The organism is Paenisporosarcina sp. NPDC076907 (assembly GCF_050269735.1).
Lineage (GTDB): Bacteria > Bacillota > Bacilli > Bacillales_A > Planococcaceae > Paenisporosarcina.
Map to the genome: position 1 here is coordinate 57,672 of NZ_JBNNIX010000003.1, position 57,671 is coordinate 115,342.

General features: G+C 36.5%; 60 protein-coding genes, 1 tRNA gene and 1 other RNA gene (2 of these 62 cut by a window edge). 14 read left to right on the forward strand and 48 right to left on the reverse strand.

The features are described 5' to 3' along the window. Nucleotides 1–1,219: the 5' portion of a 3-hydroxyacyl-CoA dehydrogenase/enoyl-CoA hydratase family protein gene (locus ACQKEV_RS11815; RefSeq protein WP_427446330.1), read on the reverse strand. The gene continues 1,148 nt to the left of window position 1, outside the view; 1,219 of the gene's 2,367 nt are visible here — the first part of the coding sequence; it begins with the start codon at nucleotides 1,217–1,219; its stop codon lies beyond the left edge, outside the window. 292 nt (nucleotides 1,220–1,511) lie between these two features. Here ACQKEV_RS11815 and ACQKEV_RS11820 point away from each other — a divergent pair, with 292 nt between their 5' ends. From ACQKEV_RS11820 to ACQKEV_RS11835, 4 genes are all read left to right on the forward strand, one after another. After that, nucleotides 1,512–1,772 (forward strand): hypothetical protein, encoded by a 261-nt coding sequence (locus ACQKEV_RS11820; protein ID WP_424471867.1) that lies wholly within the window; start codon nucleotides 1,512–1,514, stop codon nucleotides 1,770–1,772. Then, nucleotides 1,769–2,083, forward strand: coding sequence for a spore coat protein (locus ACQKEV_RS11825; RefSeq protein WP_427446331.1), 315 nt, complete (start codon nucleotides 1,769–1,771; stop codon nucleotides 2,081–2,083). The genes ACQKEV_RS11820 and ACQKEV_RS11825 overlap by 4 nt, the downstream gene beginning before the upstream one ends. Before the next feature lie 72 nt (nucleotides 2,084–2,155). Then, nucleotides 2,156–2,476, forward strand: coding sequence for a thioredoxin family protein (locus ACQKEV_RS11830; RefSeq protein WP_427446333.1), 321 nt, complete (start codon nucleotides 2,156–2,158; stop codon nucleotides 2,474–2,476). Between the two features lie 81 nt (nucleotides 2,477–2,557). After that, nucleotides 2,558–3,025, forward strand: coding sequence for an STAS domain-containing protein (locus tag ACQKEV_RS11835; RefSeq protein WP_427446334.1), 468 nt, complete (start codon nucleotides 2,558–2,560; stop codon nucleotides 3,023–3,025). Nucleotides 3,026–3,040: 15 nt separating this feature from the next. Here ACQKEV_RS11835 and ACQKEV_RS11840 read toward each other — a convergent pair whose 3' ends face one another. After that, nucleotides 3,041–3,907: a GNAT family N-acetyltransferase gene (locus ACQKEV_RS11840; RefSeq protein WP_427446336.1), complete on the reverse strand. Its 867-nt coding sequence runs from the start codon at nucleotides 3,905–3,907 to the stop codon at nucleotides 3,041–3,043. Nucleotides 3,908–4,150: 243 nt separating this feature from the next. On the opposite strand from ACQKEV_RS11840, the gene ACQKEV_RS11845 reads away from it, so the two are divergent. Continuing rightward, nucleotides 4,151–5,596 (forward strand): catalase, encoded by a 1,446-nt coding sequence (locus ACQKEV_RS11845; protein ID WP_427446338.1) that lies wholly within the window; start codon nucleotides 4,151–4,153, stop codon nucleotides 5,594–5,596. Between the two features lie 132 nt (nucleotides 5,597–5,728). Then, nucleotides 5,729–6,253, forward strand: coding sequence for a hypothetical protein (locus ACQKEV_RS11850; protein ID WP_427446340.1), 525 nt, complete (start codon nucleotides 5,729–5,731; stop codon nucleotides 6,251–6,253). On the opposite strand, the gene ACQKEV_RS11855 is transcribed toward ACQKEV_RS11850, so the two are convergent. From ACQKEV_RS11855 to ACQKEV_RS11865, 3 genes are read right to left on the reverse strand one after another with little or no spacing between them, the layout of a single operon-like run. After that, nucleotides 6,237–7,064, reverse strand: a complete 828-nt coding sequence (locus ACQKEV_RS11855; RefSeq protein WP_427446342.1) for an STAS domain-containing protein — start codon at nucleotides 7,062–7,064, stop codon at nucleotides 6,237–6,239. The two genes, ACQKEV_RS11850 and ACQKEV_RS11855, sit on opposite strands and share 17 nt — an antisense overlap. A 25-nt stretch (nucleotides 7,065–7,089) precedes the next feature. Further along, nucleotides 7,090–7,980: a 5'-3' exonuclease gene (locus ACQKEV_RS11860; protein WP_427446344.1), complete on the reverse strand. Its 891-nt coding sequence runs from the start codon at nucleotides 7,978–7,980 to the stop codon at nucleotides 7,090–7,092. After that, on the reverse strand, nucleotides 7,980–8,546 hold the full coding sequence (locus tag ACQKEV_RS11865; protein WP_427446346.1) for an NADPH-dependent FMN reductase: 567 nt from the start codon (nucleotides 8,544–8,546) through the stop codon (nucleotides 7,980–7,982). The genes ACQKEV_RS11860 and ACQKEV_RS11865 overlap by 1 nt, the downstream gene beginning before the upstream one ends. A gap of 174 nt (nucleotides 8,547–8,720) precedes the next feature. Between ACQKEV_RS11865 and ACQKEV_RS11870 the strand changes: the two genes are divergently transcribed. From ACQKEV_RS11870 to ACQKEV_RS11880, 3 genes are read left to right on the forward strand one after another with little or no spacing between them, the layout of a single operon-like run. Next, nucleotides 8,721–10,274, forward strand: coding sequence for a spore germination protein (locus ACQKEV_RS11870; RefSeq protein ID WP_427446347.1), 1,554 nt, complete (start codon nucleotides 8,721–8,723; stop codon nucleotides 10,272–10,274). A gap of 16 nt (nucleotides 10,275–10,290) precedes the next feature. Further along, on the forward strand, nucleotides 10,291–11,403 hold the full coding sequence (locus tag ACQKEV_RS11875; RefSeq protein ID WP_427446348.1) for a GerAB/ArcD/ProY family transporter: 1,113 nt from the start codon (nucleotides 10,291–10,293) through the stop codon (nucleotides 11,401–11,403). Beyond that, nucleotides 11,400–12,524, forward strand: coding sequence for a Ger(x)C family spore germination protein (locus tag ACQKEV_RS11880; protein WP_427446350.1), 1,125 nt, complete (start codon nucleotides 11,400–11,402; stop codon nucleotides 12,522–12,524). The genes ACQKEV_RS11875 and ACQKEV_RS11880 overlap by 4 nt, the downstream gene beginning before the upstream one ends. Nucleotides 12,525–12,556: 32 nt before the next feature. Here the strand turns inward: ACQKEV_RS11880 and ACQKEV_RS11885 are convergent, their stop codons facing one another. Next, entirely contained in the window at nucleotides 12,557–13,501 is a 945-nt protein-coding gene (locus tag ACQKEV_RS11885) for a nucleoside hydrolase (RefSeq protein ID WP_427446663.1), read from the reverse strand. Between the two features lie 220 nt (nucleotides 13,502–13,721). Here ACQKEV_RS11885 and ACQKEV_RS11890 point away from each other — a divergent pair, with 220 nt between their 5' ends. Continuing rightward, nucleotides 13,722–14,936, forward strand: a complete 1,215-nt coding sequence (locus ACQKEV_RS11890) for an NAD(P)/FAD-dependent oxidoreductase (protein ID WP_427446351.1) — start codon at nucleotides 13,722–13,724, stop codon at nucleotides 14,934–14,936. A gap of 176 nt (nucleotides 14,937–15,112) precedes the next feature. On the opposite strand, the gene hutH is transcribed toward ACQKEV_RS11890, so the two are convergent. Beyond that, entirely contained in the window at nucleotides 15,113–16,639 is a 1,527-nt protein-coding gene (gene hutH / locus ACQKEV_RS11895; RefSeq protein WP_427446353.1) for a histidine ammonia-lyase, read from the reverse strand. A gap of 148 nt (nucleotides 16,640–16,787) precedes the next feature. Between hutH and ACQKEV_RS11900 the strand changes: the two genes are divergently transcribed. Both ACQKEV_RS11900 and ACQKEV_RS11905 read left to right on the forward strand, forming a co-directional pair. After that, nucleotides 16,788–17,273 (forward strand): DinB family protein, encoded by a 486-nt coding sequence (locus ACQKEV_RS11900; protein ID WP_427446355.1) that lies wholly within the window; start codon nucleotides 16,788–16,790, stop codon nucleotides 17,271–17,273. A gap of 17 nt (nucleotides 17,274–17,290) precedes the next feature. Beyond that, complete coding sequence (locus ACQKEV_RS11905; protein WP_427446357.1) at nucleotides 17,291–17,842, forward strand: GNAT family N-acetyltransferase; 552 nt, start codon at nucleotides 17,291–17,293, stop codon at nucleotides 17,840–17,842. Between the two features lie 46 nt (nucleotides 17,843–17,888). Here ACQKEV_RS11905 and ACQKEV_RS11910 read toward each other — a convergent pair whose 3' ends face one another. From ACQKEV_RS11910 to ACQKEV_RS11965, 12 genes are all read right to left on the reverse strand, one after another. Continuing rightward, entirely contained in the window at nucleotides 17,889–19,223 is a 1,335-nt protein-coding gene (locus ACQKEV_RS11910) for a DUF4179 domain-containing protein (RefSeq protein ID WP_427446359.1), read from the reverse strand. Further along, nucleotides 19,216–19,734, reverse strand: a complete 519-nt coding sequence (locus ACQKEV_RS11915; protein ID WP_427446361.1) for a sigma-70 family RNA polymerase sigma factor — start codon at nucleotides 19,732–19,734, stop codon at nucleotides 19,216–19,218. Before ACQKEV_RS11915 ends, ACQKEV_RS11910 begins: the two co-directional genes overlap by 8 nt. 102 nt (nucleotides 19,735–19,836) lie before the next feature. After that, nucleotides 19,837–20,823 carry a polysaccharide deacetylase family protein gene (locus tag ACQKEV_RS11920; protein WP_427457891.1) on the reverse strand — a complete coding sequence of 329 codons (987 nt, stop codon included), beginning with the start codon at nucleotides 20,821–20,823 and terminating at the stop codon, nucleotides 19,837–19,839. Further along, the gene (locus ACQKEV_RS11925) at nucleotides 20,820–21,503 is read right to left on the reverse strand and encodes a hypothetical protein (protein ID WP_427457894.1); all 684 of its coding nucleotides are present in this window, start codon (nucleotides 21,501–21,503) and stop codon (nucleotides 20,820–20,822) included. The genes ACQKEV_RS11920 and ACQKEV_RS11925 overlap by 4 nt, the downstream gene beginning before the upstream one ends. An 83-nt stretch (nucleotides 21,504–21,586) precedes the next feature. Beyond that, the gene (locus ACQKEV_RS11930; protein WP_427446366.1) at nucleotides 21,587–23,221 is read right to left on the reverse strand and encodes a GNAT family N-acetyltransferase; all 1,635 of its coding nucleotides are present in this window, start codon (nucleotides 23,219–23,221) and stop codon (nucleotides 21,587–21,589) included. Nucleotides 23,222–23,236: 15 nt separating this feature from the next. Further along, nucleotides 23,237–24,151 carry an NAD-dependent epimerase/dehydratase family protein gene (locus ACQKEV_RS11935; RefSeq protein WP_427446367.1) on the reverse strand — a complete coding sequence of 305 codons (915 nt, stop codon included), beginning with the start codon at nucleotides 24,149–24,151 and terminating at the stop codon, nucleotides 23,237–23,239. Next, a complete protein-coding gene (locus tag ACQKEV_RS11940) occupies nucleotides 24,148–25,272 on the reverse strand; it encodes a glycosyltransferase family 4 protein (RefSeq protein WP_427446369.1) in 1,125 nt (374 codons plus the stop codon). Before ACQKEV_RS11940 ends, ACQKEV_RS11935 begins: the two co-directional genes overlap by 4 nt. After that, entirely contained in the window at nucleotides 25,269–26,432 is a 1,164-nt protein-coding gene (locus tag ACQKEV_RS11945) for an O-antigen ligase family protein (RefSeq protein ID WP_427446371.1), read from the reverse strand. Before ACQKEV_RS11945 ends, ACQKEV_RS11940 begins: the two co-directional genes overlap by 4 nt. After that, nucleotides 26,425–27,723, reverse strand: coding sequence for a lipopolysaccharide biosynthesis protein (locus ACQKEV_RS11950; protein ID WP_427446373.1), 1,299 nt, complete (start codon nucleotides 27,721–27,723; stop codon nucleotides 26,425–26,427). The genes ACQKEV_RS11945 and ACQKEV_RS11950 overlap by 8 nt, the downstream gene beginning before the upstream one ends. Before the next feature lie 42 nt (nucleotides 27,724–27,765). Next, nucleotides 27,766–28,506 (reverse strand): tyrosine-protein phosphatase, encoded by a 741-nt coding sequence (locus ACQKEV_RS11955; protein WP_427446664.1) that lies wholly within the window; start codon nucleotides 28,504–28,506, stop codon nucleotides 27,766–27,768. Nucleotides 28,507–28,526: 20 nt separating this feature from the next. After that, complete coding sequence (locus tag ACQKEV_RS11960) at nucleotides 28,527–29,837, reverse strand: polysaccharide biosynthesis tyrosine autokinase (RefSeq protein ID WP_427446375.1); 1,311 nt, start codon at nucleotides 29,835–29,837, stop codon at nucleotides 28,527–28,529. Between the two features lie 5 nt (nucleotides 29,838–29,842). Continuing rightward, nucleotides 29,843–30,538 (reverse strand): sugar transferase, encoded by a 696-nt coding sequence (locus ACQKEV_RS11965; RefSeq protein WP_427446377.1) that lies wholly within the window; start codon nucleotides 30,536–30,538, stop codon nucleotides 29,843–29,845. A gap of 468 nt (nucleotides 30,539–31,006) precedes the next feature. Between ACQKEV_RS11965 and ACQKEV_RS11970 the strand changes: the two genes are divergently transcribed. After that, on the forward strand, nucleotides 31,007–34,042 hold the full coding sequence (locus ACQKEV_RS11970) for an efflux RND transporter permease subunit (protein WP_427446379.1): 3,036 nt from the start codon (nucleotides 31,007–31,009) through the stop codon (nucleotides 34,040–34,042). 215 nt (nucleotides 34,043–34,257) lie between these two features. Here ACQKEV_RS11970 and ACQKEV_RS11975 read toward each other — a convergent pair whose 3' ends face one another. From ACQKEV_RS11975 to ACQKEV_RS12070, 20 genes are all read right to left on the reverse strand, one after another. After that, nucleotides 34,258–34,734, reverse strand: a complete 477-nt coding sequence (locus ACQKEV_RS11975; protein WP_427446381.1) for an MgtC/SapB family protein — start codon at nucleotides 34,732–34,734, stop codon at nucleotides 34,258–34,260. Between the two features lie 448 nt (nucleotides 34,735–35,182). After that, nucleotides 35,183–35,280 (reverse strand) — tRNA-Ser (locus ACQKEV_RS11980). Between the two features lie 64 nt (nucleotides 35,281–35,344). Then, entirely contained in the window at nucleotides 35,345–35,929 is a 585-nt protein-coding gene (locus ACQKEV_RS11985) for a hypothetical protein (RefSeq protein WP_427446383.1), read from the reverse strand. 10 nt (nucleotides 35,930–35,939) lie between these two features. Further along, nucleotides 35,940–36,275 (reverse strand): hypothetical protein, encoded by a 336-nt coding sequence (locus ACQKEV_RS11990; protein ID WP_427446385.1) that lies wholly within the window; start codon nucleotides 36,273–36,275, stop codon nucleotides 35,940–35,942. Nucleotides 36,276–36,279: 4 nt separating this feature from the next. Further along, nucleotides 36,280–36,690 (reverse strand): phage holin family protein, encoded by a 411-nt coding sequence (locus ACQKEV_RS11995; RefSeq protein WP_427446387.1) that lies wholly within the window; start codon nucleotides 36,688–36,690, stop codon nucleotides 36,280–36,282. An 80-nt stretch (nucleotides 36,691–36,770) separates the two neighbouring features. After that, nucleotides 36,771–37,067 (reverse strand): hypothetical protein, encoded by a 297-nt coding sequence (locus tag ACQKEV_RS12000; RefSeq protein ID WP_427446388.1) that lies wholly within the window; start codon nucleotides 37,065–37,067, stop codon nucleotides 36,771–36,773. Between the two features lie 81 nt (nucleotides 37,068–37,148). After that, nucleotides 37,149–37,403: a hypothetical protein gene (locus tag ACQKEV_RS12005; protein ID WP_427446390.1), complete on the reverse strand. Its 255-nt coding sequence runs from the start codon at nucleotides 37,401–37,403 to the stop codon at nucleotides 37,149–37,151. A gap of 489 nt (nucleotides 37,404–37,892) precedes the next feature. Continuing rightward, on the reverse strand, nucleotides 37,893–39,230 hold the full coding sequence (locus ACQKEV_RS12010) for a phage portal protein (RefSeq protein WP_427446392.1): 1,338 nt from the start codon (nucleotides 39,228–39,230) through the stop codon (nucleotides 37,893–37,895). 21 nt (nucleotides 39,231–39,251) lie between these two features. Beyond that, on the reverse strand, nucleotides 39,252–40,841 hold the full coding sequence (locus ACQKEV_RS12015) for a terminase large subunit domain-containing protein (protein ID WP_427446394.1): 1,590 nt from the start codon (nucleotides 40,839–40,841) through the stop codon (nucleotides 39,252–39,254). A gap of 3 nt (nucleotides 40,842–40,844) precedes the next feature. Then, nucleotides 40,845–41,228, reverse strand: coding sequence for a hypothetical protein (locus ACQKEV_RS12020; RefSeq protein ID WP_427446396.1), 384 nt, complete (start codon nucleotides 41,226–41,228; stop codon nucleotides 40,845–40,847). A 58-nt stretch (nucleotides 41,229–41,286) separates the two neighbouring features. Beyond that, entirely contained in the window at nucleotides 41,287–42,753 is a 1,467-nt protein-coding gene (locus ACQKEV_RS12025) for a TOTE conflict system archaeo-eukaryotic primase domain-containing protein (protein WP_427446398.1), read from the reverse strand. Nucleotides 42,754–42,772: 19 nt separating this feature from the next. Further along, entirely contained in the window at nucleotides 42,773–42,982 is a 210-nt protein-coding gene (locus ACQKEV_RS12030) for a hypothetical protein (RefSeq protein ID WP_427457897.1), read from the reverse strand. A gap of 41 nt (nucleotides 42,983–43,023) precedes the next feature. Continuing rightward, nucleotides 43,024–43,713: a hypothetical protein gene (locus ACQKEV_RS12035; protein WP_427457900.1), complete on the reverse strand. Its 690-nt coding sequence runs from the start codon at nucleotides 43,711–43,713 to the stop codon at nucleotides 43,024–43,026. 283 nt (nucleotides 43,714–43,996) lie between these two features. Continuing rightward, a complete protein-coding gene (locus ACQKEV_RS12040) occupies nucleotides 43,997–44,167 on the reverse strand; it encodes a helix-turn-helix domain-containing protein (RefSeq protein WP_427446402.1) in 171 nt (56 codons plus the stop codon). A 92-nt stretch (nucleotides 44,168–44,259) separates the two neighbouring features. Then, nucleotides 44,260–45,123, reverse strand: coding sequence for an SU10 major capsid protein (locus ACQKEV_RS12045; RefSeq protein WP_427446404.1), 864 nt, complete (start codon nucleotides 45,121–45,123; stop codon nucleotides 44,260–44,262). 34 nt (nucleotides 45,124–45,157) lie between these two features. Continuing rightward, a complete protein-coding gene (locus ACQKEV_RS12050) occupies nucleotides 45,158–45,577 on the reverse strand; it encodes a hypothetical protein (RefSeq protein ID WP_427446406.1) in 420 nt (139 codons plus the stop codon). 15 nt (nucleotides 45,578–45,592) lie between these two features. Then, nucleotides 45,593–45,862, reverse strand: coding sequence for a hypothetical protein (locus tag ACQKEV_RS12055; protein ID WP_427446408.1), 270 nt, complete (start codon nucleotides 45,860–45,862; stop codon nucleotides 45,593–45,595). Then, complete coding sequence (locus ACQKEV_RS12060) at nucleotides 45,863–47,233, reverse strand: GLUG motif-containing protein (RefSeq protein WP_427446409.1); 1,371 nt, start codon at nucleotides 47,231–47,233, stop codon at nucleotides 45,863–45,865. It lies immediately after the preceding gene. A 12-nt stretch (nucleotides 47,234–47,245) separates the two neighbouring features. Next, nucleotides 47,246–47,587 (reverse strand): hypothetical protein, encoded by a 342-nt coding sequence (locus ACQKEV_RS12065; protein ID WP_427446410.1) that lies wholly within the window; start codon nucleotides 47,585–47,587, stop codon nucleotides 47,246–47,248. A gap of 218 nt (nucleotides 47,588–47,805) precedes the next feature. After that, a complete protein-coding gene (locus ACQKEV_RS12070; RefSeq protein WP_427446412.1) occupies nucleotides 47,806–48,786 on the reverse strand; it encodes a hypothetical protein in 981 nt (326 codons plus the stop codon). Nucleotides 48,787–49,772: 986 nt separating this feature from the next. On the opposite strand from ACQKEV_RS12070, the gene ACQKEV_RS12075 reads away from it, so the two are divergent. After that, complete coding sequence (locus ACQKEV_RS12075) at nucleotides 49,773–49,952, forward strand: hypothetical protein (protein WP_427446413.1); 180 nt, start codon at nucleotides 49,773–49,775, stop codon at nucleotides 49,950–49,952. Nucleotides 49,953–50,150: 198 nt separating this feature from the next. On the opposite strand, the gene ACQKEV_RS12080 is transcribed toward ACQKEV_RS12075, so the two are convergent. The 9 genes from ACQKEV_RS12080 to eno form a co-directional block, all read right to left on the reverse strand. After that, nucleotides 50,151–50,789, reverse strand: a complete 639-nt coding sequence (locus ACQKEV_RS12080) for a hypothetical protein (RefSeq protein ID WP_427446414.1) — start codon at nucleotides 50,787–50,789, stop codon at nucleotides 50,151–50,153. A gap of 13 nt (nucleotides 50,790–50,802) precedes the next feature. Continuing rightward, entirely contained in the window at nucleotides 50,803–51,009 is a 207-nt protein-coding gene (locus ACQKEV_RS12085) for a hypothetical protein (RefSeq protein WP_427446415.1), read from the reverse strand. Nucleotides 51,010–51,146: 137 nt separating this feature from the next. Next, nucleotides 51,147–52,118 (reverse strand): tyrosine-type recombinase/integrase, encoded by a 972-nt coding sequence (locus tag ACQKEV_RS12090; RefSeq protein WP_427446416.1) that lies wholly within the window; start codon nucleotides 52,116–52,118, stop codon nucleotides 51,147–51,149. Nucleotides 52,119–52,254: 136 nt separating this feature from the next. Then, nucleotides 52,255–52,610: a transfer-messenger RNA gene (gene ssrA / locus ACQKEV_RS12095) on the reverse strand. 122 nt (nucleotides 52,611–52,732) lie between these two features. Further along, a complete protein-coding gene (gene smpB / locus ACQKEV_RS12100) occupies nucleotides 52,733–53,200 on the reverse strand; it encodes an SsrA-binding protein SmpB (RefSeq protein ID WP_016429072.1) in 468 nt (155 codons plus the stop codon). A gap of 51 nt (nucleotides 53,201–53,251) precedes the next feature. Next, the gene (rnr, locus tag ACQKEV_RS12105) at nucleotides 53,252–55,576 is read right to left on the reverse strand and encodes a ribonuclease R (RefSeq protein ID WP_427446417.1); all 2,325 of its coding nucleotides are present in this window, start codon (nucleotides 55,574–55,576) and stop codon (nucleotides 53,252–53,254) included. A 43-nt stretch (nucleotides 55,577–55,619) separates the two neighbouring features. Beyond that, a complete protein-coding gene (locus ACQKEV_RS12110) occupies nucleotides 55,620–56,366 on the reverse strand; it encodes an alpha/beta hydrolase (RefSeq protein WP_427446418.1) in 747 nt (248 codons plus the stop codon). Nucleotides 56,367–56,545: 179 nt separating this feature from the next. Further along, nucleotides 56,546–56,773: a preprotein translocase subunit SecG gene (gene secG, locus ACQKEV_RS12115; protein WP_016429075.1), complete on the reverse strand. Its 228-nt coding sequence runs from the start codon at nucleotides 56,771–56,773 to the stop codon at nucleotides 56,546–56,548. 381 nt (nucleotides 56,774–57,154) lie between these two features. Then, a protein-coding gene (gene eno / locus ACQKEV_RS12120) for a phosphopyruvate hydratase (RefSeq protein ID WP_269926571.1) crosses the window boundary here: on the reverse strand, nucleotides 57,155–57,671 show its 3' portion. It continues 779 nt past the right edge of the window; only the last 517 of its 1,296 coding nucleotides appear in the window; its start codon lies off the right edge, out of view; it ends in the stop codon at nucleotides 57,155–57,157.

Genomic DNA, 57,671 nt, shown 5'->3' on the forward strand with positions numbered 1-57,671 from the left:
CGATGGATTCTTTTACGCCTATGGCATCCCATACTTCAAATGGACCTTGTTCCCATCCGAAGCCCCATTTCATTGCACTATCGATTGCTACTATATCATCTGCGATTTCACCATGAAGTTTTGCGGAATAAGTCAATGTCGGTGCTAAAATGCTCCAGAGCAATTCACCTGTTCGGTCTTTAGCATAGGTTAATGTCTTCACTTTCGCAGCAAGACCTTTTTGTTGTTTCGCCATTTCCAATGAAGGCGTTTTCAACTTTTTGACTGGTTCGTATTCCATTGTTTCCGAATTCAATTCAAGAATTTCTTTCCCTTTTTTCAGGAAGAATCCTTGACCAGATTTTGCACCTAACCAGCCGTTTTCAAGCATATTAGTAATTAAGGTTGGCAATTCGAACACTTTTTGTTCTTCACCAGTAGTCTGATCGTAAACATTTTTTGCAACGTGACCAAACGTATCCAACCCAACCACATCAAGTGTACGGAATGTTGCTGATTTGGGACGACCGATAACTGGACCCGTAACAGAATCCACTTCACCAACTGAGTATCCTCTTGAGAGCATTTCACGTAGTGTCACAAGAAGGCCATACGTACCAATACGGTTCGCGATAAAGTTTGGTGTGTCTTTTGCAAGTACTACACCTTTTCCTAAACGGTTCTCACCGAATGTTTGCATGAATTCTACAACTTCAGGAAGCGTTGTTTGCGCTGGAATTACTTCCAGTAATTTTAAATAGCGTGGTGGATTGAAGAAATGTGTCCCAAGAAAATGTTTTTGGAAATCTTCACTGCGTCCTTCAGCCATTGCATTAATACTGATACCCGATGTATTTGAACTGATAATTGTTCCTGGCTTGCGAACAGTGTCTATTTTCTCGTAAAGGCCTTTTTTAATGTCCAGATTCTCAACAATTACTTCAATAATCCAATCCACATCTTTTAACTTATCCAAGTCGTCTTCCAGATTTCCTGCTGTCAATAATGAAAGATTTTTCTTAGACGAGAGTGGTGCGGGCTTTTGTTTTAGAAGTTTCTCTAATGCACCTTGAGCGATTTGATTACGAGCCTTTAAATTTGTTTTGTCCTCTTCTTTTAAATCGCGAGGTACCATGTCAAGCAACAAAGTTGGAATTCCGATATTTGCTAAGTGAGCTGCGATTCCTGAACCCATAACACCAGAACCCAGAACAGCCGCTTTTTTTATTTGATAAGTCACGTGCAAAGCCTCCTTCATATTTTGTTGAATGAATACTCATTCATTTTTTTGTGAAAAAAAATAGAAACAACCTCTATGACTTTTAGTTTATTCCATTTTCAATTTTTTCGCAATATTTAAATGATGAGAAATAAATGAAATTTTACCAGCTCATTTCCCTTCATACTCAGTGTCTATTTATACTATGATTGGTTTCTTATATGTATGCCACGCCACGATAAAAGAAAATAACGGACTGTGTATATAAAATCAATTCCTCCTCACACTAAAAAAGAAAAGGAGGATTTAACAGATGAATTTATTTTCACAACCAAAAGAACAGCCAGCCATGTTTCCTGAACCCCCAAAAATGGTATCTACCAAAGATTTCAGCTACCTCACAGATATGATGTCGTGGAATTTATTAGCGGCTAAAAAAATGAATTGGGCAGCTGAAAACTGCCAACTTCCAGATTTAAAAAAGGAATTTGAAGCAGCTGAACAAATGCACAGTAACCATTATGACGAGATCCTGAAACTGTTGAAACAAAGTGAAGGAGGTTCTGTTTCATGAATCAGCAAACAGTAAAAAATCCAGAAACACCTTTTGCCGAAACTCCCCAACTAAATGATCGTGATATCTTAAATGATGCCCTTTCTACCGAAAAATATTTATGTAATGCCTATGCAACCGCGATGCATGAAGCAAGCCATGATGCATTATATCAAATCATTTTTACTCAATTGAGAGATACATCAAAACAACAACGCAGTCTTTACGATTTAATGTTTAAGCATGGGTGGTATACATTAACACCTGCAGATGCTCAGGAAATTCAGCAAAAGACACAACAATTCCAAGGATACAAACAACAACTGCAGTAATGAAACAATTTGCTATCCGCAAGAAGTGAAACGGTGTAAACTGTTCCTATAGAAGTCAAGGAGGAACAGAAAATGAAATCTATTACTACACCTGAACAATTTAACGACATTATTTCTTCAAATAATGAAGTCATCGTGAAATTCACTGCTGGATGGTGCCCAGATTGTACACGTATGGACATGTTCATTGATCCAATTATTGAAGAATACAATCAGTATACTTGGTACGAAGTGAACCGCGATGAACTCCCTGAAATTGCCGAAAAGTATGATGTAATGGGTATTCCAAGCTTATTGATTTATAAGGATAGCGAAAAGAAAGCTCATTTACACAGCGCAAACGCAAAATCACCTGAGCAAGTAACTGAATTTCTGCAGAGCCAAAAAGGATAGACAAATTGTCTATCCTTTTTTCTTTGTAAAATAACAAAAAGATTATGCTATACTAAATGAAAACATTCACTGAGGTGTAAAATGACACAAGAACTTGAGTTGCAACAACTGAGAGACAAAGTAAAATACTATGAAAATATTATTAATAACATGTCTGCCCCAGTGATTCCTTCTGTCGTGCCAAGTACAATATTAATTCCGATTGCCGGGTACATGTTTAAAGAACGCTTTAATATGATTCAAACTAAAGCTCTTCAATATGCAGGAAACCATCGCGAGACAGAACGTGCAATCTTTGATTTCACCGGCGTTACTGTGGAAGACGTTGCATCATTTGACTACAATGATTTGGCAACTGAGATTTTCCAACTGAACAACTCACTTAAACTCATGGGTATTCGTCCGATTTATGTTGGATTTAATCCTCGATTTGTTAGGGAAATTGTTCATGCTGGTATTCAAGTTGAAATTGAAACGTATGTGAGTTTCCGCGCAGCTCTACAACGGTTATTAAAAGAAAACAACCAATCGCTACACTCTCTTGGGTGAACGATTGGTTGTTTTTTATTGTTCCTTAACCATAAATACTTGGGAAATAGCCGTATGTTCAAAACCGCTCTCCAAAAGATAATTCACCACATTGCCATCACCTGTCATAAAGTTGTAGGTAGATCGGCTGACAGGTTGATCGTATTCAAGTGCATGTGCCAAAAGAAGATTAGTATCATGGTGTTCATATCCGGATGCAACTTGGAATAATGTAATGCCTTCTGGAGTTTGATTATAAATGCTTCGCTTCCGAATCAAACACGCTGCTTTCAATTCCCCTTCTTTTACTAATGCTACTACTTCCCCACCAATCTTCGGGGTCATACTCTCTGCAGTTTGCCAAGGTACGATAGAAGGAAACAAGTCTGCTCCAATTGCATGAAAGGCTGGAAATCTTTCAATTTCATAATTCCCCAATTCGGGAAGTTGGTCGATCAGTTTTCCGGATCCTGATAAGAATAGGAGTTTGTCCTTAATTTCATATCCACATTTTTCGTATAACTTGATGGCCGGCTCGTTTTCAGAAAGTGCCTCTAAAGTTGAAACGGCTACTTCATTTTCTAATAGAATGCCCTCTGCTTCGTTCATTAACATAGCACCTACACCTTTGCCACGGTATTCAGGAATAATACCCGTACCACCATTCCAGGATATTTTCACCCCGTTATTTTCTCTTATTCCTTGTAAAATGAATCCAATCAGTCTATCGCCATCAAAAGCTACAACTGACAATTCCACCGACAAACCTTCCATACCAAATCGCCCAATAAATTGTTCCATTGTTAGATTCATAGGGATAAGATATCCCTCAAAACCTTTATTGAACAATGCAAGTGCATCCTCAAAACTTACATGCGACAATCGTTTATACGTAATATTCATCTGTCTATCTCCTTTTTAAGAACGTTACAAAATTCATCCGAACCACTTTATGCTGAATCCCAAGCGAACATTCTTACTAATAATTCAATCTATTCATATTGTATTTTTTCATTGGAAACAAGTCTACTATTGGGAGAAACATTTTAATATTTTCCAACATCTTATTACTTGATAATCACTTAAATATACTTTACATTTGAATTAGTTCTTTTTTGTAATAATTATAAATAAGGAGTCGATATGATGAAAAAGCTAACAACGAACCAGGGTGTACCGATTGGAGATAATCAAAATTCCCGCACAGCTGGCCAACGTGGTCCCACATTAATCGAGGACTATCAATTAATTGAGAAATTAGCACATTTTGACCGTGAACGTGTCCCTGAACGAGTGGTTCATGCTCGTGGAGCTGCTGCCCACGGTACATTCGTCGTCAAAAACAGTATGAAAAAATATACGAGAGCTGCTTTCTTACAGAATGAAGGACAAGAAACGCCAGTATTTACTCGATTCTCTACCGTAATTCACGGGCTTCATTCACCAGAAACTGCACGCGATCCACGTGGATTCTCTGTGAAGTTCTATACAGAAGAAGGAAATTACGATTTTGTAGGAAATAATTTGCCTGTATTCTTTATCCGAGATGCAATCAAATTTCCAGATGTCATTCATTCTTTAAAACCTGATCCACGTACGAACCTTCAGGATGCAGCTCGTCTGTTTGATTTTATGGGTCTGTCCCCTGAATCTACAAATATGTTAATTCATTTATTTACGGATGAAGGAATTCCGCAAGATTACCGTCACCTTCGTGGCTCTTCGGTTCACTCATTTAAATGGATTAATGCTGAAGGCAAAACAACGTATATAAAACTTCGCTGGGTTCCTAAACAAGGTGTGAAGAATTTATCAATCGAAGAAGCAGCAGAACAGCAAGGAAAAGACTTCAGTCATGCAACACGCGACTTGTATGAAGCAATCGAACGTGGAGATTATCCGGAATGGGATTTATACGTTCAAACATTAAAACCTGAGGATATGGATAACTTTGATTTCGATCCACTCGATGCAACGAAGGATTGGTTAGAAAAAGATTTCCCTTATGAGTTGGTTGGTACGATGACATTAAACCGTAACGTGGATAACTTCTTTGCAGAGACAGAGTCTGTTGGATTTAATCCAGGTGTACTTGTTCCTGGTATATTGCCATCTGAAGATAAAATGTTACAGGGACGCTTGTTCTCTTATTCTGATACACAACGCTACCGTATTGGTGCAAACTATTTACAATTACCAGTTAATGCACCAAAATGTCCTTTCGCAAATAACCAACGCGATGGTGCAATGCCATTTGGTCAACAAATGTCACGTGTCAACTATGAGCCAAACAGCTTTGATTCTGAACCGAAAGAAGCACCTGAATTCAAAGAAGTTGATCAGCCAATTACGGGGGTAGCAGGAAAAAATCATATCGAGAAAACAAATAATTTCGGTCAAGCGGGCGAAATCTACCGTAGTTATGATGAGTCTACAAAACAAGCGCTCATTAAAAACTTACTGGATCAATTCTCGACCATCCAAAATCGTGACATCGTTGGTCGCGCAATTGCAAACTTCCACCGTGCCGATGATTCACTAGGACATGCGCTTGCAGAAGGTGCAAACGTTGATGTTCATCAATACTTATAAGTTGCTAGATAACTAGAATGTAAGTTTGCCAAGTTCAGTGGCAAAGAAAGCGTTAAATTTTACAGAAAAAGAGTTTTTCCTTACTGTTAAAACAACAGACGGAAAAACTCTTTTTTTCAATGAGGTGAAAATATGCGTATTCAATTAGAATTACAAGGTCTTTCTCAATATGATCATTCGATTAATACAAAGTATCAGCCATCTGCTTGCGGGCCTGTTACAGCAATGACAATATTGCGTTATTGGATGCCAAATTCCTGCCCCTATGATGTGAATCGATTGTACCGATTACTGGGAAGTACTCGAATTGGGTTATTTACATGGCGTTTAAAACGGAATTTACGGATACTACTTGGACCTGCGTGGGAAGTTGATATCTGTGCATTAGAAGAAGCAATAATGGAATTACGTGCAGGTCGACCTGTTGCGTGTAAATTTGACCGTTACTTTTCTTTTCACTGGTTTGGCTCCTATGATTTTGCTTATCATTGGGTCCCACTTATCGGTTTTGAAGAAAAAGAAAACGGCTTGACGCTTATCATCCACGATAATGGTGGAAGAAACCGCGCCAGCCGGATTCGAGAAATTTCATATAAAAAGAATCAAGATATAGTAACGTTTGTAAAAATAACTCCTCGTGTTACGACGATTGAATAACAGCCAATGCTCGTTTAAGTGATGAATAGCTCCCGATCCGTCCAAAATCGAGTCCCAAATGAACAAGCGTCTGGGCTATGATTGGGGAAATTCCACTTACCGTCCCTTTTACGCCAAGAAGGGCGAGTGAATCGAGGAGATTGAATAATTGTTGGGCCACAAAAGTATCGATTGTCTGTACACCTGATAGGTCTATAATTAAATGCTTGATTTGTAATCGAGATGCTTCTGATAAAGCTCGTTCATGCAAGACACGTGAACGTTCTTCATTCATCGTTCCAATTAAGGGCAGTACGGCAATATCATCATTGATTGATACAACCGGAACAGATAGTTCAACCACCATTTGCTGAGAAAAAGCCAATTGCTCTTTATCATGCCTTACAAACGGCACACTGAAGAAATAAACAACATCGTTAATTGAACGATCCAACACATCGATAACATCATAGAGTTCATTTGCTGTCAGTTGAAGTTTCTGAGCTTCATACTTTATGAGACTCCCGATTGTATTACGATAATGAGGTACTTCGCGAAGCATCATATCAATCGTAATTTGTTGCATTCTTGCTGTCGATGATCCAGCCTTTTCCCCCCACTCCTTTAAAACTAATACTCGTTGATCTTCGCTTAACCCTAAGCAGGCACCATATAATTCAACTAACTCAATACGGAGTGGAAATAAATCTTGTTCAAAGCGCAGCAACTCTGGATATCGCGCATTTTGTTCGTTTGTAATGACACTTGCCAATTCTTTGGATTGGGCTAAAATACAGTCTTTCATATACATCAGATGCGAACTTGAATTCATATTATCGTTTCCTCCAAATTAAAAATTAAATCGTATATAAGGTTCGAGCATACCGACTTGTGATGCCGTATCCTGCTTCCTCCAGTTGTTGTAACAATTGCTGACTGTATGATGGAACAATTAATTGATCCAGCTCAATCGGCAATTCCATTTCACAATGGATCGTTGCCAGTTTTTTTGACAACTGCAACATGTCCATACTTTCTTGAATCTTCTTCTGTTGACCAGGCTTCAACTCATGTAACGATTCAATGACACCTTCCACTGAACCATAGGTTTGAATGAGTTGCAAAGCACTTTTCGGCCCGATTCCTTTAACGCCCGGATACCCATCACTTGAATCTCCCATAAATGCTTTCACATCTGCAAAAACAGATGGCTCAATTTGATACTCTTCTACAAACCGTTCATATGTATATTCGTCATAGATTGTATATCCTTTTTTAGTAAAAGCGATTTTCGTTGTTGGTGTAAGCAATTGCAATAAATCTTTATCGCCACTGACGATTGTGATATTCGCTTCATCTTGCCATTTGCATGCCATGGAGCCTATCAAATCATCCGCTTCCATCCCTATTTCCCCGAAGTTCTTCCACCCGAGCATTTCTGAAATATTCTTTGCCATATCAAATTGAGGAAGCATTTCTTCAGGTGGTGCAGGTCGATTGGATTTGTATCCATCAAATAAATCATTGCGGAACGTGTGCATCCCCATATCCCAACAAATGGCCATATGCGTAGGCTGCATGATTTGTTTCGCACTCAAAACATGACGGGCAAAACCTTGTACACCATTGGTTGGTACACCTTGATCATTCCTAAAATATTGCCCAAACACAGATGTTGCAAAAAACGAGCGGAATAATAGAGCCATTCCGTCGACTAATAAAATATGAGGTTTCTGATTGATTTCCATTATTTCTCCTCTTTCTGCCACTCTTGTGTAGCATCAATCCATAAAATGAATTTTTTAATGACGTCATTTAGATATATCATGGTTTTTTCATCTGTAAGTGTTCCTTTTTCATTGAATTTCGAAGTTGCTTGTCCAATTAAAATTTCATTTCCAGGGAGTGTTAATGCTTGATGTCCTGGTGAATTCAAAATTAATCGCAAGTGATTTTGAGCACGGGATGTCCCTACTTCCCCAATAGAACAGCCCATAATCAGAACCGGTTTTTTCACAAAAACCTTCTCTTTTCTAGAAAGCCAGTCCAAAGCATTTTTCAGAGCACCAGGCACTGAATGGTTATATTCAGGCGTCGCAATCAGCACGCCGTCAGATTGCTGTATTTGTAGGATGGCTTTTTTCACCTGCTCTGGTACCTCAGCTTCGGTATCTTCATTAAACAAAGGGAAATCATGTATAGCGACAAACTCCATCTTAATCTCAATCTTGTATGTCTCTTTTATATATTCAAGCAACTTCCGGTTAATTGATTCTTTCCGTAAACTTCCAGCAATTAAAGCGAATGTTTTCATCGGAATCTCTCCTTTTAAATATCTTGTTTCAGTATAACAAATGCAGATACACCTGTACGAAAAGTCTGCAGCCTAAACCAGGTAAAAATATTATCATTCTCTGAATATGAGTATAGATTATTTTCCTGAAGCCTATTCTAAGAAGAGTTGGTTGAGCAAAGGAGGGGAAAGAATATGTTCAAAAAAAGGGTCAAGCATTCTGAAGTGAAGAACAAATCATCTGCTAAAAATCAAGAAAATCTCAAAGATGAAAAAGACAGTTTGGAGCAAAAAGAAAACATGATTCCCTCTTTTTCAAAAGATTACATTCAAGCTATTAAAGATTCCACCAATAGCCCCTCTGATTTAGTTGTTAAAACAATTGCTCCAAACCTTACTGTTACTTACATAGCTAGTTTAGTGGATAGTCGAACCCTAAAAGAACAGGTTATCCCGGACCTTTTACTAAAAAAGTACGAATCACCTGAAAGTCTTAAATACTCACTTCGTATACCTGAGGTGGATTTAGATGAACGACTGGATCATTCCGTTTTATCCATGTATAACGGTACTGTACTAATTCACATAAATGGCTTTTCTCAGGTCATATTAGTGAAAATCACAACAGTAGTGTCCCGTGCTTTGGGTGCACCTCAAAATGAATCCCAAGTAGTAGGTGCTCAGGTAGGTTTCACCGAGAGCCTCTCTACGAATGAATCTCTCATCCGAAGATATATTAAAAATCCAGAACTTTGTAATGAGAAGTTTACTGTTGGCAAGCAAACGAATACAACTATTGCCTTTTTATACATGAAAGGCATTGCTTCAGAGGAAATGGTCAATACGCTCCGGCAAAGAATTTCCGACTTGAAATTGGATTCCTTATTGGATAGTGCGGCTCTTGCTGAATTGATTGATGACAATTCTTTATCACCATTTCCACAGATGTTACTTACCGAGAGGCCGGATAGGTTTTGCGATGGATTACTGAATGGAAAATTGGGATTGCTCGTGGACGGAAGCTCAATGTCTATAATTTGCCCTCATGCATTTATTGAGTTCTTTCAAAGCAGAGAAGATCAGAACCTGCGATGGCCGATTGCATCATTCCTACGTCTTTTAAGATTCGCTGCGGTATTCTTATCCATTTATTTGACGCCGTTATATGTAGCTGCCCTGACTTTCCATTATGAAGTCATCCCGCAATCATTGTTAGTTCCATTGAGTGAATCAAGGGCCTTGGTACCTTTCCCTCCAATCGTTGAAGCATTGCTTCTCGAACTGATTATTGAATTACTAAGAGAAGCAGGGGCTAGATTACCAACAAAAGTTGGTCAGACAATCGGTATCGTAGGAGGTATCGTGATAGGTACTGCTGCCGTGCAAGCTGGTATCACGAGTAATATTTTAATTATTATTGTTGCACTTAGTGCATTGGCTTCTTTTACGACACCAAGCTATATGATGGGTAACGTAATTCGTGTTGTTCGTTTTCCTTTGATTCTCTTAGCGGGCTTTTGGGGCTTTTATGGCATTATGCTCGGTTTTTGCTTTATCCTGATTCATCTGATCCGTCAATCAAGTTTAGGTGCACCATACACAGCTCCCTTCTATCCACCAAGATTTATCGATTGGCGCGACAGTATTATCAGGTTGCCCCTGCCATTCACTTACAAAAGGCCGTCCATTGCAAGACCACAGAATAAAGATAAATACCAGCCAGAACCATTAAATCCAGAAAAAAGTTGAACTGAAGGTGATTTGATTGAAGAATTCCATACAAGTAAAAAACCAAGAGATGATCAATGCTTTTCTACTTTTTTTTGTGATTCATACGACTCAAATCGGTGTTGGTATCCATGGCTTTCAACGGGTTATTTATCAGGATGCAAAACATGATGCTTGGATTTCTGTTCTGCTTATTGGAATTGCCACTCATATTATTGCCATTTTCATGATTAAGACGTTGGAAATCTACGGATCAAATGATTTATATGGGATACACCAAGACATTTTTGGGAAATGGTTCGGTAATTTCTTGAATTTCATATATATCTTTTATTGTGCTACTGCATTTTTCTCTGTATTAAGAAATTATATTGAAGTGGTCCAAACGTGGGTATTTCCGAATTTGAGTACATGGTTTATCTCAGCTACTTTGCTGTTAATCGTCATGTATGCATGTACAGGAGGATTGCGAGTAATAGTTGGGGTCTCATTTTTCAGTTTTGTGCTAGCCATTTGGCTTTTACCCATGTTGGTTTTTCCACTGCAATTTAGTACAGCACGAAGTTTATTACCCGTAATGGAATCTGATGTAATTGGTATATTAAAAGGCGCACAATCCATGACATTCACCATTGTGGGGTTCGAAATATTAAATGTAATTTATCCATTCATAAAGGATAAACATAACGTCAAAAAGCATGTGCACTTTGGACTATTAGCCACAACGTTCATCTATCTTTGTGTCATATTGGTATCCATCACATACTTCAGTGCCGATCAATTAAACAAATCAATTTGGGCTACTTTGTCCTTATTCAGCATCGTCAGATTTCCATTTATCGAACGCTTTGAGTATATTGCTGTTTGCTTTTGGATGTTGATTATCTTACCCAACCTATGTTTCTACCTTTGGGCTGCTTACCGGGGAAGTATAAGAATAGTAAAAATTAGTTCTTCCTCATTTATTTGGCTTTTTTCTATTGTTATCTTCATGCTTTCTTTATCCATTGAAACTCGAACGGAAATCAATGCGGTTAATACTTATTTTTCTAAAGTAGGATTTTATCTGATTTTTGTATACCCTATCCTCTTATACATTCTTGCTATTTCAAAAAAGAAACTTAGGACTCATAAGGAGAAAAAGCAATGAAAAAACTAAAGCTCAGCATCATTGTTCTTTCTGTTTTCTTCATATTGATTGGTTGTGCAGAACAGAAATTACTTGAACAAATTGGATTGACGACCCTACTCGGTTACGATTTGAATGATGAAGATAAGTTGTCTACAACAGCAGTTATTCGCCAGGTGAATCCAGAATTTCAAAGTGATGTGGTCATCATTACAGCTGTGAACGATACAGCCCGTGGTGCACGGGCAGAAATCAATAAAAAAACATCAAAAAAAATCATGTCAGGTCAGATGCGAGTGGTCTTATTTGGTGAAGAATTAGCGAACAATGGCATTGGTCATTATATTGATACTCTTTTAAAAAATTCCGACACGAGTGGTAGCTTGTTTATAGCACTTGCTGAAGGGGAAACAAAGTCGTTGCTTGAATATCAATATCAAGATATAGATGATATTGGAACACATATATTTAAAATGTTAGAACAAAACATTAAAAGTGAACAGATGATTTCATCCAACCTGCATGAAGTAGCACACGATTATTACTCACCAGGAAGGGACATAGCGATCCCTATCATTAAACGTGAGAAAGAAATTGTAGAAATTTCAGGTGTGGCCTTATTTAACAAGGGGAAAATGGTTGGGAAGATATCTTCTAAAGATAGTTTTTACGTAAAATTAAGTAGAGACCTTTATGAATCCGCCATGTTTGAAACGACCATTCCTAAAGATTCCTTACCTGTTTCCCAAACGAAGGATTCTCAGGACAGAATTCCAGTTGTGATTGATACAATCCATACCAAAAAAGAAGTAAAACTAATTAATCCACAGACGGCGGAATTTGATATGAACCTCACCATTAATGGTCGATTATTGGAAATAGAAGCAAATATGGATTTGGATAATCCACAAAATGTAAAGAGATTGGAAAAGGAAATAGGAAAAAGCATATCCCAAGACCTTGCAAAAGTACTTGGCTATTGTCAGGAAGTTGATTCTGATGTATTCGGTTTAGGTGAATATTACAGAAGTTCCGTCAGACATTCTAACATCACACATGAGAAGTGGCACGAGATGTACAAAGAAGCCAAAGTGAATATCAAAGTAGATTTTACAATTCTAAGAAGTGGGATATTTGAATAACACCATACACAATTAATCTTATCCCACTGTTTTTACTGCTCTCCATTTTTGGTTTTTTGTCCAATCATGACCGAAATAAATTCGAAAAAAAACTGGTTATAATCGATATCAAATGCAATCCGATGCTTTTTCGTTTCATTGTCAATTTCATTTTCTTTATTTCTGTAAGCGATGCTTTGCCCTCGTTCTGCTCCTTCTAAATTCTGTACAATTCCGACCGTCTCATTTCCATAAGTAAATATTCCAGGTTGAATAGTTGCCATTAGAGTCAGCACATCATGTAAAGGGCCTCCACTAAGAGACGGATTTCGCTTTTTATAAAAGTCTGTATAGAATTCCATTAAAGGTTTGATGATTTTAGCTTTACCAAATTGGTCAATATAATCGACCATTTCAGGTGTAACGATGGCCTTTTGCGTTGCATTCAAAGGTATGATGGTGACATTTTTGGCGTAAGCAAGAACAATTTTAACTGCGACTGGATCTGCGTGGAAGTTCGCTTCAGCAACAGTCGTTACATTACCAGGAATCCAAAAAGCACCGCCCATAATATAGTATTCCCGAACAGAATTCATCAAGTCTTTATATAAGATAAACATTGTAGCAAGCGATGTGAGTCGTCCTACATTCACAATGACCAACTCATCATGATGTTTTTCTATTATTTTCACGATCTCATAAAAGTTTTCAACGACTTGCACATTATTAGGAATAATGGGCCCAAGTCCATGCTCTCCATGGATTTCAGGATAAAAAGTTGGTTGCTCGCCAGTTAAAGGAACATCCGCACCTAAAATAACAGGAATATCTTTTGGGAAATCAAACAAATTAAATATATAGTGAATATTTTCTATTGCATCTTCTCTTGAAACATTTCCGTATTCTGCAACAACACCAACTATTTCTATTTCGTCATGTAAGTACGCATAAATCAAGGCAATCGTATCATCAATTCCGATATCACCAAAAAACAACACTTTCTTCACCTTAACCCTCCATTTATCAAATTTAGGGACTTTTTGACAGTCAGGTCTTTTTATATACGCTCTACATTTTTCACATAGACCATGTTAATTCAAAAGATATTGCAGAAAATTTTTTCACGATAAAAAGTAGATGAAATTTATGAAATAAAGCTTGTCTAATGGTTCATTTGGGTAATTACTATGTAGGAATTAAAGAATGGAGAATAGAACGATGGATATACATAATGGCTCACTTTTTTGGCCGACTACTTACCCACTTAGGAAACCTTTTGAAGTAAATGAAAGATTGGATTGCTATGATGTCGTGATTGTAGGTGGAGGTATGTCAGGATCTCTTTCTGCACTTGCCCTATCTGAAGCTGGACTAAGTGTAGCAATTCTGGATAAACGACAAATGGCAACAGGCAGCACGATGGCAAACACAGGTCTGCTCCAATACTCGAACGATATTATGCTTTACGAACTGATTGATCAAATTGGTGAACGGGCTGCTGTTCGATTTTATCAGATGTGTTTAGAAGCTGTTAAAGACTTAGAGAACGTAGCAAAGCGTCTACCCATCTCTGCTGATTTTATCGTCCGTCCAAGTATTTGCTATGCAACTACGGAAGAGGATGTTGAAAAAATAAAAGTTGAGTATGAAACATTAAAAAAGCACGGGTTTCCATGTTCATACTGGGAACCTGATGAATTGTCTGCAAATTTATCTTTTACAAAGCCGGGTGCTCTAGTGACCTATGAGGATGCAGAAGTGAATCCATACCGCTTTGTAAATGGGATAATGGATTTGCTTGAAATGAGTGGAACTCATTTATTTGAGTTTGTGGAAGTAACGGATGCCCTGACAGAGAAGGATACGATTACGATTAAGTCTTCCGCAGGTGATTTTATAGCCAAACATGTGATTTACACAACTGGATATGAAACAACTCCAGTCGGAAAAAGGATTGGTGCTGAAATCAACCGTTCGTATGCAATTGTAACGAAACCCATTGAACAGTTTTCACAATGGTATCAACAGGCCCTAATATGGGAAACAGCCAGACCTTATTTATATACTAGAACTACAGCAGACAATCGAATCATCATTGGTGGTTTGGATGAAGAAACTGCTCAAGCACCGAAATCTGATGAACTAATCAATAATCGAGCTGAAAAGTTACTCGATCAACTATGTGAACTCTTTCCTCAATACCAACTTGAAATTGACTATTCGTATGGTGCAACATTCGGTGAATCTATGGATAATCTTCCATTTATCGGACAACATCCTACAAAGAAAAATCAGTATTATTTACTCGGATATGGTGGGAATGGCACCGTTTACAGCATGTTAGGTTCACAAATTTTGCGGGATCTAATTATAAATGGCCATCATCCTGATGCCCATTTAGTACAACTAGATCGAAAATATGGCGTTAAATGAGTGAAAGGCAGTCTCCGTTTTTGGAGATTGCCTTTTGTTGAATTGTTAACGAACTGAGCAATCGCTCAGTCTGACTTTTTGGAGTGGACGTCTGAAAAATTGACGTTCACGTCTGACTTTTGTGGGTTCACGTCTGAAAAATCACGCTTCACGTCTGAAAAGTCAGATATCCCACGTTACTGAACGGATACTGCCTCTTTTTTCGTATAAGTTGATAACGCCGTTTCATTTTTCAAATGAACGCTGATACGTTCGATATCTGTACTGAAAATCCGGTCTTCATCCATCGACGGAACGAACGCTCTGTATTCATTCCACTTATCTTGCAGCAACGGAGACATTTTGTCTTTGCCTCTATATTCCGAACCTTGCAGCGCACAGAAGGCTTCAATTGCTAATACGCGTCGTGCATTTTGAATCATATTTCCAGCGTGTCGAGCACCGATTGTTCCCATGCTCACATGGTCTTCCTGATTGGCCGAAGATGGAATGGAATCAACCGAAGCTGGATGAGCCAGAGTCTTGTTTTCAGATACTAAACTTGCCGCTGCATATTGTAGTATCATGGCCCCTGATTGAAGTCCTGGTTGTGGACTTAGGAACGGTGGTAATCCTTCGTTTAACTGTGGATTTACTAATCGTTCGATTCGGCGTTCCGAAACATTCGCAAGCTCCGCCACTGCCAATTTCAGAAAGTCCATCGCAAAAGCTATCGGCTGTCCGTGGAAGTTTCCCCCTGAAATGATGACTTCCCCATCCTCAAAAATTAATGGGTTATCAGTTGCTGCGTTCATTTCGATTTCTAGCTTCTCTTTCACATAACCAAGCACTTGCCAGCTGGCACCGTGAATTTGCGGAATGCAACGAAGCGAATAAGCATCTTGAACACGTTTTTCACCTTGAGTCGTGACGAGTTGACTCCCTTGCAACCACTCCAGCATTCTACGTGCAACGTCGACTTGTTCTATATAACCACGTGCTTGATGGACGGCTGGATGAAATGCATCAGTAATTCCATGAAGCGCTTCCATTGTCATCGCAGCAATCCACTCACTTTGATAAGCCAAGGTCTCCGCTTCCAACCAGTTCACTACACCTTGAGCTGTCATGGCTTGGGTTCCATTGATTAGCGCTAAACCTTCTTTCGCTTCTAACACAAGTGGTTCAATTCCTCTATTCCCCCATACTTCATGAGCTGGAATTTGCTGCCCTTCATGCCAGACAAACCCTTCACCAATCAATACAAGTGCCAAATGAGACAATGGAGCTAAATCGCCGGATGCTCCAAGAGATCCTTGGGATGGAATAACTGGATGAATGGAATGGTTGACCATATAAGCCAGGCGCTCTAACACTTCAACTCGAATACCAGAAACTCCTTTCAATAATGCATTCAATCGCAATACGACCATTGCACGGGACACTCGCTCTTCAAATGGTTCACCAATTCCACATGCATGTGAGCGAATTAAATGAAGTTGTAGTGCGTGCACATCTTCTTCATTAATGCTTACATCACTGAACTTACCAAATCCCGTATTAATGCCATAAACTGTTTTCCCTTCGCGGACGATTCGCTCAACCGCTTCTCGACTTTTTTGAACTCTTGTTAGTGCATTAGAATCAAGATTTATTGTTTCATTCTGAAATAGAATGGATCGCATTTCTTCTAGATTTAAGTTATCACCTGTCAATAAAATCATCATAAACACCCCTCTACATCGAGTATATGTGTGCCTATAATGAACTGCAATTACTATTTTCCAAATTCTAACAAGATACAGTGGTAGTGTACTATCTTAATAAAGTGTTAAAATGGAGAATATTCACATTTTTAAAGGAGGAATTGAAATGGAATGGTCCACAATGTTTCATTATCATAAATGGGCGACACAAAAATTATTGAATCATGTCGGTTCACAAGAAGCATCGATCTATCACAAAGAAGCAAAAAATTCATTTCCGTCCATTAGTGAAACTTACTCACATACCATCAGTGTTGATTATTTATGGTTCAAGCGTTTAACTGGTATTGAAAAACCGGAATGGAAACAATTCGATGTCAGTTCCGTTGAATCGACTAAAAAAGCTTTCGCAGATTTACACGAAGAAATGGAACAATTTTTCTCGACGCTATCAGAAGAACAGTGGAAAGAAACGTTGAATTTCACCAATATAAAAGGTGCTCCGTTTTCCAATAAACGAGACGAAATGTTCTTTACGTTTATCAACCATTCTTCGTATCATCGCGGGCAAGTGACTTCATTCCTAAGGGAGTTTGACCTGGAAGGAATTCCGGTAGACTTTATTTATTTTGCAAAAGAAATTCAAAGCTAATTATGGAGGTTTTCCTGTTGTCTTTTCCTGTACTAGAATCCGAAAGACTATTATTAATCGACTTAAATCAAACCCATGCTGTCCATCTGTTCAATCAGTTCTCTCGTGAAGATGTCACCCGGTATTATGGAATGGACCCCCTCACAACATTGGAACAAGCAGAGAAAATGATTGCGAATATGAATAACGGCTACTCTGAAAAACGGTCTGCTCGTTGGGGTATTCAAATCAAAGAAACGGGAGAATTAGCTGGAACAATTGGCTTGAACAATCTTCAGCTTTGGAGCAAAAAGTGTGAAGTTGGTTATGATTTGCATCCTAACTATTGGGGTAAGGGGTATGTACATGAAGCACTTGAAAAAGTATTGTCACATTGCTTTGAGACACTTGAACTATCCCGAGTTGGTGCCTTTACCTTTCCCGATAATGAAGCTTCGTGGAAGCTGTTGCTGAAATCTGGGTTTGTAAAAGAAGGATTACTAAGAAATTACCTATACCAGGGTGGAGAAAATCACGATGCTTTTGTGTTTTCCATAACAAAAGAAGACTGGAATCAACATCATTCATAATCAGAAAAAGAGGATGCCACAACACTTGTAGGCATCCATTTTCCACTTATTTATTAGGATTTTTTAATTCTATCTTCACATCACCCTCAATGTAATTTGGATATGCAGACAATTCAAATTGAAGAGGATTCTTGTAATCGGTTGTTTCGAAATTAATAATTGCCTGACTTTCCATTTCCCCTGAATCGTACCTCATAGCGGACGATGGTGAATGTATTAATTTCCCTCCGGCATCTTTGATTTTACTTGTTAAATCAAAATTGTAATCTCCCTCTTCTGCATGAGTTAAGAAGAAATTCACCCGTTTTTTATTTGTATCACCCAAATGCAAGCGTCCATCACGCGGACTGTTCAGTAAAATGTTTTTTTCTGTATCTACGACTACAATAGCTTCATCCTGATTAATTGCCTGTAACTTATTAATGCGTAAATATAGTTCTTTTGGTTGTTCAAAGTAATTGCTTTGTAAGTATATGGTTTGTTCTAACTCTCCTACTCCACTTCCACTAATTCCACCTCTTGAACCCCAAATCTCTCCATTTTCATCTTCTAAACGTAAATCTGAAAAATGTAAGATTTTTTTTGAGTTTTCCGGATTTATTTTAATTCGCACATCTACGCGGAGCGGATGAATGGTTACCTCTTCAATCGTGAACTTTTGATTTTCAATTTCAATTTCTTTACTTAACACAAACTTATGGCTTGGTTTAACATTTTCGGGAACAGTAAATGGAATAGTAAATTCATATTCTTTTCCTTCTTTCTCGATCGTCATTAAGAGTGAAAATGATAAATCATTAAACTTCGTTGGCTCTTGAAAATGGAAATCGATTTTATTGCTAAACTCTTTAATTGCTTGATCATCATGAGTGGTACTAAAACTACTACTACTAGGTGAACTAATTTCGTTATTTTTTAATTCTACATTTTGAACCTGCACATTCTTAATTGATTCGTCAGATTTAACTGTGTATAAAACATTGATTCCTGATTCGTCCAGAATGACACCATCTACGGTCAGGGTTAGATCTTCCTTGGTTTGAGAAGCATTTATTTCTTGATAATAGTCATTTTCAAAAGCTGATGTTAAGCCCTTATCATAGTGAATCATTGCAACAATTTTCTCAAGGCCCGATATAGATGAAACCGCATTTGCAAAAGTTGGGGACACACGAATGGATGTGGCCAATGTGATCATAAGAAGTGCAGCTGCTGAAAGCATTCCATAATTTCGTATTTTTCTCTTTTTCTTTATTATTTTTTCATGCTTGGCACGTTCAAATCCTTGCAAAATTGCGCCATCCACCATTTCTGTAGGTATACTGATATGTTCAAGCTGTTGGCGAAGTTCATCCAATTTCTCTTGCTCTTTTTCATACATGATCCATTTCCCCTTTCTCGGTTAGATGTTGGCGCAGCGTTTTCATGATTTTGTGAAGACGGGATTTGACCGTGCCCTCCGGGATATTTTCCATAACTGCAATATCCTTAATCTTCGTATCTTGAAAATATTTCATATAGACCAATTGTTGTTCCTTATCAGATAGCTTATTTAACGCTTCCTGCAGTTCAAGTTGAACCGAACCATTATTTGTTGATAGACCATTTAGATTCTCAGCATTTGTAAAACGCTTCTTTTTATTTAGCTGATCCTGGCAATAATTCATCATGATACGTGTCAACCATGTTTTAACGTAGGAAGGTTCTTTGACAGTATGAATTTTTTCGTATGCTCGATATGTTACTTCCTGCATTGCTTCTAATGCATCGTGTTCATTTCTTAAAAAAGCGAATGCTGTCCGGTATAATGTTTCTTTATTAACTCGCATGACACGCAAGAACGATTCATCATCTCCTGCAATTGCCCGTTTGACGATTTCAGTTTCCTCCAAATCGATCCCTCATTTCAACCTCTGTTATGTATTAGACAGTTAACATTCAAAAAAGTTCATATGAAAAACAAAAAAACCTGCCACTTTATCGTAGTGGTCAGGTCAATGATGCTCAAGTTGTATTTTTTGTGCAGCTTCCTTCATGTTTAAACTTACAAATGAATATCGTTCCTTTAACATTTCAACATGTTCAAATATACGCTCTAAAAATCTCATGTTTTCATCCAAATTTAAGCCGAAGTTATGAGGATGCCACCAAAGATGATAGATTTCTCCTTTTTTGGCGGCATAGGTAAGACTATTTTTAATTCGAATTAAGCGGAAATATTCCAACATTTTCATTTTTTTACTATACGGTCGGAGAAAACGACTCGCTGGCAGGTTGATAATCGGATTTTGACTACTCTTTTCCAACTTGTACGTATGATGCCCAGTTAAATTTATATAGTGATCAACTAATCGTGTTGCCCTTTTGAGTGGGTGTTGTTGTCCATAATTACTTGCCTCGTATACCCAGCTATTTTCATTTCCTCTGTAACTGATAACTCCATGTTTTTTACAAATCTCCAAGTAATAGTGATCAGTTTGATTTCTTGGAAAAATAAATGACTTCATATCAACATGCCGCTTTTCCAAAATGTTCTTACAAGCGATTAAATCTGCTTCAAATTCTTCTACTGTTTGTCCTTCTTCCAAACAGTAAAAATGTGAAAAGGTGTGTGAACCAATTTCCTGATGAGGCGTTTCTGCAATTCTACGAAGAAAGGAAGCGCCAAAATGGAAGGGGTCCATTGATTCGTCTTCACCCACCCTATCCAATTTTTCGTAAGGGGAAAAATATGATTCCCGATAGGAAGGTTTTAGTTCGGGCAGGTTTTCCAACATCTCTTGTTTCGTAACAAAACATAATAAACCGACCACTCCCCAGGTTGCGTGAACTTCATATTGCTTAAACAAATCCAACATTCGAGGAATGGCTTTTCTTGCCCCTAGTAAATGGGCTCCGTACTGTTCCAATGAAAATACATCGTGTACTCCCCAGTTCAGCTCAAAGTCCAGTGACACAATTAAGGATCCCGGTTGGGTCATTGATGTTTCCAACGAGAATTCATTTTCACTTTACGTATCCACAAAATAAACTTTCCCATCCTGTTTTTTGGAACATAACCGGAATATGCTTTCACTATTTCGCCCCCAAAGCCCATTTTAAATTGACGAATGTTTTCATCAGTTGTCAAACTTCCTAAATCATAAATTGCGTGTCCATTCTTTTTGAACCATAAAATATTTTTCCATAGTAAGTATCGACTTGCCAAACTGTAAAGACGTTTTATATCAGGTGCATTGTTTCTTCTATAATGAGAAGCAGAATACAAGGTCAATGCCCTTATACGATCTGTCAGGTAAATGCGATAACACAATGTTTCCTCTTTTTCACCCAAGATTTTCGTTAATACGAGGGCATGTTGGTCCCGTAATAATTGCAACGTTTTTAAGTGAAAAGCATTACATCGATGGGTGTGTTTATTTTTTGCAAAATGATTGTAGAATTTCTGAAAGAGTAGTAAATCTTGATTTGTGGGGTCAGTTTGGATGATGTGTGTAAAAGATTTTGCTGCAGCTTGCTTAATTTGACTACGGTTAGACTTCCTTAGATTTCCAAAGAGTATTTCTTCTGGCAAATTCAAATTAATTTGATAGGTTTTTTGTTCTGATAAATTGGGAATTGGGATTAGAGCATTTGAATAGCTTACAATAGATGAAGACAAATTCTCCTCATGCAGTTGTGTTGCATAATAAATTTGAGCAATTTTTATATACCAACTTGTTCTTAAGAGGCTTAATATATAGGTCACTCCCTGGGTGTAGAGTACGCAGAAACTTGAGTTGTAGATTTAGAAAAGACACTTCTCTTTTTTACGCTTTTCACATGAGTAAAACCTAATTGTTGTAGATGCTTTGTCACTACTGCATCCTTCTTAGCTGTCGAAACAAAAATATCATGCACATTCTTATTTTCTTGTCTCAAGAACGAACACATACTCGACAAGTTATGAATTTGCCAGTCTGCTATAAATGCACTGTTCTTTGGTAATGGCTGCAAATAATCGACTTCGTCCAAACGAATGGTACGAGGGTGCATCCAAAACATTGAAATAGTTGAATCACCATATGGCTTAAATCCTTTGTAAAACCACTTATTTATTTGAGATACGTTATGGTGTCTTTTCCTAGCCTCTGGATAAACGAGAGATTGAAAATCCCTCACTTCTTCATTTCCATTGGTTTGCTGATAAATATCAACTGATTTTTGAAAATAGACTTTCCCAAACAGCCTCCAAATAGCTCTTCTCCATTCTTTAAACGTTGCATTTCGAAGAAAATAAAGCTTTCTTCCCATAAACTCCCGCTTAAACAAAACGATTTTATAATTCCTCTTTAATACAGCATTAATATGACCCTTGCCTCTAATAAGTTGGTATAACATTTGGGCTTGCCATTCGTTCGATGAAAATATGAAGTTATTCGTATAATCTACTCCCGTATTCCATTCAAATTTATAAGGTTCATAGCCAATGCTTAAATCAAAAATTCTAATTGCATTCTTTTGGCTATTAGCGATCAATTCTTTATCCAGTATATTTCCCGGTCCATATATTCCGAAATCGGGATCGTGTCCAATCACATAACCAATCATACGCCCTCGGCAATTCAATTCGTATAAAAAAGCAATCATCTGGTTATCAAGATACAACCCTTCGACTTTTGCCTTCATCGGTCCTTCATGGATGTTAAGCAATGCACGATAAAATTTCTTATGTTCTTCACTCGTAAATTGACTTGTATCCATTTTTTGTTTCCACTGTTTGTCATGCATGGCGAAGACACAATCTATTTCATCAAGACTACTTGACTTTTGTTTTACTTCACCTAAATATTTTAGTCTCTTTTCCCTTCGATCCAGCCCGTGAATTTTTCTTCTTTTTTTCAAATAGTCTTCTAGATTGATCTCTTGCGTCTTAATAAATGGAGTAACTACTGAAAAGATAGTGGGCTCACAGTTTCTTTTTGCTAAATACAGACTCAGTATACTTGTAGATGGACTGCTTGATAATAAGCCATGTAAATTAAAGATGCATTTCGGCATCGAACGCTTTAACTCATCGAAAACAAACTCAATTACTTCTTCTCTAAAATGATTATAGACAACAAAGTCCATATAATTCGCTTCTCCACGTCCTATGAACTCAATCACTGTGTTCTTCCATTTGCGAGTGATTTGAAAAGGGAAAAATGCAATCACTTTCTCATCTTTCTCAACTATGATGAATTCAATTGCTCGATTTACCCCAATGTATCTCCACCAATTTTCCACCCATTGAAACTCGATAAAGGGGTTATCGTTTTGATTAACTTCCAAAATATGATCCCAGGTTTTTTTATACGGCAACAAGTAATCTAGTTTTCGAATATGGTAGAGTTTCAAATTGCTCACCCCCAGTTATTTGCTAGCATTATATGTGACAATCGTTTCCGATAATCCTTCTTCTAAAGAATGAGTTGCTTGCCAACCCAGTTCATTGATAGCTTTTTCGTTCCCCAGAAAACTTTTTTCAATCTCTCCCAGGCGTAAAGGAAATTTTTGAGGTTCTACCGTAATGCCTGCCAGTAACGATGTCATAGAAAAAAGTTCGTTAATTGTCGTTTCTGAACAGGAGCTTATATTAAAAATTCCAGTTTTTGTACTTTCCATGGCTGTTCTGCAGGCTTTCGCTACATCTTTTACATAGACAAAATCCCGTGTTTGATGCCCACCATAAATCACCATTTCTTCACCCTTCAAAAGTTGATTAATAAAAATAGACACAACTCCCGCTTCCCCGAGTGAATTTTGACGTGGTCCATAAACATTTGAAAACCGTAATATACAAGAGGATAAGTTATATAAGCTTTCATATAATTGGGCGTAACGTTCACTTGACCATTTGGACAGGGAATAATACGACAAAGGATTGAGCGGGAATTCTTCATCCACAGGAAGAACTTCTGGATTACCATATACAGCTGCGGACGATGCCATGATGACTTTTTTGACACAATGGATTCTCGAATACTCTAAAACTCTCAAAGTCCCTATAATATTCGTGAGTCCATCTTGAATTGGATCTTCAATTGACTTCATTACTGAAGCTTGTGCCGCCAGATGAATGACATAATCAGGTTTTTCTGCTTCGAAAATATGTTTCAGAAGTGGCTCATTAATATCCACTGAATAGACTTTACATTCTTTTGGCAAATTTTTAGCATTTCCTGTGCTGAAATTGTCTACGACGACAACTTCATAATTATGTTCTAAACATTCATCCACAACATGAGATCCTATAAATCCTGCCCCACCTGTAATCAATACTTTCAACAATCCTTCTCCTTTTTCCGCTTAATGTCTACAACATTTTGATACACGCTCTTAGTTTGAACATACATTTTTTCAAAGGTAAACTGCTCATGGAACAATTCCTTGCTGCGCTTTCCCATCTCTTCTCTTAATGAAGCATCCGTTAATAATTCCGTCAGTCTTTCAATAAGGATTCCCTGATTTTGTTTGGGAATTAAAAAACCGTTTTCCTCATCGATTACTGCTTCCTTTACACCACCAACATCTGATGCAATAATAGGCAACCCTGCTTGCATAGCTTCCAGAATACTTAATGGCAAGCCTTCATAATCGGAAAGCAAAACGAAAATTTGCGAATCGCTTAGTGTTGACTCTATTGACTTCATTGCCCCGTAGAAACGAACTCGTTCTTGAAGATGATGAATTTGAACATATTGTTTAGCCTCTGTTAAATGAGTTCCTTCCCCCACGAATGATAGTTGCCAAGGGAGATTTTCAATTTTTTCACATGCTTGAATTAAATCCATTTGTTTTTTAGGAACATCAAACCTGGCAACCATTAAAATGTTTATGAACGCTTTCGCTACATTTTCTGTAGGTAGTGTTTTTTTTAGAGGTAAGACTCCGTTATGAACCGTTTTAATTTTATGGCTTGGTAATACAGAATTCGAAATAGCCAACTGTCGATCATAATTTGAAACCGTAATTACACGATCGGTAATTTTTCCAAGAACTTTTTCAATTGTGATATAGACCTTTCTTTTCTCAGATGAAATCCCTTCAGTAAATGCCCATCCATGTGCTGTAAAAACAGTAGGAATCCCGAGTGATCGAGCAGCGATTCGACCAATTAAGCCCGCTTTAGAAGAATGAGTAGCTACTAAATCAGGCTGAGTCTTTTTTAGTAACTGTCGAACTTCAAAGATAGCTCGTACATCATAATATGGATGAACTGCCCTTTTAAGAGACAGACTTTGAAAATATGTTATCTTCTGATCAATTTCAAGAGATGAATCCAATCTTTCGCCTGTGATGATGGACACCTCGGAACCTTCTGCTACCAAACGATTGGACAAGTCCCGAACATGAACTTGAGCTCCACCAATCGTATCCATTCGAGTAATCACTTGTACTATTTTCACCCGTCATCTCCTCTTATTTTTGGTGCACACCATGCTAGGGCCAAGATTAACCAAAAGTGTCGCCAATGAAGTGTATCTATGAAAGCGCTATTGAAGGCTAGACCAATTAAGGATGCAAAAATGACTAAGAAATAGGCGGCTGAATCATTGCTAGATTGTTTATAAGATTGATAGGCTTTGTGAATGCTAATGAATAAGAGAAAGATAAAAAGAAAAATACTCAGAATCCCATTTTCCGTTAAAATGCGAGCATACAAACTGTGCGGGGCAATCTGGAAAGTATATTCTGATTGTCCAGGTCCAATACCAAATGGATTTCTGAAGCCGGTTAAGATTGCTTCTTTTTGTGTTGCAAAACGAGAATCATCATATCTTTGCAAGCTCAACCGAGATTGGAATAAACTCTTTACAAATGGACTGTTTGCTAGCCATATCAACACCGGTAAACAAAGTATGCCAAGGCTGGTAAATGTCTTTACTCTTTCTTGCAGAAGTTCTTTTTTTGTCAATGTAAGATATAACACGAAGGATATAATCCAATTTCCCCATGCCGCTCGAGAAAAACAAACGAAAATAGCGGTAATCAGCAACAGAAAGGTCAGAGCATATAGTGTTTTATTTATTTTGGAAGAGTTTTCTTTTTCAAACAAACTGATGGCATACAGAGATGGCATGATTAGAAATGGTCCAAAAACATTGGGATCTTTAAAAAATGCTTTCGCTCTCCCGAACATCAATAATAAATCGTCATAGGGAAGCAAACGAAAATAAGCAAGGATTCCAATCAATGCAGATATGACCGCCGTAATTAAATAACCATTCATAATGACTTCTAGGAGAGACGTTTTTAATTTTTGACCAATGCCTACGATTGAAAACCAGGAAAACATTAGATAGATTGTTATAGCTAAATAAGCAACACCAACTTGAAGTTCTCTAGCAGCAAGCAAAGAAGTTAATTGAAATACTAAAAACAGTAACATTACAATTAGCGGAGTAAACACATCTCGTGTAAAACTAGTAAGAAATAAGAGCAAACTGCCTCCCATTACCAAAAGCATTAAAAAATCATATGGTGAAGGCTCAATCAAAACGAAAGAACTGGTCAGCATCGTAAAAAACAATAAATAAAAAAACCATTTAGGGGCACGATCAATCATGGAAGATCTCCTCTTGCTTTTGAACCTTAATGGTACTCCAAGCAAAAATTCCGTGTATTAAGTACCCTATTGCACTCATTAAGCTAATGCATAACAACGATGCGGAGGGGCTGACGAAAAATTCCAATGCTAAAAATAATGAAACACAAATTAATATAAATCGAATCAATTCGCTAATGAATTGTTTTCCTAGTGCATTAAATACATAGAAATTAGCAGAAATCGGATTAATAATGATTTTCATGAAATATAAAATGGCTAAGATCTGTATGAATTCAGCTGCTGGAATCCACTGTTCCCCAAAAACGAGTTTAATAGCAAGATGGGCAAATAGTGCGACTAACCCAATAATGACTAAGCCCATATAAAACATCTTCTTCACGGTATCCCAAAAGAATTGGCGGAAATTCTCAGGTGAATCTCTCGAAGTTATCGCCGCTTGAGACAAATATACTTGAGAAGCAGAAAAGCCAATTAACCCCTCTGGTATCGTCAGTATCTTTTGCGCAAGGAAAAACCAGCCTGCAGTTTTTGCATCAAAATGAGCAGCTAAATAAAATATAGGCATTTGGCTTCCCAAACTATTAATCAAAGCAGCCCAACTTGAAACAATGGGATAAGATTTATAACCGACTAACACCTTTAGTAATGATTTTGGTTTTATTTTAAAAGTTGTTGTCTTTCCTTTTTTTATTAATCGGAAATAATCAAGCGAACCGGCAATCCTACCAATGATTTCTCCGATTAGTAATCCTAGTAAGCCAATATGGAATAAGCCTAGAGCAAGCTGACTAGAAATTTGACTTGCATTCATTGTCATTTTTGCCCGGGATATCATCATGTATTGTTGTTGTCGCAATGCCCAGGAGTTGAAAGCCTGGAACAGTCCGATCCCGAGTAAACTGAATGACAGCATCCACATATAGGTGTCCAAGGTTGGAACATTTAAGTATTCCGCAAGTGGAACAAAAAATACGAGTACAAACAATAATCCACTTAAAACAAATGCAAAACCAATCGATAGAACGAGTAAATGAAAAGCGTCGTCTTCATCTTCTGGAAGGGGGATTGCCGTTTCATATCTTAAAGAAACGAGAATGGTTCCAGTATATAAAAGGGATAAAAAAACAGAGTACACACCAAATTCTTCTGGTGTATACATCCTGGTTAACAATGGAGTTGTTAAGACAATTAATAGATTTGATAAGGCTGTTCCTGCCATTAATACAGATAAACTTCGAAAAAATGGGTTAAATAATAATTTATTTTTCCACTGTGAAAATCGATTCACCTGGCCATATCCTCACTCTCTTTCATTTCACTAATAACCTTTCTATCCCTTCAGTGTTTTCGGCTGGAGTGTTTGGAATTCCTTTCCTTCTAGTACATTTATCGCGTTCTGTTGTAAGTAGCTGACAAATTGGTTGCCCATCTTTTGTTGAATTACGCGGTATGCTTGTTTAATTAAAAAAGGACGATGATGGAGATTATGTGCATCAGAAGCAATGAAATGAACGATTTGATGCTGGCAAAGTTTCATCACAAACCGTTGCAGGTTTTTTCCATTTGAACCTGTGACACTGCCTGCCGTTACTTGTACAAGAGCACCTCTCTGAACCAAATCGAAAAGCTTTTTGGGATTACGCAGAAATTCTGCATTCTTCTCAGCATGCGCGATAACCGGGATATATCCTTTTAACTGAAGCTCATAAAAAATAGAATCTGTGAAATGAGGGATATGGTTTGTTGGAATTTCTATTAATACATATTTATGACTGTCCCCAAGCGTCAAAGCTTGGAAAGCTAACTCATCAATCAATTCCCCGTGAAGGTGTATTTCCATACCCGGACAAATAGTTATTGGAATTTCCTTCAACTGCAAGTATTCGTTCAAAATGCAGATTGAATTTCTAACTTCATCCACATTTTGAATGAACACACCATTACGGTGATGCGGTGTCGCCACAATATGAGTTACTCCATTTTGTACCGCATTTTCTATCAGACGTATTGCTTCTAATTCAGTAGCTGGACCATCGTCAAGCCCAGTTAAGACGTGATTGTGTAAATCCACAAGCAAATATGGTCCCTCCCTTAAGAATAATAAGAACTTGATCGGATAGAGCCTTCTGCCTTGTTTAATATTGTTCCGATCAATGGAGCTTGGACTTGTTTTAACTGTTCGATTGAGTAGATAGACTGTTCAAGCTTTGAAGATTCTGCATTTACTACAAACAAGCAACCATCCACATTTCCAGAAACATGTAATGTATCAGCAACTAGTAATGGTGGCGTATCGACAATGATAATATCAAACTGTTGTTTTAACTCTTCCAAGAAGGCTGCAAATTTTGCTGAAGACAAAAGCTCGGTAGGGTTTGGAGGAACAGGACCAGCACTGATGAAAGAAAGGTTCGGTACTTTAGTGGGCTGAATAATATCCTGCAGAGTATGATCCCCAGCTAAATAGGATGTAACACCCAATCGTTTTGGTAATTGAAATAGCTTACGGCCAGTTGCTCTTCTTAAATCCGCATCGACATAAACCGTTTTCTTCTGATCCATCGCAAATACAATACTTAAATTTGCGCTCACAAATGATTTCCCATCACCTGGCTCGGCACTTGTAACAAGTAGCGTTTTGGCACTTTTTTTTGATAAAACATAGAGAAGATTGGCCCTAATAGATCGGAACATTTCAATAAAGACATCGTGTGGCTCTAAGTCATGTAAAAGCTTTCCTTCTCCACTAGGAATAACTCCAATGACAGGATACCCAAGAGCTTTTTCAGCTTTTTCAGGTGTATCCAGTACGGTGAAGAACATTTCTTGAATCAGAACAAAAATATAACTGACCAATAATCCAACGATTGCTGAAATGGCAAAGAATAACACCGGATTTGGCTTAATAGATTTTGTATCTTCACCGACAATGGCGGGACTTAATATATGGACATTTTCCAAATTCATCAATGATTTGATTTCTTCTTGGAATGTTAGTGCCAGTGTATTTGCCAATTTGGTCGCTTGATTAGGAGTTTGTCCTTCTGCCAATATGGTTAAAATTTGTGAATTGATGTTCGATTCAATTTTTACTTTTCTATTTAATTCCTCTTTGGTATACGTTTCTTTAAGTAAACCATTTACTTTATTTAAGATGCGATTGCTCTTCATTAAATATTTATAGGTTTCTATCAAGCGTAAATTTGCTTCAATTTCCCCGCTGGAAACAACATTGGCCGTCGTGAAGTTAACAAGTACATCAGTCTTTGCTTCAAATTTTGGTGGAATAGCAAAGCTACCAAAACCTCCGATAAGTGTTATGTATAAAGTGACCAATAGAATAAATTTCTTTTTCTTATAAAACAAATTAATAAAATCACGAATTTCAAATGATCGTTTCATAAAGACTAATAAGCCCCCTTACCTCTCCAAATTGCTACAATTGTCAGCATTATAATTTTCATATCCAGTTTAAAGGAGCAATTATTCACGTAATACAAATCATGGTCAATTTTATGTCCGTGGCAACTATCAGCTCGCCCATTTACTTGTGCCCATCCAGTTAAGCCTGGTTTCATTGAAAGCCGCTTCATTTGAGTGTCATTGTAACAATTAGTAATTTCTGGAATTTCTGGTCGAGGTCCGATCAAACTCATTTCCCCACGTAGCACATTCAAAAGTTGTGGCAACTCATCAATACTTGTTTTTCTTAGAATCGCACCAACTTTTGTTACCTCAGAATTGTGAGGTGATTTAAAAATAAAATCATTTGGAACTCCTCCATTCCAATGGAGTGTAATTTTATTGGAATTTGAATGGCTATTCTTCATCGTTCGAAACTTAATAATCTGAAAAGGTTGAGTTAAGTGGCCCGTCCTAATTTGAGTAAACAGAATAGGTCGTCCCGAACAAATTAATAAGATTAATGAAATGAATGGATATAGAGGAAACAAGATCAGTATCAATATTGAAGAAACACACATATCTAAACAACGTTTTCCGAAACGCTGATAAATCCAAAGTGAGTTTGGTACTTGCTTTAGTGAACGAATTCTTTCCAGATTCGCTCCTCCTTTAATAAAATCATACATTTGCAGATCCATTCTAATGTCAACCTACTTGATTATATTCACCCCCCTCTTACCAAAGAACTATGATTTGGGCGCCAACAAAAAAACACGCCTTTCGAAATGAATCGAAAGACGTGCGTGACGGTGATTAAATCCATCTACGTGAATCATGTAAATGGAGACGGTGTGTCCCCCATCCCCTTACATCAACTTAATTGTCGTTGTTCTGTCCTTACTATACAATGCATAAGGTTATTCGATGTTTTCTAATGATTAAAACACCACTCCCTTTGGTTTTCTTCTAAGTCTTAGGTCTTAGAAAAAGATAATTCTAAGGATCAATGTGGAATAAACTCCTTTTTTTTACAATGGAGAAGTAACTGAAACAATGAAAAAAAGGAGCGTGTTGGTTGAAATATTTATGACATTTTTTAAATTTTTTTTTTGCATTTATAGGATTTTATTTAAATCAAATTTGTGATTTTTTGGAGGAAACTTTTTATGTCGATATTTACGAAGTGGGCTTTTGGAAACAAATCCGCTGTCGCTGTATTAACCATTTTAATATTGGTAATAGGTATTGTCAGTTATTTTAGATTGCCAATGGAATTTTTACCATCTGCTGATAATCCGCAAGTTACCATTATTTCTGTGGGTCAGGGAACTGACTCCAATACGATGGAGTCAGAAGTAACCTATCCGATTGAAAGAGCCGTTGCAGGAATGAATGGAAAAACATCCGTCTTTTCTACAACAGGAGATGGATTTTCAAAAGTAGACCTGTTTTTCGAAGCAGGATATGATATGAAACAAGCCAAACAGGATGTTCAAGATGCATTAAATAATGTAGCTTTGCCGCCCTATATATCCAAGCCAACAATATCACAACTTAATACATCTATGATTCCAATTGCTAACATTGCTGTCACCTTTGAAGAAGGTTTGACTACAGAAAATATGGATTTTACACGTGAAGAGCTTCAATCTCTTTATCAAGAAATCAAAGGGGTCTCCAGTGTAGATCTATATGGTATTACTGATTCCGTCATTTCCGTCGATATTGATGATGAAAAATTGACGGAAAATCAGATTTCTCTTCAAACAGTTATGGGCATTCTTAATGGTCAAAATACTGCTGTAGCTGTCGCTGAAAAGATTATTGACGGAAAATCAAGCAATATTAAAGTGATCGGTGATTTAACAAGCATTGAAAAACTGAAAGGTTTAACTGTTTCACCTAGTGTGACGCTTGGAGATATCGCAACCATTGAGGAAACAATAGATGCAAATTTCATTAGTCGATTCAATGGAAAGGAAAGCTTAGAAATTAGCATCACAAAGGACAGTCAATCCAATGCGGTGACTATTAGCAAAGAAATCGAAAAAGTGACAAAGGAAATCAATGAAAAGTATGATCAGCAGGAATCTGTTATTTACATATCTTCTGCTGATATGGTTCAAAATTCCGTTCATACTATGATAAAAGAAGTTCTTCTTGGTGCACTATTTGCAACAATCGTCATTATGGTTTTCTTGCGAAATATTCGTTCTACATTTATTACCATTGTATCGATTCCTCTATCCCTATGTTTCACGCTATTCCTTCTGTCATGGTCTGGTGTAACATTGAATATTTTAACGCTTGGTGGTGTCGCTGTTGCTGTCGGACGCCTAGTTGATGACAGTATTGTCGTCATCGAAAATATTTTTCGGAAAATGCAGACTGAGAAATTCTCAGTTCAAATGGTTATTGACGCAACTAAGCAAGTGGGGGTTGCTATTACTGCCTCTACATTAACAACAGTAGCCGTTTTCTTACCAATGAGTTTGCTGAATGGTGGACTTCAAGAATTTCTTTTACCATTCGCTTTAACCGTTACTTATTCCTTATTAGCATCCTTGATTGTCGCGTTGACTGTTGTTCCGTTAATGAGTGCGAGATTATTAAAGAATACAAAGATTCCAGATCATAAACCAGCTGTTTGTTTCCCCAAAATAGTTACATGGTCCTTAAATCATAAATGGATTATTTTCTCGATTTCCCTCTTCCTTTTCATCGGATCTATAGGCACTTACTTTTTCATTCCAAAAGGTGCAGTTGACAACTCTTCAGCTGATTATGTCTCGGCCACACTGAGTTACCCGAATGATACGCCATTGGAAGAAGTTAAGGAAAAGACAATTGAACTTGAATCATCCATTCGAGATATGGATGAAGTGAAACACGTGTTTTCACAGGTAGGTTCTCCAGCTGAAGCAGCTCAATATGGCTATGTTGGATCACCGACTGAAGCATCCTTAAGTATTTTATTAGATGATAAAAATGATACAGACCTCATAGTGAATGAAGTTTTAAAGAAAAAAAATCAATATCCTGATGCCCTTTTAGAAGTAACTTCAGCCTCCTTTATGATGGGTGGATCAGGTGCAAATATCACCATTGATGTAGTCGGTGATAATTTAGCAGAGCTTGAAGAAGTGGCCAGCAATATTAAAGAAAAAGTGCAAAACATTGAGGGTGTCGAGGAAGTATCGACCAATCAAGATGAAAAGAAAACTGTACACTCTCTCGTTGTAGATCCAACCAGAGGAAATACAGAACAAATCGCACAACAATTAGGTGCGATGTTAAATAAAACACCAATTGGAACGATTAGTTTAGATGACAAGCAGAAAACTGTATTCCTGGAACCTCTCCTGGATACGGATACACCTGAAGACTTGGAGAATATACAAGTCATGACAAATTCCGGTCTTGTACCAGTATCGTCCGTTGCAACATTACAAAGTGAAGAGCTTTCAACCAATCAGTTTCATAAAGATGGAGATGCCTACCTTCGCGTCACAGCATCCGTTGATCCTGCAAAACTATCGGAAATCTCGAACACAATCAGTCTAGAGATTTTCGGCGATCAAAAAGACAATATAGGCATGGATCTTCCAGAAAATGTTGAGGTTCTAGTCGGTGGATCAAGCACCCAACAGACAGATGATTTCACTGATTTATTTCTCATAATGCTTGTTTCGATCGGCATTGTATTTTTAATTATGGTCATCACATTTAAGTCAATCAGAGCCCCAATCGCCATTCTTTGCTCCCTTCCACTTGCTGCGATTGGTGCCATTTTAGGAATCCTGATCAGCGGAATTCCAGTTGATATCACAGCACTTCTAGGAGCATTAATGCTTATTGGTATCGTCGTAACAAATGCGATTGTTCTTCTAGACCGAGTAAAACAAAATGAACAAAAAATGATTATTCGTGATGCTCTTGTGGAAGCAACAGCGACAAGGATGAGACCGATTTTTATGACTGCGATTGCAACCATCTGTGCGATGCTTCCACTACTACTGAAACAAGCTGAAACAGGGAGCTTAGTATCACAAAGTCTAGCTATTGTTGTGATTGGTGGCCTAGCCATGGCAACCGTTCTGACTCTGATCGTTATTCCTTGTATGTATGAATTGCTTTATTTTAGAAAATCTAAAAAACAAAGAATTAGTCAAACTGCAGATCAAGATGCTTCCAAACTGTAAGAAAAGAGTAGAAGTTTCATTAGAAGTTTTTTTAGCCCATAGGAACAAGTAATTCTTCAGAAAAAAAGCATTATCTCTTTTGAGATAATGCTTTTTTAATATACAATTTTCTGGGATTACGGTTACATTTACAGTATTCATTCTAACCATCTATATTAAAAGAGTTATAAAAAACTCTAAATACTCCTACTCATTGAATCCTACTTCATTCATTTCTATTCTCCATCACTATCTGATTCTTCTTTTTCTCTTGAAGGTAAAATACCCATTTTCTCTACAACTTTTGGTAAGTTCATAGCAACAAACATTAAAATTGCAGTTATAATAGCTAAATCGTATGCACCATAGCCAATTGTTAACCCAACACAAGCTGTAATCCACAGATTTGCAGCAGTTGTAAGACCTCTTTTTGCATTATCTTTATCTACCCAAATTACGCCAGCGCCAAGAAATCCGATACCACTAATTACTTGTGCTGCTAAACGCATCGGATCCATATAAGCCCCTTGATTTAGAGATGACAGAGCCATAGCTAAAGCCGATCCTAAACATACTAGTATATGAGTTCTAATACCTGCTTGCTTATTTTTAATAGCTCTTTCTAAACCAATTAAAAATCCTATAAAAGTAGCTACAATTAGTCTTATATATAATTCAAAATGTAAATCGAATAATGATAAAAATAAATTCATAATGCATTTACTCCTTTAAATAATATATATTTCGGTAACAAATATATTCATTTACTCCTTTAACAATACATTCATAATTATTTGATCTGTATTTATTATCATACATATATCCTTAATATATTTAAAGCACCAGCAAGATTTTCTTCCTAATATAAAAATAAAACATTTTAAAACATTTGAACTTGGGACTCTAAACTTTTTTTACTTCAACGCTTATAAATGTTGATATATCAATATTTTACACTCTAGGAAGTATTACATATTTACGAACTTGCCAACAGGTAATTCAGCCAGTACAACACCTTTATTCACAATCTTTAACGCAGGTGCAAGAATAGGTTTCATAGTATTCCCTAACCTTTATTTACACAACAAAAAACACGTCTCTCGATATGAATCGAAAGACGTGCATGATGGTGATTAAATCCATCTACATGAATCATGCAAATGGAGACGGCGGGAATCGAACCCGCGTCCAGAAAAAAGTCACAATTTCTGAACTCAGTCATATCAAGGGGTTAAGCAATGTGCGAATCTTACATATCCCGAACAAGGTTCGCAATCAATCTTCTGACCCTAATTATAATCGAAGTTTTTCATTTTGCAACTTTTAGACTATATAGTCCATCTGCACAATTAATAAACCTGTTTGCACATTATCAATATGACTTACCTTGTATTTCTTTCCTTCAACTGTGTACTCATTATTAACTTTTACATAAAGTACATTGTCATCATTCTTAGAAATTTTAGCCATCAAGGAATTTTGTAACACCATCATTCCACCTGTATTATTTGGTGATCCAATTCGGTTGAATCCAATTACACAAGGAACTTCATACACTTCCTCAATGTCGTCATAGATAGGTCTACCTAAATCATCATAATCAACAATTACCTTTGTTGTTCCACTTATAACAGTCAACGCAGCGTTACAGTGTTCCATGATGTTCTTATACTTGTTGTGACGTTTGCTGATGGATTCAGTGACGATTAGATACTTATTCCCCTCATGCTCAACTACATCGCCTTGATTAACCTTTTGTACAGTGTGAAGATGTTTGCTTTCCTGTTCATCATTTTTGTTCAATGTACCATTAGTGACTATTGCAGGAATCATGATTTCATTCACTTTGATTTCAGTTGCTACTGAATCGAATACATCATTTAAAATCGTGTCATCAAATAATTTCATTCTAAGCACCTCACAAGTACAACATGAAGATGTCAGAGTTTGAAGATTGATCCGATTTCATTTGTCTGATTCTACGTGTTAATTGGTCAATACGTTGAGTTAAGTTTTCATGAAACTCTGATACCGTCATATCATCCAATCTGATTGTTTTCATTAATGATGGGTTGTTAGCAATTGATTCTAATATAGATAACGCAGTTTGATAAATAGCCTTTTTGCTATCTGCTGATGTTGCATTGTAATCCTCATGTGGTTGTAAACCGTTCTCTTGTAGGTAGATTATTATCTCATTCTGTGAGAGGTCAATCCCCTTTGTTTCCATTTCTAAGCGTTGTAAATTATTCATATGCTCAATCCTTTCTGTTGGTTGGTATTTCTTCTTTAGATAATTGCTCGATGTATTTAGTTATGGCTGATGGTACAGGAACACCTATTGCACCAAGATTTTCTAGGATTGAAATCCCTTCGTTACCGATATAGAAGAATACAATCATGGTACGGAATACTGGAAGTCCTGTTCCTGTAAGCAAGTCAAGCATGTTGGCAAATATGATAACTAACATGAAAGTACCTTTTCGCAAGATACCCTTGAATCCAACTGAACTTCTCAACTTACCTGTATAAGCACCCTTGATGATTCCTGTAATAAAATCAATTGCCATAAAGACAAGTAAAATTGTTAGAGATATATGCCATGCACCTATAAGGAAGGTGAATCCTGTGGCTAATGTTGATAATAATAATAAAATTAGTTTTTCCATTTATGTGAACACCTCCTGTGGTGGGAATTTGGACAAAAGAAAAAGCCACATCAGTTAGATGTGACCTCCATTGCTTGATTCTATTCTTTTAATGATTTTAATTTTCCCATTACAATTTCGTAAAACTCTCTATTATGACTTGAAGTTAAAATGGAATATTGTCTTAAAATATTTTTAACACTTTCTGAATCCTTACCTTTATCATTTTCCTTCAAATAATCAATCGCTTTAACAATCCAAACATTAAACTTTTCAATATCCATGGTTGACGCTCTAATTCTTGCTCGATAAGCCTCAAAAGAACCACCTGTTTTTTCACCCTCAGAGTTTTCTAACTCTATGCCTTCTTCGATTAATTTATCTAATACGTTTTCCAAAATTAACTACCTCCCCTTATATCTACTCAATTCGACATTAGGCAGGTAATTCCTTTTATGGAAATAGAAATTAATTAGACTTTATTCTTCTTCATTCATTTTCCATTCTAAAAACTCTATTGAATCATCTAAATCACCTGAATCTCCGTCAAAATCAAAATCTCCAGGTTGATAATTAGATCCTCCTCCACTGCCACATGATGTAATCATTATCATCAAAATACCAAGCACTAAAATTAAACCTAAACATCCGAAAGCACAACCCTTTAATTCAGTCTCAGCATTTATTTGCGGTAGGTTTGTTTGTGGACTAATTTCTTGTTTACTTTCTTCCATGATGTTCCCCCTAATTTTTGTAATATTTAATCACATAATATCATGACCATTTACTCATGTATAGGGAAAAACAGGAAATTTTATGGGCGTGAAAAAAGTGATATGGTAGGCGACTCATTTTGAAAGTAGGGGTATCAATATTTTAAATAGGATAATAAATACAACAGGGGAATCGAACTCAAGTTCAAGTATCATCTAAACACTGATTTAACGCTAAAGTATCATAATGAATATTATACCACCGTACATATACACCAATAAAAGCAAGTTTTTATCATGATATTGGATTGGATAACGGTATACGTATACTGATTTAAACGCTGACAATATTATACAGTTCATATCATTTATTAAAAAAATATTTTTGAATACTGATCCAGTCCACTGATTTTTTTATAATAGGTAGCAGACCGTTTATATAACAGGCGAGAAATTTTCAACATATACCCTATACCCTATACGTCTACTCTCGCCTATGTTTGCACTCAATTATTTCCCAAGATTATTTCCCAACTCATCAACTTTCAATTTCTCATCAGCCATATTATTACCCTCTGATTTTATTCGAACCAATTCCATACCTACATCAGATGTCATAGGACTTTGCTCTAGCAAGGATTCCATACTCAATGCTCCCATTGCTCTCAATTCTTTAAGGTTTTTAATTACCTCAGCGTTATTACTTGGTAGGTCATATGTGAACAGAACATCAAACGTACTCCATGCCTTATCATCAATGACTACTCCCTTATAACTAAGTAATGATCGAACCTTATCCCATCGTTCATACATACCTTTACGCAACGTCTGTTCATTCATACCTGCCTTAACACTAGCAAGAGAGAACAACAAGCGTACACTCTGCTCACTCACGTTACTTATCTCAGCACGTCCCATTGATACAGATGGTGTCATACTAATGTCTAGCAGCGACTGATACAATTGAGTGTAGAGTATATCAAATGCTTTAGCGTCAATGGTTGCACTAGCAAATCTGAAATCTCCACCATCATCTAACTGTATGCCCCCACCTGTTATGTGCTGAGGAATAGCCCCCTTCAATTGTTGTCCAACTATCACAGGTACAGGATTAATCATCTTGTATAGTCCATCAACTGTTTTACTGATTAAATCCTCCATGTTATCCAATATGCCCATGAAGTCATCTAACTGTGATTTGCCTTGTACGTCACTATGTTCATTAGCAGATACATAAGCAACTGGTAAGCCACTTAGATTTGCATACTGAGCAGTTAATTTTAATGCTCCACCTTGATTGTTCCATTCCTGTACTTTGTCCTCATGGTAGACAACATAGTAACTAATCCCATCAAATACATATGATTCAACAAAGCCAATCATTTCATTATGATGATTAAATACAGGTGTACCCTCATCACTGTTAATAATCTTACTTGTGATATAACCTTTCTTATCTAAGTACACATACTCAAACACGTTTCCATATTTCAAAAGGCGACTAAGGATTTCAATGTTTTTCTGATTGAACTTACCTAGTTTATTTACCACTTGGAACTCCTCAACCATTTGCTCTTTACCTGTGATACTTACAGGATTCTTTAATAAGAATTGTGTTTGAAATGCCAAAATCGTTTTAGCCATATTCAATACAATCTTACGTGGCTCAACCAACTGTCCGTTATATTGAAAGTTGCTACGTTGTAAAATCTTGTGACTTCCTTCTAAGTAATTCTTTTTGTCCTGCACATCTTGAATACGTAATTGGTTGTGTACTGATCCAACTTCCTCCACGAACCATGTAGTATCGTTATCATATTTTACTTTTATATATTGTTCTAAATTCATATTTCCAATCCTCTCTAATTATTAATCTACGTACCATTTATTTGCTTTCATTGCTTGAATCGCCAGTGCAGAACTGATTACACTATCGTCATGATGTAAATCTGAATTACCTCGTTTGTTCCCCATCTTGCCATTCGTCTCAACAAACATTTGCATTTGTTGTAAGGTCTGTTTAGATTCAATGTTGATAAGACCTTTCTCGAACTGCTCTTTGAAGTCACTTATCATGATTGCCTTTGTCTTTTCAGTAGTAGTGAATCCTAACTCCATTTTCTTCTTTCCACGTTGGTCAAAGGTTTTTTGCTTCATTAGATTCATATACTCATAATCATTTCTAAGTCGTTCAATGACAGGTAAACCATAACTGTTCCGTTCAATAGCAAGGAACGCATAGTTGTACATTCTGCCTAAATCATTCAATATTTCTGCAAACAAATAGACAGGAATCTTGTTATGATACAAACTCATAACTTCCTGCCCATCACTGTCATATATAGTTAATGTAGAATAGTCGTTTCCACTGCCCGAACTGCTATCAGCACCACCATAGTATTTCATGCCCCTCTGAGGTAAGTAGAAAATATCTAACCCCCTACCGACATATTTCAATAAGGATTCATCTAACTCATGTTCTAATTCCTTCTTGCCTATTGGAGGTAGCATATTGCTCATACGTTTTAACACTTTTGTTTGGTCAAACACTGAGCGTCCTGTACTGATAAATGACTCAAGAGGATTTGAAGGGAACTCCTGCATAAATTGCGTCTCATCTTCCATATCTTGAATTTTCCAACGTCTCCACATTAGTTGCTTTAAGTTTGCACCTTTCTCATAGAGAACCTTTTCGTCATCTTCAAGATCATCAGGTTTCAATCTAACCCCATTATTAGTTGCCTTGAACCATATTTCTGCTTCATTGTAATCATGAGCAAACTGCTTTTTGTACAACTTGTGATAGAAGGGAACAAAGTAATCTTTATACTTTGATTGTCCTTTCATCGCAGCCATGTAAACTTTATAAAAATGATTACCTGTACCATTAGAAGTTGTCTCAATGGTCAATTGTGATTCAGCACCTTTTGCAAGGGATTGTTCAACAGATAGCAACTGTGATTCTTGACTAGAATAAAACGCATACTCTGAGAGATGAATATAGGTGTAAGTTGAACCACGTCCGATACTTTTTGATCCTGCTGTAACCGAACTGATTCTGCTCCCATTACTAAAAAAAAGTTCCCCTCTGTTTTCCCTTTTTATCTTTGGGAATACGTTAGGAAACTTTTCTCTTGGAATCATCTCGTTCATTTGCTTAAGTTTATCAAATAACGCTTTGGCCGAGTCGCCTTTATATGAAACGATTAATATGTTTTCATTTGGCTTTGTTATTGCTCTCCATAATGCACGACCAAGTACCATTGTAGAGATACCAGATTGTCGTGCTTTACCGATAATAATAAAACGATTCTTTTGCATTAAGTTATCAATTTCAATCTGTGCGTCATTTAACTCAAATTTAACAACCTGATTCTCATTGTCTGTGATAAAGATAAAATTCTTTGAAAACAATGGGAAATCATCTAGCACTTTTTGAAGTTTAGTGTCTGCTTTCATACCTTACAACTCCAAGTCATCATAAGCATTTTCTGATTTCTGCTTAGATGGCTTCTTTGATTTCAATTCTTTATTCATAGCGACAATTTGCTTCTGTATCTCAAATAAAATTTTGATACTTTTTTCATCGCCTTGTTTGGCTTTCTCAGACGTTGATTCATAAATGACTTGTAAGTCTTGTCCGATACGAGATTGAATCAGCATGTTCATTAGTAATTGATACTCTGAACTTGATTCCCATTGTTCGTATACATACAGGTCTTTAACGTCAAGTTGCTTTAATGCTTCTTCCTCTGTCTTAGGATTCCGCATATTATAATTGTTTTTCCACTTAAAATAGAATTGCTTTTTGTATGGTAACTGTTTCAACGCTTCTTTTAATTCCATATTACTTTCCACCTTTTCTTATATTGAATTTCCTTTGTACGAATTTACCTATAATAGATTATTTATATATCTGTGTATCTCTTAGTTGTTCATATTGTCGTCTAGGTAATGTATTCTTTAATTCATTCATATCAAATAGACTACTAATAACTAATCTTAATGAATCCTTATAATTCAATTCATCAATCTCAATCTCATATAATGATTCAGATTTAACCGCTTCAATATTCATTTGATACTTGTTAGGTTTCTTACCTGCAAATGCACCTCTTGAGTCCTTGAGCATTTGATTTCTAGCAACAATATTCATAATTCCTGAATCCTCTAATTGATTAACAATTGTTCTAACCGTCTTATCTGACAAGCCACTTGCAATTGCCATTTGATTAAATGACATATAAAAAACGCCCTGCTGATTAGCAAAACGTTTAGAGTGGATTAATAAGCAATATGCAATTGTTTTTTGATTCAATGATTTTAACTTTAGGATTTGTTTCATTTCCTCATAGGACACTTCAACTTTCTTTGATTGAATCGTAAGACTGACTTCTTTCTCATATACGTATTTGACAATCAATTCATTATCCTTGTAACAATCATCTAATGGAGTTGAGAATTTAGTTTCGTCTTGTTGTCTGATCCATTCGTCCAACATGTCTAATGTCTCCTCTTGGTCAAACCCTTGATGACGGAAATACTTTGCTATCTTGAATGATGAGTTATGTCTAGTTCCTACAATTTGAAGTCCTTCATAAATTAATATCTCAATGGATTCAATTGTTTCCTTCTCATCAACATTTTGTTTGTAACTGCTTAATGGAGTGATTTTAGTTTCAATTGCATGTCGAGTTTCTTCAACTTCTACAACTTCCTGTTCATCATACATATCTGCTTCTTTTTCCATGATGGCATAAAGCACATCAACGTCCATTTGCACTATGGTTAAGATGTGGTCAAATGATTCTATCGGCTTGAAGTGATTATAATAATCCACGTACCAACATCTTTTCCCTGTCGCTTGATGGATTCCTAAAGGAAGTTTGACACCATACTTTAACATATGAGGTCTAAACTCAATTTCTTTAGAAGTACATTCTGATTGGCTTAACATCATTTCATAAAATTCATATGCTAAATCATTTTCAATTGGTTTATTGAAATACAGGTCAACATGATACCCCTTGTTACCAGAGAATGAAATATGAATATCCTTGTCATCTATTCCAACCTGCTTTAAGGATTCTACTAATTTAATCGTAATCCATTTGGCTTTCTGCAAGTCACCTTTAACATCAACGTCAAATGTTAAAAACTTTGTAAAATCCTTTGCAGAGAAAACACCATATGCACCATTTCCAGTTAGATGTCTCTTAATCATTGAGTCGTTCATTTTACGAATTTTATTGTTTACGTAATGGTCAAACGTCAACCACCCTTTAGTTTCAGCAGACTGAAAGATGTACTTCCAGCGTGTTAGTATAAATAATTTGTTAAATTGTTCAATATGCTCATGTGTGATTCTCATAGTTTCATTTCCCCTTTTCTTAATCCTCAGTAGAAATCTCTTTATATTCGTCTAATGCCTTTTGAAGTTGGCTTGTTTTTAGATACAAGGTAAATGTTTCACCATTCTTAATTGACTTGGCTTTAAAGATGTAACTGATTCCACGTTCCTTTAAATAAATGCTCATGCTTTTTGTGTAAGCGAAATAAAAATCCCGGTCACACAGATGTAAGTGGTCTAAATTTTTCATGTTTGCTTTTCCTCTTTTCTCATAAATTAAAAAAGAGCAGTTTACACTGCTCTCGAATAGTTAATATAGTTTCTTCCTGTTAGTGCATATGAAAATATTCTGTCATAGTAAATTGGATTGTTAATGTCACTGATTTTATTAGCACTACGATTAAACTCTTGCACCAATTGAAACTCACCTTTTGGAAGAATTAACTCAAAGCCCAATAAATCTTCTGCATATTTTTTAGTGTTTTTTTGGAATGTGACTTCATTATCTTTGAATCTAAGTCTGTCGTTTTGCTTAATGTAATCAAATCTAAACTCTGATGTCCGATTCAATAAGTCGATTAACTCTGTGTAACCTAACATCTCAAAATAGTTGTTATGGACTTCCTTATACCGATTGTCATAGTGACCAAGATATGAAGAATCAATTGACATCAGATATAATTTGCCATCGTCAGTTGTTGGTAAAGGGATGTCATAGTACGAATAAATCTGTAAAGCAGTTGATCCACAATACTTCTGAAAGTAGTTTGATTGGTTAATACCTAATAGGGAATTGATATTTGCTGATTGTTGATTTACATAATCATCTTCTTTAATTTTGACCACATGATTGTCCCAAGTCATTCCATTTTTGATTGCCATATCGACACCAATAGATTGACGTGTATCATTTGTATCTAAAACATAAATGCCCTTGAAGTTGTAATAATAATTAATCTCGTAACCTTGTACCATGTTCAATAAGGTTGTTGATAATAGTGAATCAATGTCATCTGATAATGTTAAATTTCTATCTTGATAAGTCTTGCACCATTCTGGATATAAATCTTTTAATTGTTTCTGCATATTGAATGAATATCAATACAGTTTCCTTTAGTTGTGTAACTTCCTTTTTCTCATTAGTTTCTAAAAACTATTAAAAAAGCCGATTTAACCGACTGCTATCATTTTAGAGAAAAAGGAAATCTATGTTGAATAATTCATTTGTTCAACTCCTTCTTATTTGTGATTTTCTTTTTAATGGTTAATTTGATTTGATATACCGCTCGTATTTAATAACCTTGTCGCTATCCATGCAGACACTCATATTTTCGTATCTACTCAACAGAGAGATAGAACACCCGATGTATTCTGCAATGTCTTTCAATTTAATTCGTTTGCGTTTCCTCATGACAAATAATTCTGTTTGATTCATGTGCTTCTCCTTTCTCATGCAACTTTTTGATTTTCATGTAATTAAAAAAGCACCCATCAAATTAATGATGAGTGCCTAAGAGTGCTATTAGATTAAGATACAGTTAATACTGCTACTGCTTTCTTGCTACCGACTTTTAATGTTGCTTCTGCGATTACTTGACCTTTTACACTATCTCCCGATTTTGCTAATGGTTCGAAATGTGGCTCACGAAGATATGCCAAATCCACATATGCGTCATTAAAGAACACGATTTTATCAGTCGGTACATGTTTAGATAATACAAAATTCACTGTACCGTAGTTAGTGTTGATAGAGTCAACAAGCAAACCAAAGTTTGTAGTTACATGAGAGTAACCATATTTATCAGCATAGATAGCGTCAACTTGCTCTTTCAAGTCAGCATTAAGAAACGCATATACTTGACCTTCTGCTAAATCTTGATTCCAAAGATTACGCATTGCTTCTTTAATAGTGTCTTCCGTTACTACACCTACAACTGCATTAGCAGCGTCAGCCATTTCAATTAAACCTGACAATTGACGTTTGAATGGAGTAAGTGATCCATCTGCTTTAAGACCGTTGATGAATTTTTTCTCCATGTTGATTTTTAATTCAAGAAGACGGTCATTAATTTCTTCTGCAAATTGTACAGATTTCATTGCTTCAGCAGTACCAGAGATACTTGCACCTTTTTTGAAGATTTCAAGGATATTAGAAAGTTCTGCTCGTGCAGTTTCGTAGAAAGTAATATCGTCTGAACCTTCAATTGCTGATAAGTCGTCAGCGTTATCTAATGCTTTCTCTCTCCATGTGTAGACTGTTGATAATGCTTTTTCTACATTGCCTTTTGCCATTAACATAGATGTGAAAGGAGTTGCTTGTACCCCGATTAATGCGATTTCTTGTGATAGTGAGATTTTTTCTGCTTGTGTAAAGTTAGTTGATGTAAACATAATTTATATTTCTCCATTCGTTTTTAGGTTTTTTTTATTTAAAGAGATTAGCCAATTTAGAGCCAATCATTTTCTTTGTATCGCCCTTTGACTGAGCGACACTATAAGCGTCTTGCTGTGCGTTTTCTTTCGGTTGATATGAGTTAGCAATTTTAATATCATTTACGATTTTAGTAAGTGAAGCCACAACATCATTTAATTCATCTGTATTTTCTACCTTGACTAAATTTGCAAATGCTTCAAGTCCATTGTCTTTTAATGCAAATTTGATTTCTTTTTCGAAAATCGCTCTATGACGTTCATCAAGTTCTTTTGCAAGTTGCACTTGGTCAGCATTGATTCTATCAAGATTTTCATTAATCTCATCAAAGTTGACTTCTTGTGTTTCTACTTCCTCGACTTGTTCAACCTCTTGTGTTTGTACCTCTTGAGTTACTACTTGTTCTTTTTCCATTGAATGATTCTCCTTTTAAATAAATTTAATTTGAACCTGATCTCGTGAAAGAACAGATTTATTATTGTGCAGTCCTGAGAACTCAAAAATGAAATCCTCAGCACCTACTGTATAGTCATAAAAAAAACACCCAATATCCTCTTTAATAAGAGACTCTTGCGTGATAGTTTCGATTACTTCTTTATTCAATTTGTAGGTTGTTAAGGTTACATCAGATGGTTCAATTGCTTGACCATCAAAGTCACGAAACTTAACTTTTAATCTGACAGTGTCGTTTGAAAACATTTAGTTCACTTCCATTTCCGTTCTGTTTTCAGTTGTGTATAAATTCGATTGATTTAATATTTTAGTTGTCGCTGATTGATTGTGTTTATCTGCTAAAAGCGTTTGACCTAATAAATAATCAACTTCTGATTGACTACTTAATAAGAACACTTCTGCAAATACAGGTATTTCAGTTCTAACAGGAATATCCACGACAATCACTGAATCAATTGGATTAACATGTGATTGCAAAATCCTTTGTGTTGTGACAACTCTTGTTATCTTTGAACCTATCTCATCCATGTAAGATGTAACCTGATATGATTTTACGTTAGCATTTTTCAATACCACTACATTAGAAACAATTTGTTCAATGTGAGAATTGACATTAGCGTTTTTAATTAATTCCAATGCGTTAAAACTGTTTAAGTGTTTGGAGTGAGATACATTTACCCTCACTACTCGTTTAGACACGTCTAGGAGTTGTTTCGCTATTCCAGAATGGCTATTTAGAGTGACTGTTATGTTTTGTGCAGGGGTAGCAGGAAGACCAAATATTTTCAGATATGGATATGAACCTGCTTGGAATCCCCAAACAGATGAGTCCCAATTAGCAAAATTAGACGAATCTCCAAACTGTGATTTTGTAAGACCGATTGCATTGATGATATTATTATTTAACACTTTTTCAGAGTCGTATTTTAAATTAGTTAAATTGGCTTGTAATGCAGTTGCACCAAATCGTCCAACAATTGCGTTACCATATCCTTCACTAAAATATTCAAGCGTAGTAGCCCCAAATGAATTACCTATTAAAGTTGAATCACCATTTAATAAACCTACAAGACCACCAGTTGTACCAAAGGTGCTTGGACTTCCACTAACAGTTGCCGTAGAATAACAATTCCTCATTACGGAATACCCTTGCGAATTATTAATCAAATATCCAACTAAGCCACCAACTGTATTAGTTGTTCCAAGTCCTTGTACCTTACCTGTGGAATAGCAATTTTCAATGGTAGAATTTAAAGCATAACCTGCAATAGCACCTGTATAATTACGCTGGTTGATGAGGATTATATTTTCAATACCAAGATTTTTAATTACCGCATTATTAATGTAAGTAAACAAACCGCCATAATGATATTGTGTAATAGTTCCTGATGAGGAATTAAATATATCTAATCCGATAATTTTAAACCCTTTACCATCGAATGAACCTTTAAACTGTTGTGCAGATTGATTTGTCCCTATAGTGGTAAATCGTCCGAATCCTGTCATATCTATATCGTTGCCTAATTGATAATAAGCGGAAAGATTATTTCTAACTGCGTTTAAATCTGCGGGAGTTTGAATAATAAAAGGACTTGCTAATGTTCCTGCTCCTAGCATTTATACCAACTCCTAAACTACTTGTGGAATCTGTATGGTATGTTTGATTGTTAATTGATCTTCACTCGCAGCGAAAGTAAATTCTGTAAATGTTTCTATTGCGATTGGTTGACCACCTGTTGCAACATCAAAAATAACTGACTTAGCAACTGACTGACCTGTGAATAAAGCGTTTGAACCGCTAATGATTATTTGATATTCAATTGACTGACCAACTTGTGTAATTGTTAAACCGTCTGCCACTGCAAAGCGTTTGATAGGAGTACCATCTGCTTTCTGGACTTCAAGGTACTTCCAAGAACCAATAGCATACGTTTGTAATTTGTAATAAGCGTAACTTGTAACTTGTGTCATTTCATGACCACCTTTTTTAAGATTTGATGTATTAAAATATTTGATTAATAAGCATAAGAAAAAGGATTCTCATGGAGGCGAGAATCCTAAATGAATGAAACTATAATGGCAAATAATTGGGGTGGAGTCTTGACTCTCCTTAATAGCCAAACCAGAAAATAGTTGCACTATTTTAACCCCTACACTTAACCTAATTATACACATAAAGTGTGACGTTTTTATTTTGCCATTTTAGCAAAGAAATCTTTATCTCTTTTATCTTGTAATCGTTTTAATCGTTTCTTAAATGCTGATTCTTCTATTTCCATCTTCTTTGCAAAGTAGCGTTTGTTGATGTCTATAAAATTATTATCCTTGTCGATTACAAACGGAATTGGATTTTTTACATCTAGTTCTTTTTGAATTAACGTCTTTAATTTATCATAAAAGAACATTTGATTATTAGTTAATTTCTCTTCATTGATTCTCAGCATTTTGTCGATGTTTACATTTTTAAATTTTACATCGACTTTGTTAATCCAATATTTTTCACCATTACGATTTACTACTTTTGTTTGAAGTAACTTATTTAATTTTCTATATATGCGGTTCTTGGTCGATATTGTTATAAATCCTATAATCTCGTCATCTGTTCGTTCAAGATTAACCTTTAGCAAAACTTCATACAATGTTTCCAATATTAATGGTGAAATTTCATCATAGTATTGTTTTTGCTCACGTTTAATTCTAGGAAGTATTTGCATGTATTTTTTATATCCTGCCATAAATTCATCATGTTCAGATTCAGTTGCTAGTTTCTTTATGCGTTTCAACATTTTAGGTGTAATCTTGTCAAAATCATCAACATGAATGTGATAACCAATTCGAGTAAGCAAGGTATACATATCATGTAATTCATAGTCATCTGATTGTAATTGACGTTTAATTCTTTTTGGTTTTTTAGCGTGTCGCTCTAATATAATTTTAAGTTTTATGGCTACATGAAACTCAGGTTTATCTTCTTTGACAAAATATTTTGGTCGCCAATGATAAAATGTAACATAATCTACATCATTCGCTTGCTGATCGAAATATGGATATTCACGTTTAATATAACTTAATTCCGTTCTGGTTATTTCCGATTGTGCTAACTGTAATAATTCAGCAGCGAAATCATACTTACCCTCTTGATGTGCTTCAATCTTTTCTTTAAATTTCATATTTGATTCTCCTGTTCTATGATTTACTTTGCTTGTCCCGAAGGACAGCAACTACTTTTATTTCCAAATAAGTCCTTACACTACTCTCTATATACATAAAATCGACTTTTATCAATAGCAAATTATAATAAATTTTATCCCCTCATATCCCTAGCCTTGAAAACGGGGTATTTAATACGTTTTTCCGTCACTCTAAATTTCAAATAAGTCTCTATACTTAACTAGTACCACTTCTAGGCACTTTTATTGGGGGTTTTCCGTGTAATCAGTTTTAAGAAAATATCCCCTCACTATCATTCGTGTCCTTGCATGGCAAAAACTGCGTATTTTCTGCCACAAGCAACTCTTAAATGTGTCTAAATTGTGACAATTGGAAGTGAACAGGTTCAATGAAGTTCGTATTTTACCTCTGAAATAAATTTTTCGTCTATTTTAATTTCCATTTTTGTAATTAGTGAATATTTGAGTGACTTGAAAAAGATCCCCTCATATATCTAGTACCACTTCTAGGGTCAAAACTTCGTAGTTTCTGTCTTTGAGTTTTCTAATTTGTGTCTAAATTGTGACAATTACCAATTCACATAGTCGATAGAATACCAATTTTCCCTCTGAAATATTTTTTCTGCCAAATTTAATTTCCAGTTGTATATTTCACAATTTGGATTGCCATTTGAAACACTCAAAATCTCATTTTTGATGACTTAAAAAAAGTCCCCTCACCTTTCTGTCCTTGGCAGAATTTGTCGAATGAAGTCGAAATCGTCTTTTTAACTCGTATAATTGGGATAAATATTGACCTCTTCCCAAAAATGCGTTTTAGTGGTCTGACCTCTTCAAATGTGTCCAAATTGTGAACATTACCAATTATCATAGTGGATAGTGTCCGAAGAATCCCTTTGAAATATTTTTTCTGCTGAAATTAATTTCCAATTGATGTATAACCTATTTTCAAATGGCAATCTTAAACCAAAATGGAGGTTATCAAAATGAAAAATTATTCAATGAGTTTTGCTGAATGGTTGCATCAACCTAGTCCAAATTGGAAAATTAATATTGAAAGATGTCATCCATCTGTATTTAAAGAATTAAAAATGAGCAAAGAAGATGTTGAAAAAATATTAGAAAAGTTGGAAGAGTATCATGTGTTTGATACACCTCAAGATTAATAAATCATTTGTGAATTTCATCTGACAGTTAAACGACCTCTCAGAATCAATTTATCAATACGTAGAATGCTCTCAGAGCGTTCAAATTTGGCTTAACGAATATTACATCATTTTTTAGAATGTCTCTGAGAGCGTTGTGGAGAATAAAGATAATCAAATGAAAAAAAGAACGTCCAGTTGGACGCTCTAATTATTGAGTTACCAATATATCGCTATGTGAAACTTATCATCTTGACTCCCTAAAAACATGCACTTCATTGTCCCATTTGCATAACCTGAAATATTGACTTCCCTTACCGTATACGCAGACGGGTACATATATGTTATATCCTTTGTCAATTCTCCCGTTTTATTTAGAAAAGGAAAATAATCCATCTTATTTCGATCTATCAATGGCTTACTACCTTTTCCTGTTCCTAACTGGACAATCTGACTAAATCTATCCACTGCATTAAACCATCCCAACACAAAAGCACGATTACCTTGTTTACCATTAATGATTTCACTAGAAAGCCATTGGAAATCCTTTTCTAATGCGTTCCAATTTGCACTATTTGAACTTGCGTTACCACTCTTGTAATTCTTTTGGAGTTTTACTTCTATGTTAAAATCCTTAGACTTAACTACAATGTCATTTCCAAGTTCTTTAGATTTGCCCTGCATATTAAAAGTAGCCATATGTCGAAATGGAAAGCCTAATCTGACAACCATATCTGCTTCTGAATACTCAGTATCAGCAATAATTTTAAGTTGTTCTTTGGTTTTAATATCTTTATACTTCTCATTAAATTCGTCGATGATAAAAAGGCAGTTAGATACTAAATATTTATCTATCATAGGTTATCCATCCTCATCTCTTTTCGATTAGAACTCTCAGCACTGACTTTTCATTTTCTTCACTTTTGTATATTTCCACAATTGCTTTAAACACATCTTCATAACTGTAGTTTGTAAATGAATGATTTCTTATCACACCATCATCAAATTGAACAATTGCGACATAATTAGTAGCACCAATTTTTTTACCTTCATCAACGTACATTGACCCAGATTTCATATGAATCCCTCCTGTGAGTTACTTTCTATGATTAGATTACTCATTCCTTTATTAAAATAGAATTAATTACAGATAGTACAGAGTAAGATATATATATAATCTATTATAGGTAAATACGTACAAAGTAAAATTTAACATTACAAGAACCCTCTAAGGTTGTTTGCTACCTCATCTGTATCTAAATCTAAATATTGAGTAGTAACTGCAAGATCGGAATGACCTAATGCTTTACTAATAAGAGCAATGTTTGCACCTTTATCTAATAGGTTCTTTGCATATCCTCTACGTATTGAATGTGGGTTAATATTCTCTAGTCCATACCTTACAGAATACTTGTGAAGTTGTTTTGTAATTGCATTGGCACTCGACTTAGAATCATTAATAGGTAATCCATTTTGAGTAATAAAGACATTTGAATTTTCTACATTGTAAAACTCACGAATTAATTTGTTTTGATTAATAAGGATTTTTAACAGGTCTGCCAACTCTCTATCAATAGGCAACTTGAGGAAATTATGATTTTTAATGATTGACCCATCAAGGTTAAGGAAGAGATTATCAAAGTCAATATGACGTTCTCTGATTTCACCAAGCGTTCTAATACGTACACCTGTTTTAAATAGCGTGAGGATGGCTACAGTGTCACGAAAACCAATAAATGTGTTCTTGTCTAAAAGTGAAAGTAGTATGCCTATATCGCTTTCCTTTGCACCCTTCTTAACGTGCTTATCAATCTTAATTTGTATGAAACTCCAGAAGCGACTACTAAACCAACCATTGTTATAAAACTTGCCTAATACTGCTTTAATTGATTTTAGTCTTATGAGTTTTGTTTGATTAGAGACGTTTAATGAATCCAAATAGTTGTAAATGGTTTCTGTGTTAATGTCTTCAACATAGATAAGGTTGTTCGTAGTTACAAATTGATTAAAGATATACTGATAATCGTTTATTGTCCTCTCTCTGTTACCTGACACCTTCATTTGTTGAATCACAGTGGCTAATGCCTGTTCAATTGTCAGAGAATCTCTTTTAACGCTTACCGACTTTGTTACATGAGTGCCTACCTCAACATTATTAATCGCAAAGACACCTTTTTTTCTACCCATACAAAAAAACCTCCTAATCAGAATGATTAGAAGATTGATTGGTGATAAAGTAGGGAAATTCACTCAAAGTTCGTTTCCCTATTTTTATCTCATATGCTTAAAACCGTTGATATGACTACACCTACATAGATCATGTAAATGGAGACGGCGGGAATCGAACCCGCGTCCAGAAACTCCAACACTTAAGCTTCTACGCGTGTATCTTGCCTATTGAGGTTTCGCGCAGCATTATGCCGACAAGCGGGCGTCTTGTGCGCTAACTTGAAAATCTCTTCTCGGCGGCTCAAGTCGCACCGACGATCGTATCCCACTAAGAGTGAGCTCGTACAGGACCACATGGGCGATGGTCAAGACAAGCAACATTGTCAGCTTACGCTGCGAATGCTAGGTTTTGGTTTTTGCCAGTTATTATAAAATGACGTTGATACGGAGCCGATCCCTCCGACGCGCAACTTAAGCTCAGACCATCCCTGTCGAATCCGTAACGTCCCCTTATAGGATAATCATAAAGTCTTTTAACTCTTTATGAAAATGGATGTTCGGGTGAACAAAAAGTTCATCTGGCAAAGCTGTAACTCTATTATAAGACAAAATTGGTCAAACTTCAAGTACCATCAATCTTGGTTCCGGGATTTGAATGCACGTTCAATGTCTCGCTTCGCTTCTTTCTTCTTGAGATCATCGCGTTTATCGTAATTTTTTTTCCCTTTACCCATGCCGATTAACACTTTAGCAAAGCCATCTTTCATGTACATCTTGATCGGAATGATTGAATAGCCATCTTGTTTTGAAAGACCGATCAATTCACTGATCTGTTTTTTATGCAGTAACAGTTTACGAGAACGCAAAGGTTCATGGTTGAAACGGTTTCCTTGTTCATAGGGACTGATATGCATATTCGAAATCCATGCTTCATTGTTGCGAATGCGGACGAATGCATCCTTAAGCTGGACTTTCCCGTTACGGACGGATTTGATTTCCGTACCCTGAAGCACAATTCCAGCTTCAATTGTTTCGTCAATAAAATAATCGTGATTGGCTTTTTTGTTCTGCGCAACCACTTTCCCAGTTCCTTTTGGCATCTGTCTACACCTCGCTGTTTGAAAAGAGCGGCTATCCGCCGCTCCTTTACCTTACTTTTTCTTACGCTTACGACTGCTTTTATTTTTCTTGGCAATGTCTTCATAAAACTTTTTCTTTTGATTCACGCCTTTTTTAGGTCCTGGCGATGATTTATCAGAAGAAGATTTACTTCTCCCTGCACCTTCTTTTCGTTTCGCATGAATAACTTTTGGCGTTTCCTTGCGAGGAGGACGATTGAAAGTTTTGACCATACCGACAATTTCAAAGTCAATTGCCGACTCTTCAGGTTTAACAGATGTCACACGAACAGTCACTTCATCCCCAATGCGGAATTGTTTTCCTGCACGTTCACCGATCATCATCATTTGACGATCATCAAAACGGTAATAATCATCCGTCATATTGCTTACATGTACGAGTCCTTCAATTGTATTCTGAAGTTCGATAAACATTCCAAAATTCGTTACAGAGCTAACAATTCCTTCAAACTCTTCACCAATCTTATCTGCCATGTATTGTGCTTTCTTCAATGATTCTGTATCACGCTCTGCATCAACTGCTCGGCGTTCACGTCCAGAAGTATGGTCAGCAATTTCATCCATTACTGCTCCCCAATGCGCAACTGTCGGTTTCGATACATCTCCGTTAATCAAATACGTTCGAATTAATCGGTGTACGATTAAATCGGGATAACGGCGAATCGGAGAAGTGAAATGCGTATAGTACTCCGTCGATAACCCGAAATGGCCTAAACTTTCCGCATTATACTTCGCTTGTTGCATCGAACGTAACATCATTGTTGAAATAACTGGTTCTTCTGGCAATCCCTCGATTGATTCAACGATTTCCTGCAAAGCACGTGGATGTATTTCATTACCTGAACCTTTAACCACAATACCGAAATTTGTAATGAATTCGAAGAAACGTTGAAGTTTTTCAGGTTTTGGATCTTCGTGAATACGATAGATGAACGGTACATCCATCCAATGGAAATGTTCCGCAACCGTTTCGTTCGCAGCCAGCATGAATTCTTCAATTAGGCGTTCAGCGATTGTACGTTCTCGAATGACAACATCAGTCGGCCATCCATCTTCATCCACCAATATTTTTGATTCTTTGAAATCAAAATCAATTGCACCACGGTCTGCACGTTTTTGACGTAAAACATCAGCCAGTTCTGCCATCAATTCAAACATTGGAACCAAATCTTTGTAGCGTTCTCGAAGTGCTTCATCTTTTTCTTCGACAATCTTATAAACATCTGTATAAGTCATACGTTCTTTTGTTTTGATAACACTTTGGAATATTTCATGTGACACGACTTTCCCACTGCCATCAATGACCATTTCGCATGACAAAGTCAGACGGTCCACTTTTGGATTTAATGAACAAATTCCGTTAGAAAGACGGTGAGGAAGCATCGGGATTACACGGTCTGTCAAATAGACACTCGTCGCACGTTCATATGCTTCTGTATCCATTGGAGACCCATCCGTTACATAATGACTGACGTCTGCAATGTGAACACCCAGTTTGTATGTTCCATCTGCATTCTTAGTGACCGTTACAGCGTCATCCAAGTCTTTTGCATCTGCTCCATCAATTGTTACGATTACTTGGTTACGAAGATCACGTCGTCCTTCAAGATCAGCTTCAGATATTTCATCAGGTACTGCATTTGCCTGATCCAATACTGGTTTAGGAAATTCCGTTTCGATTCCATGCTTATGAATGATGGATAAAATATCGACACCAGGGTCATTTTTATGACCAAGGATTTGTGTCACCATACCGGTTGCAGATTTACGACCTTCTGGCCATCCAGTAATTTCTACAACTACTTTATGCCCTTCCATCGCACCAAGTGTATCTTCTTTCGCAATGAAAATATCCATGGAAATCTTTTTATCATCCGGAAGTACGAAACCAAACCCTTTATTGTCCTGGAACTGCCCGACCACTTTTGTGATGCCTCGTTCCGTGATTTTGGTAATCGAACCTTCACGACGATCGCCCGAGCTTGAGCTCGATACCCGCACTAATACGGTATCTCCATTCATTGCTCCATTGATTTCTGTTGGTGGAATGAATATATCATCCATACCTTCTTCTTCCGGTGAAACAAATCCAAATCCGCGTGGATGTCCGATAAACTTCCCTTTTAATAAATTCATTTGTTGCGGGAGTCCATAACGGTTCGATCTTGAACGGATGACGTCCCCTTGCGTTTCCAAGCGGGCAAGCGTCTTCACTAATTCCTTGAATTCCTCGGAATATTCCAGCTCAAGTTTTGATTCTAATTCCTGAACGGTCATTGGTTTATAATCTTCTTCTCGTAATATCGTGAATAATTGTTCTTCTAAAGATTGTTCCATGTTTCATCCCTCCTTCTCTCAGCGTGTGCGTGCATGGCCGTTTTTACACATGCCAGTCAAGCGATTGTAAAAATTCTAAAATATCTTCGTGCAATTGTTCTTTTTCCTGATCAAGAGTAATTACATGGCCAGATTGTTCATACCATTTTATCTGCTTTTCAAATGATTCTGCCTGCTTATATATAATATTGGCAGAGTCCACATCAATGACACTATCTTGACGGCCTTGCACAACAAAAAGTGGTGCATACACATGGTCTACATGATCACGAACGTTATACACGAGATTTCGTAAATCAGGAAGTGAATCCATCGAAGTCTTTTGTAGTGCTTCTACTTCTTCTTCGATAAGGGATGTGTCTTTTCCTTCATAACGCTTATAATCACGCGCATATTTCAAAACACCTTCATACATGAGTTCAGTTGTCTTCATGGACATTGGCGCGCACATCGTCACGATTCCCTTTACAGGAACGGTATACCCTAATTTCAGTGAAAAGACACCACCTAATGATAATCCAGCTACAGCAATTTCTTCATACCCAGCAGCCTTCAATTGATCATAACCACGCATGACGTCTTTCCACCAATCAGCAGGGCCAGATTGAATCAATTCTTCCGGTGGAACACCATGCCCTTTATAGTGAGGAGCCAGTGATGTGTAGCCATTCTTTTCTAAAAAACGTCCGAGCATACGGACATCCGATGAGTTCCCCGTAAATCCATGCAATAACAATACGGCTCTTTTACCCGCTTCAAAAAAGAACGGTTTGGGTTGCGCGATTCGCATTCAAAAAACCTCTCCTTTACAAAACACATCATTCAATAAGTATGTATCTAAATAATTTTTTTATTAATTTCGCCCAACTTTTTCCATCGATAAATGAAAGCATCCAACTTTTTCCATCAATTGATGAAATAAGAAAACGCCTAACCAATTCAGTCGGTCAGGCGGTTCGTATGTGTTGATTATAATTTTGTTACGGCAATTGCCAGTATAAAAAATAATACGGCTAATACAATCGTTACACGGTGCAAGACAAGATCAATACCTCTTGCTTTTTGCTTCCCGAAAAGTTGCTCAGCTCCGCCAGAGATGGCACCTGATAAACCTGCACTTTTCCCTGATTGTAACAACACAACAACGATTAATGCTAGCGAAACGATGACGAGTAAAGTCAATAAAAACGCATGCATTTGTTCCACCTCCCGATCAGAAACATCACAACAAGAACTATTTTACCAAATAATAGAGACAAGCACAATAAGGTAAGAGAAATACAATACGAATTATGTCAGATTATTTGATAAAATAATAGAATCTTGCAGAAAAGATTGAAGAGACTATCTATTACTATGTTTACAGGGAATTTTAAAACAATCTGTGGTAACTTGCGTGTTAAATGGGGTTACATAGATTTTAAATGGGGTTACTTTTTAATTGGGGTAGCATCCTAACTGGGGTAACTCTTTATTTATCTGGGGTAACCAAGGTGTTATCTGGTATAACTCCAATTTCAGACTTCCTAAAAGAAAAAAAGCCGCACACCTAAATGGAAACGGTGTGCGGCTTTGCAATTATTTTTTCAAATTATAGAACGTTTTTAATCCTAAATATTTTGCAGTATCATATAATTGATCTTCGATACGAAGCAATTGGTTGTATTTTGCAACACGGTCAGAACGTGATGGAGCACCCGTTTTGATTTGGCCCGCATTTGTTGCAACTGCGATATCCGCAATCGTTGCATCTTCAGATTCACCTGAGCGATGTGAAATAACAGTCGTATAACCTGCGCGCTTAGCCATTTCGATTGCATCAAATGTTTCTGTTAATGTACCGATTTGGTTTACTTTAATTAAGATCGAGTTAGCAACGCCTTCTTCAATCCCTCTTGAAAGTTTTGTTGTGTTTGTTACAAATAAGTCATCTCCAACCAATTGTACACGATCGCCAAGACGCTCAGTCAATAATTTATGACCAGCCCAGTCGTTTTCATCCAAGCCATCTTCGATTGAAACGATCGGGTATTTGTTGCAAAGTTCTTCATACCAAGCAACCATTTCCTCAGATGTTTTCACGATGCCTTCGCCA

Excerpts from the sequence above, each read along its gene's own strand:
- ACQKEV_RS11975 (WP_427446381.1), bottom strand. The coding sequence starts at position 34,734 with ATGAATTTATTTTTATCATTATTCGATTTACATTTTGAATTATATATA.
- rnr (WP_427446417.1), bottom strand. The coding sequence starts at position 55,576 with ATGGAACAATCTTTAGAAGAACAATTATTCACGATATTACGAGAAGAA.
- ACQKEV_RS11870 (WP_427446347.1), top strand. The coding sequence starts at position 8,721 with ATGTTCAAAAAAAGGGTCAAGCATTCTGAAGTGAAGAACAAATCATCT.
- hutH (WP_427446353.1), bottom strand. The coding sequence starts at position 16,639 with ATGATTTTATTGACAGGTGATAACTTAAATCTAGAAGAAATGCGATCC.
- ACQKEV_RS11990 (WP_427446385.1), bottom strand. The coding sequence starts at position 36,275 with ATGAATAATTTACAACGCTTAGAAATGGAAACAAAGGGGATTGACCTC.
- ACQKEV_RS12040 (WP_427446402.1), bottom strand. The coding sequence starts at position 44,167 with ATGAATCAAACAGAATTATTTGTCATGAGGAAACGCAAACGAATTAAA.
- ACQKEV_RS11855 (WP_427446342.1), bottom strand. The coding sequence starts at position 7,064 with ATGAATTCAAGTTCGCATCTGATGTATATGAAAGACTGTATTTTAGCC.
- ACQKEV_RS11845 (WP_427446338.1), top strand. The coding sequence starts at position 4,151 with ATGAAAAAGCTAACAACGAACCAGGGTGTACCGATTGGAGATAATCAA.
- ACQKEV_RS12075 (WP_427446413.1), top strand. The coding sequence starts at position 49,773 with ATGAAAAATTATTCAATGAGTTTTGCTGAATGGTTGCATCAACCTAGT.
- ACQKEV_RS12065 (WP_427446410.1), bottom strand. The coding sequence starts at position 47,587 with ATGACACAAGTTACAAGTTACGCTTATTACAAATTACAAACGTATGCT.
- ACQKEV_RS11890 (WP_427446351.1), top strand. The coding sequence starts at position 13,722 with ATGGATATACATAATGGCTCACTTTTTTGGCCGACTACTTACCCACTT.
- ACQKEV_RS11880 (WP_427446350.1), top strand. The coding sequence starts at position 11,400 with ATGAAAAAACTAAAGCTCAGCATCATTGTTCTTTCTGTTTTCTTCATA.
- ACQKEV_RS12085 (WP_427446415.1), bottom strand. The coding sequence starts at position 51,009 with ATGAAATCTGGGTCAATGTACGTTGATGAAGGTAAAAAAATTGGTGCT.
- ACQKEV_RS11825 (WP_427446331.1), top strand. The coding sequence starts at position 1,769 with ATGAATCAGCAAACAGTAAAAAATCCAGAAACACCTTTTGCCGAAACT.
- ACQKEV_RS12015 (WP_427446394.1), bottom strand. The coding sequence starts at position 40,841 with ATGAAAGCAGACACTAAACTTCAAAAAGTGCTAGATGATTTCCCATTG.
- ACQKEV_RS11945 (WP_427446371.1), bottom strand. The coding sequence starts at position 26,432 with ATGATTGATCGTGCCCCTAAATGGTTTTTTTATTTATTGTTTTTTACG.
- ACQKEV_RS12070 (WP_427446412.1), bottom strand. The coding sequence starts at position 48,786 with ATGAAATTTAAAGAAAAGATTGAAGCACATCAAGAGGGTAAGTATGAT.
- ACQKEV_RS11920 (WP_427457891.1), bottom strand. The coding sequence starts at position 20,823 with ATGACCCAACCGGGATCCTTAATTGTGTCACTGGACTTTGAGCTGAAC.
- ACQKEV_RS12020 (WP_427446396.1), bottom strand. The coding sequence starts at position 41,228 with ATGGAATTAAAAGAAGCGTTGAAACAGTTACCATACAAAAAGCAATTC.
- ACQKEV_RS12060 (WP_427446409.1), bottom strand. The coding sequence starts at position 47,233 with ATGCTAGGAGCAGGAACATTAGCAAGTCCTTTTATTATTCAAACTCCC.
- ACQKEV_RS11850 (WP_427446340.1), top strand. The coding sequence starts at position 5,729 with ATGCGTATTCAATTAGAATTACAAGGTCTTTCTCAATATGATCATTCG.
- ACQKEV_RS12080 (WP_427446414.1), bottom strand. The coding sequence starts at position 50,789 with ATGATAGATAAATATTTAGTATCTAACTGCCTTTTTATCATCGACGAA.
- secG (WP_016429075.1), bottom strand. The coding sequence starts at position 56,773 with ATGCATGCGTTTTTATTGACTTTACTCGTCATCGTTTCGCTAGCATTA.
- ACQKEV_RS11985 (WP_427446383.1), bottom strand. The coding sequence starts at position 35,929 with ATGAAATTATTTGATGACACGATTTTAAATGATGTATTCGATTCAGTA.
- ACQKEV_RS12005 (WP_427446390.1), bottom strand. The coding sequence starts at position 37,403 with ATGGAAGAAAGTAAACAAGAAATTAGTCCACAAACAAACCTACCGCAA.
- ACQKEV_RS12010 (WP_427446392.1), bottom strand. The coding sequence starts at position 39,230 with ATGAATTTAGAACAATATATAAAAGTAAAATATGATAACGATACTACA.
- ACQKEV_RS11820 (WP_424471867.1), top strand. The coding sequence starts at position 1,512 with ATGAATTTATTTTCACAACCAAAAGAACAGCCAGCCATGTTTCCTGAA.
- ACQKEV_RS11960 (WP_427446375.1), bottom strand. The coding sequence starts at position 29,837 with ATGAAACGATCATTTGAAATTCGTGATTTTATTAATTTGTTTTATAAG.
- ACQKEV_RS12030 (WP_427457897.1), bottom strand. The coding sequence starts at position 42,982 with ATGAAAAATTTAGACCACTTACATCTGTGTGACCGGGATTTTTATTTC.
- ACQKEV_RS11970 (WP_427446379.1), top strand. The coding sequence starts at position 31,007 with ATGTCGATATTTACGAAGTGGGCTTTTGGAAACAAATCCGCTGTCGCT.
- ACQKEV_RS12110 (WP_427446418.1), bottom strand. The coding sequence starts at position 56,366 with ATGCGAATCGCGCAACCCAAACCGTTCTTTTTTGAAGCGGGTAAAAGA.
- ACQKEV_RS11840 (WP_427446336.1), bottom strand. The coding sequence starts at position 3,907 with ATGAATATTACGTATAAACGATTGTCGCATGTAAGTTTTGAGGATGCA.
- ACQKEV_RS12025 (WP_427446398.1), bottom strand. The coding sequence starts at position 42,753 with ATGAGAATCACACATGAGCATATTGAACAATTTAACAAATTATTTATA.
- ACQKEV_RS12045 (WP_427446404.1), bottom strand. The coding sequence starts at position 45,123 with ATGTTTACATCAACTAACTTTACACAAGCAGAAAAAATCTCACTATCA.
- ACQKEV_RS11860 (WP_427446344.1), bottom strand. The coding sequence starts at position 7,980 with ATGGAAATCAATCAGAAACCTCATATTTTATTAGTCGACGGAATGGCT.
- smpB (WP_016429072.1), bottom strand. The coding sequence starts at position 53,200 with ATGCCAAAAGGAACTGGGAAAGTGGTTGCGCAGAACAAAAAAGCCAAT.
- ACQKEV_RS11830 (WP_427446333.1), top strand. The coding sequence starts at position 2,156 with ATGAAATCTATTACTACACCTGAACAATTTAACGACATTATTTCTTCA.
- ACQKEV_RS12090 (WP_427446416.1), bottom strand. The coding sequence starts at position 52,118 with ATGGGTAGAAAAAAAGGTGTCTTTGCGATTAATAATGTTGAGGTAGGC.
- ACQKEV_RS11835 (WP_427446334.1), top strand. The coding sequence starts at position 2,558 with ATGACACAAGAACTTGAGTTGCAACAACTGAGAGACAAAGTAAAATAC.
- ACQKEV_RS11995 (WP_427446387.1), bottom strand. The coding sequence starts at position 36,690 with ATGGAAAAACTAATTTTATTATTATTATCAACATTAGCCACAGGATTC.
- ACQKEV_RS11865 (WP_427446346.1), bottom strand. The coding sequence starts at position 8,546 with ATGAAAACATTCGCTTTAATTGCTGGAAGTTTACGGAAAGAATCAATT.
- ACQKEV_RS11910 (WP_427446359.1), bottom strand. The coding sequence starts at position 19,223 with ATGTATGAAAAAGAGCAAGAGAAATTGGATGAACTTCGCCAACAGCTT.
- ACQKEV_RS11965 (WP_427446377.1), bottom strand. The coding sequence starts at position 30,538 with ATGGATCTGCAAATGTATGATTTTATTAAAGGAGGAGCGAATCTGGAA.
- ACQKEV_RS12050 (WP_427446406.1), bottom strand. The coding sequence starts at position 45,577 with ATGGAAAAAGAACAAGTAGTAACTCAAGAGGTACAAACACAAGAGGTT.
- ACQKEV_RS12055 (WP_427446408.1), bottom strand. The coding sequence starts at position 45,862 with ATGTTTTCAAACGACACTGTCAGATTAAAAGTTAAGTTTCGTGACTTT.
- ACQKEV_RS11900 (WP_427446355.1), top strand. The coding sequence starts at position 16,788 with ATGGAATGGTCCACAATGTTTCATTATCATAAATGGGCGACACAAAAA.